Genomic DNA, 46,509 nt, shown 5'->3' with positions numbered 1-46,509 from the left:
GGCTGGTGGAGTTCTGGGCGAGGACGAGACCGAGGGTGAACAGCTTCTGGGCTCCGACGCCGTGGGAGACGGGACGGCCGGCACCGTCGAGCTGGTCAACGCGCAGTCAGCCGGCCGTGTCCGTCGGCTCACCACCAAGTCCGGGGCGACCGCGCTCACGGCCGGGGTGTTGCACCACGGCGGTCTCCGTCGCGTTCATCTGGTGGTGCCCCTCGACGCGACCGCCGCCCCCACCGTCGGGGATGCGGTCCGCCGCTCGTCCGCCGGGGGCGGAACGGTCCGGTTGCGGCTCAGGTCACCGAACTCCCGGTCGTGCCCGGCCTTGGTTCGGGGCGGCCCGTAGTGCGCAGGCACCAGGACTGGTGAGCGGCTGGTCCGGGTGCACCAGGCCGAGACGGCTGCGGGGGACGATGCCCCGTCGGGGCGCCGCGGGGAAGTGTGGGAGGCGCGCGGGATCGCGCGCTTCCCTCTTGCCCAGTGGTGTCTGGAGTGATCAGCAGGTGACGACTTTCCTCTACCGGATCGGACGGTGGGCCTTCCGACGGCGCCGGCTCGTGGGCGGTCTGTGGCTGGGGGCCCTGGTGCTGGCCGTCGCCGCCGCCGCCACGGCGCCGGCCGGGGAGGAGGAGGAGCTCTCCATGCCCGGCACCGAGTCGCAGAAGGCGTTCGACCTGCTGGACGAGCGCTTCCCCCGGAGCAACTCCCAGGGTGCCGAGGCCCGCTTGGTGTTCCAGGCCCCGGAAGGGCAGCGGGTGACGGCCAGGGAGCACAGGGCGGCCGTCGAGGACACGCTCGGCTCGCTGGACGGGGGCGATCAGGTCGCGTCGACCACCGACCCCTACGAGACCGGTGCCGTCAGTGAGGACGGCACCATCGCCTACTCCACGATCACCTACACCGCGGACGCCGTCGACCTGACCGAACCGACGAAGAGCGCCCTCGAGGACGCCGCGGGCCGGGCCCGGGACGCGGGGCTGACCGTGGAGATCGGCGGCTCGGCCCTGGACGCGGAGGAGGAACCGGGCGGTACGACGGAGCTCATCGGCGTGTCGGTGGCGGCGGTGGTGCTGGTCCTCGCCCTCGGGTCGCTGGTCGCGGCCGGACTGTCACTGCTGACCGCCGTCGTGGGCGTGGCCGTCGCCTTCGGCCTGGTCTCCGCGCTGGCCGTCCCGCTGGGCCTGACGTCCACCGTCGCCGTCCTGGCGCTGATGCTGGGGCTGGCGGTCGGCATCGACTACGCGCTCTTCATCACCTCCCGCTTCCGTGACGAACGCGCCCGGGGCAGCGAGCCGGAGGAGGCCGCCGGCCGGGCGGTGGGCACGGCCGGGTCCGCCGTCGTCTTCGCCGGCGCGACCGTCTTCATCGCCCTGGTCGGGCTGGGGGTCGTCGGGATCCCCGAACTCACCAGGATGGGCCTGGGCGGCGCGGGCGCCGTGGCCCTTGCCGTACTGGTCGCGCTGACGCTGGTCCCCGCGTTGTTCGGCTTCTTCGGCCGGCGGGTGCTGTCCCGCGCCGTCCGCAGGGCCACCCGGCCGGGAAGCGAGCGCCCGCGCCCGGTGCCCACCGCGGTCGGCCGGCCCGGGCTCGGCACCCGCTGGGCGCGGTTCGTGCTGCGCCGGCCGGGGGCCGTGCTGGTGATCGCCGTACTCGGTCTCGGCGCCGCCGCCCTACCGGCGCTGAGCCTCGAACTCGGGCTGCCCGGAGACGAGTCCAAGTCGGTGGAGACCACCCAGCGCCGTGCCTACGACCTGCTGTCGGAAGGCTTCGGCCCCGGTTTCAACGGTCCGTTGACCGTGGTCGTGGACATGTCCGAGTCCGGGGACACCCGGGCCACCACGGACCTGGTCGTCAAGACCGTACGGGAAGTGGACGGGGTCGCGTCGGTCGGTGAGCCGGTTCTCAGCCGGACCGAGGACACGGCCGTCCTCACCGCCGTCCCGCGGACCGCGCCGAACAGCGGCGAGACCAAGGACCTGGTGCACGCGCTCCGGAACGCGGTCTCCGGCGTCGAGGCCGGCACGGGCGCCGCCGTCCTGGTGACCGGCGCCACCGCGATGAACATCGACATCTCCGAAGCCATGTCCGACGCCCTCATCCCCTACCTGACCGTGGTCATCGGCCTGGCGGTGCTCCTGCTGACGGTGGTCTTCCGCTCGGTCCTGGTCCCGGTCAAGGCCGCGCTCGGCTTCCTGTTGTCGGTGGGAGCCGCCTTCGGCGTCCTCGTCGTCGTCTTCCAGTGGGGCTGGGCGGCAGACCTGCTCGGCATCGAGCAGACCGGACCGGTCATGTCGCTGATGCCGATTCTGATCATCGGAATAGTCTTCGGCCTCGCCATGGATTACGAGGTCTTCCTCCTCACCCGGATGCGGGAGGCCTACGTCCACGGGGCGTCCCCCGGCGAGGCGATCGTCAGCGGTTTCCGGCACAGCGGACGTGTGGTGGCCGCGGCGGCGATCATCATGATCAGCGTGTTCGCCGGATTCGTCGGGATGAACAGCCCGACCATCCAGACGATGGGCGTCGGTCTGGCCGCCGCCGTCGCCTTCGACGCCTTCGTGGTCCGGATGGCGATCGCACCCGCGGTCCTGGCACTGCTCGGCCACCGGGCCTGGTGGCTGCCTCGTATCCTGAAGCGTGTGCTGCCGAATGTCGATATCGAGGGCGAGGCACTGAGCAGGAGCGTCCCGGCCTGCGCGACCGGGCCCGACACAGCGGTGCGGCGGTTCCCCGTCGGCCGGGACTGAGCCGGCCATGACGAACACGGGTGGCGGTGGCCCGCGACCGCGCGGCGCGTGGTGGCGGGAGGCGGCGATCACGGCGACGGCGTTCGCGTTCTGCCTGCTCGGCGGGGTGATGCAGGTCGACGACACGCTGTCGGCGCCGCCTGCCGCCGCCTACGTCATCGCCGTGGTGTCCTGTGCCGTGCTGCCGGTGCGGCACCGGGCACCCCTGGCCGCCCTGGCGGCCACGACCGCGGTCGGCGTGCTGGTGCCGCCCCTGGGTCTCCTCCTCACCCCGCTCATCGTGGCCCCCGCCGTGATCACCGCCTACTCCTGCTCGCTCGCCGCGCGCACCGAACGGCGCGCGGCGGGCCCGGTGTTGCTCGCTTCCGCGGCGCTGGTCGCCTCCGTCCCCCTGTTCGGGGACTTCTCGTGGAAGGACGCGAGCAGGATGGGAGTGGTGGCGGTTTTCCCGCTGGTGGCCGGCGTGCTCGGCCACTCGGTGCGCAACCGACGGGCCTACCTGGCGGCCGTGGAGGAGCGGGCCCGGCGGGCCGAGGAGAGCCGGGACAGCGAGGCACGCCGGAGGGTGGCCGAGGAACGGGTGCGCATCGCCCGGGAACTGCACGACCTGGTGGCCCATCAGATCACCCTGGCCAACGCGCAGGCCACGGTCGCCGCCCACTTCTTCGACGCCCGCCCGGAGCAGAGCCGCAAGAGCCTCGAGGAGCTCGTCGGGACCACCGCCGACGCGCTCGACGACCTGCGGGCCACGGTCGGTCTGCTGCGTCAGTCCGGGGACGCGGCCACGCCCGCCGAACCGGCGCCCGGGCTGTCCCGGCTCCCTGCGCTCCTCGAGTCCTTCCGCCGCGCGGGTCTGGAGGTGTCGGTGCACCAGGAGGGCACGGCGAGGCCGCTGCCGCCGGGAGTGGACCTCACCGCCTACCGCATCGTCCAGGAGGCCCTGACCAACGTGACCAAGCACGCCGGCACCGGTGGCGCCCGGGTGCGCCTCGCCTGGGACCGCGATCGCGTGACCATCACCGTCGCCGACGACGGGAAGGGTTCTCGTACGGCGTCGGCCGCGTCCCCGGGGCCGAGTGCGTCCACCGTGCCGGACCGCCCGCCCGGTCACGGTCTGATCGGGATGCGGGAACGTGCCACCGCGGTCGGGGGGCACCTCTCCGCGGGCAGGCGCCCGGAGGGCGGTTTCCTCGTCTCCGCCCAGCTGCCCCTCCCACCCGCCAAGGACACGACGCGCAGGCCTGACGGGGCAACAACCACCGGGGGACGAATGCCGGACGCGGTGACAGGTGACGGACGGACGGGTGACGGAGAGGCCGGGGACGCGCCGTGACGCTCAGGGTGCTGCTCGCGGACGACCAGGCCCTGCTGCGCGGTGCCTTCCGGATGCTTCTCGACAGCGCCGACGACATCACCGTGGTCGGCGAGGCCGGCGACGGCAGGGAGGCGGTCAGACTCACCCGGGAGCTGCGTCCGGACGTGGTGGTCATGGACATCCGCATGCCCGAGGTGGACGGTCTCACCGCCACGGCTGAGATCTGCGCGGATCCGGAACTGCGTGCCAGCCGCATCCTGATCCTCACCACGTACGAGACCGACGAGTACGTCGCCCAGGCGCTGCGCGCGGGGGCCGCCGGCTTCATCGGCAAAGGCATCGGGGCCGCGGACCTGGCGGACGCCGTGCGTACGGTCGCCGACGGCGACACCCTTCTGTCCCCCGCCGCCACCCGTTCCCTGGTCGCCCGCTTCCTGGCCACACCGGAGGCAGTCCCGCCGCACGGCTCCGAACGGCTCGCCGTCCTCACCCCGCGTGAACGCGAGATGGTGGCCCTGGTCGCGACCGGCCTGTCCAACCAGGAGATCGCCGAGCGGATGTTCCTCAGCCCCTTCACCGTCCGCGCCCACGTACAGCGCGCCATGACGAAGCTGGAGGCCCGCGACCGGGCGCAACTCGTCGTCATCGCCTACCGGACGGGCCTGGCCCACGCCGCTCCCGACGACGGCACCGGCCACCTGTCGTAGTCCGATACCGGGAGCCCCTCGCGGGACGGTCCGCCAGGACCGTCCCGCCCCCGCGCCGTCCCGGGACGCTTCCCCTCCCCAGGGCGTTGACCAGTGGCGATGGGGAAGTCCGGCTGACGTGTCAGGTCACGGCACCGGGGCGAACTCGGGCAGCGCAAGGGCCGAGTGGGCCGGTCGTGCCGGTGCGGAGGGCATGGTGCCGAGGTCACGCAGCATGGTGTTGCGTTGCTCCAGGGCCCTTGCCGTGGTGGGGAGGAGCGTGGCCGCACCGTTGTCGGCCAGCGCCTGATTCACGGCTACGAACTCGCGGAGGCCGCGTTCGTAGCCGGCGAAGGCCGCGGTGTGGTCCCGGTGCGAGGCCAGGGCGTTGGCGAGCATGTAGGCACCGACCAGCGCGAGGCTCGAGCCTTGTCCGGTGAGGAACGAGGGCGCGTACGCGGCGTCGCCGACGAGCGCGACGCGGCCGCTGGACCAGCGGGGCATGCGGATCTGACCGGCCGTGTCGAAGAACAGGTCATCCGCGTCGCGCATGGCGTCGACCATGCGAGGCACCTCCCATCCCGCGCCTGCGAAGGCCGTGGCGACCAGGTCCCGCTGGGCGTCGGGGTCCCGGAGGGCGTCGACCGGCGGCTGTGGTCGGTGGAAGTTCAGGAAGGCGTGCAGCTCGCCGCCGTCCCCGACGGCGTAGAGGGCCGCGGTTTTCCCCGGGGCGTTCCACACCGTGACCTCGTGGGAGAGCCCGAGGGTGTTCGGCATGGTGAACAGGGCGAAGCAGTGGCCGAGATAGCGGTGGAACTGTCCTTCCGGGCCGAACAGGGACTCCCGGGTGTGCGAGTGCAGACCGTCGGCGCCGACCACCAGGTCGAACGTGCGCCGCCGCCCACTGCGGAAAGTGACGTCGACCCCTTGCCCGGACCGGTCGAGGGTGGCGATGGAGTCGCCGAACAGGAATTCCACGTCGTCGCGGACCCTCGCGTGGAGGATCGCGGCCAGATCGCCCCGACGCACCTCGAGGTCCTGTCCCTCGGCACCGCCCGCGACGGCACGCGGGGTGAGCGAGGCCACTTCACTGCCATCGGCGTCGAGGAAGACGCAGCGGCGCGTGTCGATGTGAGCGTCCCGCAGTTGCGACAGTATCCCCATTCGCCGGACCACCTCCGTCGCGGTACCGCGGATGTCGATCGGGTGACCACCCTCGCGCAGTGCGCCTGCCTTCTCCACCACGGTGACCGCGCATCCGGACCGGTGCAGCCAGTACGCCAGCGCGGGTCCGGAGACACTGGCCCCGGAGATCAGGACGCTGCGCTTCCCGGTGGTGCTCACGTTCATCGACGGACCGGCAGGTGTCATGCCTGGACTCCTTTTCTCGTGACACGGACAACGAGCAGTGACAACGCGGCGACGAGGCCGGCGACGGCGAACCCCGTGACGAAGGCCGGTTCAGTCGGCCGGCCCGTCATCGGCTCGGCCCCGGCGTCGAGGATCGCGCCGGCGACCTGGACGCCCAGGGCGACGCCGATCACGCGAGTGACCACGAGCAGGCCGGTGGCGATGCCGACGTCCTTGGTCTCGACGGCGGTGGCGGTGCCGGCGAGCAGCGCCGTGGTACCGACGCCCGCGGCGAACGCGGTCAGCGCCTTCGCGAGGACGAGCTGCCATTCCGCGGTGTGCAGCGACGCCAGGGCGATCATCGTGGCCGCCGTGACGACGGCGCCCACGACGACCACGGCGCGCGGACCGAAACGCCGCGCCGCGACCCCGCCGACCGAATCGCTCACCGCCCCGGCGACGGCGCCGGGCAGCAGGAACAGTCCGATGTCGGTGGTGCCGGCTCCGAAGCCGTATCCGTCGGCCGATACCGCGAACAGCTGAGGGAGGAGGAAGAGCACCATCCCGGAACTGGTGGCGATGACGAGGGTGAGCACACACGCGTGCCACATCGCGGGCTTCGCCAGCATGCGCAGATCGACCATCGGCGAGGCCGCCCGGCGCTCGACGACGACCCACCCGGTCGCGAGGGCGGCCACGACCACCGCGACGGCGCCGACCGCGAGTGGCGGCACGCCGCCGTCCCTCGTCACCGTCACGAGCCCGAGCATGAACGCGAGCAACGTGCCACTCAGCAGAACCGCGCCGGGCCAGTCGATCCCGTCGTCTGACCGGATCGGCGGATCATGGGGCATCAGCCGGGTCACGACCAGCGTCGTCACGGTGATCGCGATCGTCGGCAGCACGAACATCCACTGCCAGGACAGTCCTTCCGCGATCGGCCCGGCAAGCAGCGTTCCCACCATGCTGCCGCCCGTGAACAGCGCGACGACCAGCCCGATCGCCGCCTGCGACTCTCCTGGCGTGAGGTGTTTGCGCACCAGGATGAAGGAGAGGGGCAGCGCACCCACCATGACGCCCTGCAATACCTGACCGAGCAACAGCACCGGCAGGTTCGGCGCCAGGCCGGCCGTCAGACCACCGGCCGAGACCACGGCCATCAGCCGGACCAGCACCCGCTTTCCGCCGTAGCGGTCGCCGAGTTTGCCCGCGACGGGGGTGACGGCCGCGCCGGTGATGAGTAACGCGTTGCCGATCAGAGCACCTTCGGCAGGACTGACCCCCAGTTCACGTTGCAGCAGCGGAAGGGCGGGCTCCACCACTGACTGCAGGGTGCCGAGGGCGAGCGCCAGGATGCCGAGGGCACCGATCGACAGCCACCCGAGGCGGACCGGGGAGACCACGGCTTCGGATGCGGGCGTCGTCCTCACCGGCGCTCGTCCAGCAGGTCGAACGCCTTCTGCGACTCGGTGCCGGGCATGGAGAGCTCCTCCTCCTCCCCGGCCGGCGCCGTGGCGGCGGCGGCGACGGCCAGCACCAGGGCCCCCAGCCACAGACCGCCCACGAGCCGGCGCCGTCGGAAGGCCCACCGTCCGATCCGGTAGAGGAAAGTCGTCACCTGCTGATCACTCCAGACACCACTGGGCAAGAGGGAAGCGCGCGATCCCGCGCGCCTCCCACACTTCCCCGCGGCGCCCCGACGGGGCATCGTCCCCCGCAGCCGTCTCGGCCTGGTGCACCCGGACCAGCCGCTCACCAGTCCTGGTGCCTGCGCACTACGGGCCGCCCCGAACCAAGGCCGGGCACGACGAGGACCGCCACGCGTCAGGGCCCCGGGTGGGCGGTCGTGAGGGTGGAGGTCATCAGGTCAGAGGGACGCGGAGGAAGCGGGCGGCGGTGTGGAGGTCGGATTCGATGCGGGCGGCCGTCTCCCGCAGGGCGGGCAGGAGGTGCTCGACGCATTCCTCCACCGAGCGGCGGGCCACGTGGGTCGCCGCGTTCACCGCGGCCACCACCCGGCCCGTGCGGTCGCGTACCGGGACCGCGATCGCGCGCAGGCCCTCCTCCCACTCCTGGTCGACCAGGGCGTAGCCCTCGGTGCGGACCCCGGCCAGGACGCGGGCCAGCGCCGCCGGGTCCGTGAGCGTGTACGGGGTCAGGGGGCGGAGGCCGGTCACCGTGCGGTCCGGCTCCGGGACGTCCGCCAGGAGGACCCGGCCCAGGGACGTCGCGTGCGCCGGGAGGCGCGTGCCCACGGTGATGTCGACGCTCATCACGCGGGGCGTGGTCGCCCTGGCCGTGTACTGGATCTTCGTACCCCCGTCCACCAGGACCGCCAGCGACGCCGACTCGTGGACGCGGTGCGCCAGCGCGGCCAGGTGGGGCTCGGCGATCCGCGGGAGGGTGATGCGGGACAGGGGAGGGAAGCCCAGGGAGAGGACGCGGGGGGTCGGGGTGAACCTGCCCTCCCGTGACGTCACCAGGCCCTCGTGTTCGTAGGTGATCAGTGCCCGGCGGGCGGTGGCCCGGGCCAGGCCCGTCGCCTTCGCCACCTCGGTGAGGGTCAGCTCCGCCCTGCCCTCGCCGAAGGCGGTCAGGACCGTCAGGCCGCGCGCCAGTGACTCCACGAAGTCCCGGCCCAGCTCCTGCTTCGACGCGCCCGTCCAGAGCGCCAGGCCCGAGGGGGCCGGGTCGGGGGTGGGGGGAGGAGCGGTGCGCAGGTCCTGTTCCATGTCCGTCACCGCGGCGCGCAGGCGGGGGAGCAGGGTGTCGCGCAGGTCCTGCGCCGTGTGGCGGCTGGTGTGGCTCACCACGCTGGCCGCGCAGGCCGTCCGGCCGGTACGGGGATCGCGTACCGGGACCGAGACGGCGACCAGGCCCGGCTCGATCAACTGGTCGTCCAGGGACCAGCCGGTCCGCGCGGCCGCTTCCGTCCGGCGCTCGAAGTCCTCGTCGGGGGTGGGGTGTTCACACGGCGGTACGGCCGGGAAGGTGCGGTCCCGCGGGTCCGCCGCGCGTCGTGTCCGCCAGCCCTGCCATTCCCGCGGTGTCCACTCGGCGGCGAACAGCGGTCCCGGTGCGGTGCGTTCGGCCGGGAGCAGGTCGCCGATGCGGAAGCCGAGGGACAGCGCGCGGCGGCGGGTCGCCTGGTGGATGAAGCGGATGCCGTCGCGGTCGGCGACCGCCAGCGACACGGACTCGTCCAACTCGTCGGCCAGGGCGTCCGCGCGGGCGGACAGCAGCGCCGGCAGGCGCAGCGCGGCCAGGTAGGCGTTGCCCAGCTCCATCAGGCGGGGGGCGAGGGCGACGTCCCGGCCGTCGACGCGGACGTATCCCGTGCGGGCGAGGGTGGACGTGATCCGGTCGACGGTGGAGCGGGGGAGACCGGTGGCCCGTTGCAGCGCGCTCAGGCTCAGTGTGCCGTCCGTGCGGCCGGTGCCGGTCGTCGCCTCGGTCAGGCGGCGCAGTACGGCGATTCCGCGCAGCAGCGGGGTGACCGCCTCGGCCGGGGGGCCGGCCTGCTGCGGGGCGTCGTGCGGGGTGTGGGCGGGCATCGGTTCTCCGGTACGGCGATCGCGGCAGGCCCACGGTAGTCGCGGCGGGCGGTGCCGTTCATTCCGTGCCGTCCGTCCTCTCCCCTCCTCTTCCGTGTTCGCTCGTCCCGCCCTCTCCCGTCCTCTTCCGTATCCGCTCGTTGCGGCCTTCCTGTCCTTCCCGTTGTTCTCCCCGTTCTCCTCGCCTCAGCCTCCGCCTCAGCTCTGTGAGTCCTGTGGTTTCCGTGTCACCCGCACCCGGTACTTCTCCTCGCCCTTTCCGTCCGTGTCCGCCGCCACCACCGTCACCCGGATCCCCGCCCGCCGGTCCACGAAGCTCTCGCCCGGTGTGAACGTCGCGTCCGACAGCTCCGCGTGGACGTTCGGGCTGCGGGTGCAGCCGCCGCTGTCGCGGCGGGAGTCGTAGACGGTGATCGGGCCCATGCCCGTGTCCACGTCCGCGTCGACCTTGTAGATCAGCACCCCCGGACGGCACACCACCTCGTCGTTGCCCGCGCGGGTGCGCAGTTCGACGGCGTAGCCGGACTCTTCGTCCAGGGGGACGAAGACGAGTTTCGGGCCGCCCGCCTCCGCCAGGGGCGTCAGGGTGTACTCCCTCGCTCCCGGGTCCGCCGCGCAGCCGACCTGGGCCGCGTCCAGCCAGCCCAGCTTCCACTTGTGCCAGGCGAGGAGGTCGTTGTTGGCGCCCCAGTCCTCGCTCATGATGTCCCAGTGGCCGACCGCGCCGCCGCCCTCGGCGGTGTACAGGTCGGGCAGGCCGAAGACGTGGCCGTTCTCGTGCGGCAGGACGCGGTAGCCGGTGCGGTCGTAGGAGCCGGAGCCGTCGTCCTGCCGGGAGTAGACGAAGGACGCGTTGGCGACCGGGATGCCGTCCGCGCTCGGGGCCTCGGTGTTGCCGGCGAAGGTGACGGACAGGACCGTGTCGAGGGCGGGCGGGCCGGCGTTGGGGGTGACCAGCACGTTCAGCAGGTCGTACTCCTGGAAGTCCACCTCGGGGTCGGCCGCCGCCACGATGTCGCGGACCAGTTCGCGGTAGCCGGGGTCGAAGGGGGCGCCGCGTTCTATGCCGTAGGCGCGGAAGGGCCGGGGCATGCGCAGCCAGTCGGGGACGGGGATCTCGGGGCGGTAGTCGAGACGGCCGTAGGAGCTGGTGCGGAACCACTCCCGGGTCTGCGGGAAGAACTCCCCGTAGCGGTCGAGGGCGTCGCCCTCGCCGTGCGCGTCGGGGAAGTCGATCATCAGGGTGAGGGCGCGGACGGTGCCGGTGGAGCGGGTGTACCCGGGAGGCGTCGGGATGCCCTCGGACATCTGGACCTCGCGGCTGCTGCTGATCATGCAGGGGCGGTGCGCGGCGGAGCGGGACAGGGGGCTCGCTCCGGCGCCGGCGGCCGAGGTGCCGGGGGAGAGGTGGCCGTTGCCGGACGAGGTGGCGACGGCGAGGGTCAGGGCGGTCACGGAGGTCAGGGCGGCCAGGCGGCGCGGGGATATCCGGCGTCGGCTCGGCTGCGGCTGCATGCGGGGACCTCCGCTCCACACGGCAGCCGCCGGTCTCCGGCTGCACCCTCCCGATCACCCTGCGTCGCCGGGTGCGCGGACGCTCGCTGGAGGGGCCGATCGTGGGTCACCCCCGGGAATCCGCGGGCGAGGGGGTGTGAGGCGTGTCACAGGGAATGTCTTCGAGGCGGGAAATAACCGGGGATCGTTTCCCCGTTTAGACCTGTGTCCGCGCGAAACGGGGAATCCCTCCCCGGATCCTCCGGATCGTTGCGGAAGCGACAACCGACAAGCCACGGCAACCGAGGAGTGCACCGTGCAGACCGCCACCCCCGTACCGCGCAAGGCGCCCCGGCCCCGCGCCGACGCCCTGCGCAACCGGGAGCGGATCGTCACCGCCGCCCGGGAGATGTTCGTCGAGTTCGGCCCCGACGTGCCGCTCGACGAGATCGCCCGCCGGGCCGGCGTCGGCAACGCCACGGTGTACCGCAACTTCCCCGACCGCGACGCGCTGGTGCGCGAGGTCGTCTGCTCCGTGATGGACCGTACGGTGCGGGCGGCCGAGCTGGCGCTCACCGAGACCGGGGATGCCTTCGAAGCGCTGGAGCGCTTCGCGCACACCGCCGCCGACGAGCGGATCAGCGCACTGTGCCCGATGGTCTCCAGCACCTTCGACCAGCACCACCCCGACCTGGTGGACGCGCGCCGGCGCGCCGAGGACCTCGTCGCGCAGCTCATGGACCGCGCCAAGGCGGCCGGTCAGCTCCGTGCCGACGTGGAGTACGGCGACCTGATGGTGGGTGTCGCCCAGTTGAGCCGGCCCCCGGCCGGCACCGGCTGCATGAGCGCCGACCGCTTCGTCCACCGCCATCTGCAGCTGTTCCTGGACGGGATGCGGGCTCCGGCCCGGACCGTCCTGCCGGGCGCGGCCGTGACCGTGGAGGATCTGCGCAGCTGAGCGACAGCGAACCCTGACGCACATACGCCGACGCACATACGCCCGCCCGCCCGGATGACGGGCACCGATTCCAGCGGCCGTCCCCGAGGACGCGTCGCTCCCTGACGACACCCTTTTTTCCGTTACAGAGTCCCGATTTCCGTCACGAAGTCCCGAAGTGGGTACCCCCATGTCTGAAACAGTCTCAGCGGCGCCCGGAAAGGCCCTCGGCGCCTCCGGCTCCCCCGACGCCAATCGCTGGAGAGCGCTCGTGTTCATCGCGATCGCCCAGCTGATGGTCGTCCTGGACGCCACCATCGTGAACATCGCCCTGCCCTCCGCCCAGCAGGACCTGGGCATCTCGGACGGCAACCGCCAGTGGGTCGTCACCGCCTACGCCCTCGCCTTCGGCGGACTGCTGCTGTTCGGCGGGCGGATGGCCGACCTGTGGGGCCGCAAGCGGGCCTTCGTGCTCGGTCTGGGCGGTTTCGCCGCGGCCTCCGCGCTCGGTGGCGCGGCCACCAACGAGGCCATGATGTTCGGTGCCCGCGCGCTGCAGGGCGTGTTCGGCGCGCTGCTCGCGCCCGCCGCGCTGTCCCTGCTCGCGGTGATGTTCACCGACGGCAAGGAGCGCGCCAAGGCGTTCGGCATCTACGGCGCGATCGCCGGTGGCGGTGGCGCCGTCGGCCTGATCCTCGGCGGTTTCCTCACCGAGTACCTGGACTGGCGCTGGACGTTCTACGTGAACATCCCGTTCGCCGTCGTCGCCGCGGCCGGCGCGTACTTCGTCATCCGTGAGCCGGCCGGCGGCCGCAACCGCTCGCCGCTGGACGTCCCCGGCGTGGTGCTCTCCACCCTGGGCCTGGTCGGGCTGGTCTACGGCTTCACCCGCGCCGAGTCCGAGGGCTGGAGCGACTCGCTGACCATCGGCATGTTCGTCGCCTCCGCCGTGCTGCTCGCCGCCTTCGTGCTGGTCGAGTCCAAGGTCAAGGCGCCGCTGCTGCCGCTGCGGGTGGTCACCGAGCGCAACCGCGGCGGGGTCTACCTCTCGCTCGGCCTCGCGATCATCGCGATGTTCGGCCTGTTCCTCTTCCTGACGTACTACCTGCAGATCGTGAAGGGGTACTCGCCGGTCAAGACCGGGTTCGCCTTCCTGCCGATGATCGCGGGCATGATCACGGGCTCCACCCAGATCGGCACCCGCCTGATGACCCGGGTCGCGCCCCGGCTGCTGATGGGCCCCGGCTTCCTGGTCGCCGCCCTCGGCATGCTGCTGCTGACCCGGATGGAGATCGACTCCTCGTACACGGCCCTGCTGCTGCCGGCGATGCTGCTGCTCGGCCTCGGCATGGGTACGGCGTTCATGCCGGCCATGTCCCTGGCCACCCAGGGCGTCGAGCCCCGGGACTCCGGGGTCGCCTCCGCGATGGTCAACACCTCGCAGCAGGTGGGCGGCGCGATCGGCACGGCCCTGCTGAACACGATCGCGGCCTCCGCCACCACGTCCTACATCGCCGACCACCTCGGTGGTGCCACGAGCCGGTCCCAGCAGCAGCTGGTCCAGCTCCAGGGGCAGGTGCAGGGCTACACCAGCGCGATCTGGTTCGCCGTCGGGATCCTGGTCGTGGCCGCGGCCATCGCCCTGACCCTGGTCAACGCCGGCCGGCCGGGCGGCACCGCGGTCGCCTCGTCCTCGGAGTCCTCGGACGGGACCGCCCGGGACGAGGTGGCGGTGCCGGTGGTCGCCCACTGACGGTTCCGGACCCGGCCGTCGTCCGCTGACGGTCCCGGTCCGTACGTACCCCTTCCGTACGTACCCCTTCGGGCCACCCGTGCGGACGAGGAAGGGGACGCCTCGTCCGCACGGATTCCCCGGACCTGCCCCGGCTCCCGCCTCGTCAGCGGAGCCAGGGCAGGTCCGCACCCGCTTCGCTCGGCTCGAGTCCCTCGGCGATGATCCGCATGATCTCGCCGAGGGACTCCTGCTGTTCCGGGGTGAGCCGGTCGAAGACCGCCTGGCGCACGGCGTCCACGTGACCGGGCGCGTGCCGGCGCAGCACCTCGTGGCCCTCGTCCGTCAGCACCGCGAACTGGCCCCGCTTGTCGGAGGGGCAGTCCTCCCGGCGCACCCAGCCGCTCTTCTCCAGGCGGGCGACGGCGTGCGAGAGGCGGGAGCGGGTGATCTTCGCCGACTTCGCCAGTTCCGTCATCCGCAGCCGCCGGTGCGGGGACTCGGCGAGTTTGACCAGCAGGCCGTAATAGATGTGCGGCATTCCCGCGTCACGCTGGAGCTGGCGGTCGAGGTGGTCCTCCAGGAGGGTGGTGGCCTCGATGTACGAGCGCCAGACGCGCTGCTCCTGGTCGGTGAGCCAGCGGGGTTCGTCGGCGCGTGCCGGTTCGGGTGCCGTCTTCATGTACTCCACTGTACGTCCGGCCTTCTTGAATTTTAAACAAATAGGACGTAGGGTCGGCGGCAGAAGTTGATAGTTCAAGCAAGTCTGCCGGTCCGCACCACCGGAGGGAGTCGCCGTCATGACCGCCGCCACTCAGGAGCGCATGCCCGCGCTCTACCTCAGTCACGGCGCCCCGCCCCTGGCCGACGACCCGGTCTGGCCCGGCGAACTGGCCGCCTGGTCCGCGGCGCTGCCCCGCCCGAAGGCGATCCTCGTCGTCTCCGCCCACTGGGAGGAGGCCCCGCTCGCCCTCGGCGCCACCGAGACGGTCCCCCTCGTTCACGACTTCTGGGGCTTCCCCGAGCACTACTACCGGGTGACCTACGGCGCCCCCGGCGCCCCCGCGCTCGCCGACTCGGTGCGCAAGCTGCTGCGCGCGCCCGGCACGCCCGTGCAGGACGTCCCCGGCCGGGGCCTGGACCACGGCGCCTACGTCCCGCTGGTCGAGATGTTCCCCGAGGCCGACATCCCGGTGCTCCAGGTGTCCATGCCGACCCTCGACCCGGTGCGGCTGATGGAGATCGGGCGCCGGCTCGCGCCGCTGCGCGACGAGGGCGTGCTGATCATCGGCTCCGGGTTCTTCACCCACAACCTGGCCGCACTGCGGCAGGGCGGCGTCCCGGCCTGGTCGGCGGAGTTCGACGACTGGGGGCGGCGGGCGCTGGAGTCCGGCGACGTGGACGCGCTGCTCGACTTCACCCGCACGTCCCCGGCCGGCCCGCTCGCCCACCCGCGCACCGAGCACTTCGCACCGCTCTTCGTCACCATGGGTGCCGCGGACGCCGTCGGTGAGCTCGGGGAACAGAAGTCCGTGATCGACGGGTTCTGGATGGGGCTGGCGAAGCGGTCGGTGCAGTTCGGCTGAGCGGCCGGGCCGCCGGGCGTGCCGTGCCGGGCCGGCCGCCCGGGCGGCTAGAGCTCCTTCTCGTACCAGGCCACGTCCCACCAGCGGCCGAACTTGCGGCCCACCTCCCGGTACGTGCCGACGTGCCGGAAGCCGAAGCGCTCGTGGAGCCGCGTCGAGGCCTCGTTCGGCTGGGCGATGCCCGCGTAGGCGCGGTGCAGGTCCTCGCCGGCCAGGGCCGCGAAGAGGGCCTCGTAGAGCAGCGTGCCGATGCCGCGCCGGCCGGCGTCCGGGGCGGCGTAGACCGTCGTCTCCACCGAGGTCGCGTAGGCGGGCTTGGCGCGGAACGGGCTGGACGTGGCGTAGCCCAGGATCCGCCGGGGGTCGGCGCCCGTGGCAACCATCAGGCGGTACGGGCCGTCTACAGGGTGGGAGAGCAGCCAGGGGCGGCGTTCTTCCGGAGTGAAGGGCACGGTGTCGAATGTGACTGCCGTCTCACGCACGTAGTGGTTGTACAGGTCGGTGAGGGCCTCCAGGTCCCCCTCCGCTCCCGGCCTGACCTGGACCTCTGCACGCTCCGGCATGGCCTCGCCTCCCTGTGTGGGCGGACAGGGTACTGCATGATCAGAAAAATTGGCGGGCGGGTTGGGAATTCTGTCCTGATTCCAGTCGTTGTTTCCCACGGATGCAGGGCACCCGAGCAGAGTCCGGAAGGGCCTGACGAACGTGCCGAGCGTCCGCAGGACCACCCGCTGACCTCACATCGCAAGGGAGCACGCATGGCAACCCGTGCCGTCGCCCGTCGTCAGTCCGCCGCCGGCGAGACGGTCGACTCGGCAAGCAGTGTTCGCGCCCACAGCGGCGAGATCGCCGATCGCGACCTGGTCGGCATGTACCTCGACGAGATAGCGCGCACACCGCTGCTCGACGCCGCCAAGGAGGTCGAGCTGTCCCAGATCATCGAGGCGGGTGTGTTCGCGCGGCAGATCCTCGACGGGTACGAGGAGAACAAGACCGGAGCCACCCCCGAGGAGCTCCAGGCCCTGGTCGACGAGGCCGAGCGGGCCAAGGACGTCTTCATCCGCTCCAACCTCCGCCTGGTCGTCGCCGTGGCCCGCCGCTACCCCCGCAGCGGTCTGCCGCTCCTCGACCTGATCCAGGAGGGCAACGCCGGTCTGGTGCGCGCGGTCGAGAAGTTCGACTACCGCAAGGGCTTCAAGTTCTCGACGTACGCCACCTGGTGGATCCGTCAGGCCATCACGCGGTCCATAGCCGACCAGTCGCGCACCATCCGCCTGCCCGTCCACCTCGTGGAGGAGCTCGGCCGGATCCGGCGCGTGCAGCGCGAGTTCAACCGTGAGCACGGCCGTGAGCCGGAGCCCGCGGAGATCGCCGCCGAGCTCGGCTCGACGCCCGAGCGCGTCACCGACGTGCTCGACTGGGCCCGCGACCCGGTCTCGCTGAACATGTCGGTGGACGACGAGGGCGAGACCCAGTTCGGCGACCTCCTGGAGGACACGTCGGCGGTGTCGCCGGAGCAGTCGGTGCTGACGCTGCTGCGCAGCGAGGAGCTGGACGACCTGATCGGCCGCCTCGACCAGCGCACGGCCTCCATCATCAAGATGCGCTACGGCATCGAGGACGGCCGGGAGCGCACGCTGACCGAGGTCGGCAAGGAGCACGGCCTGACCCGTGAGCGCATCCGCCAGATCGAGAAGCACGCGCTGCTGGAGCTGAAGAAGCTGGCCCGCGACACCGGGTTCGACGCGGCGGCGTGACACCGCCGCGCGGACCGCGGGGGCGTACCATCGCCGCACGACGACGCGGGAGAGGCGGGCCGCACGCCCGCCCCGGCCGCGTACGCCGGGTGGCGAAAGACCGCGCAAAACATGGCGGTTCCACGCCGCTTCAACCCGTCGGCCCCTGGGAAAAAGAACTCCGAGCCCAGGAGTCCGGGCCTCGGAGCCCCGGCTTCCGGCCCGCCCGAGCCGCACCACCCCGAGCCACGTCCCGACGCACACCCCCCCGGCGCCGGGACCTTCCAGAGCCGGGTTCGGCGCCCTTCCCCCCGGGCGCCGGGCCCGGCTTCTTCCTGTCCGGGCACGTGCCGGCGCGACTGGAGGGCGGGCCACCCCGAACCTGAACCCCGGGGTGGCCCGCCGGATGGCAGATTCTGCCACATGGGCATAGCCTGCCGGGCGTGAGCAGCACCACCCCGACAACCCCTTCCCCGCCTCCCGCGTCCGGTCCCGTGACATCGCTGACCGAGCGGCGCAAGGCCGAGACCCGTATGGAGATCGCCCGCGCGGCGGCCGCCCTCTTCGTCCGGCAGGGCCTGCGGGCCACCCGCGCCGAGGACATCGCCCAGGCGGCCGGTGTCGCGCCGCGCACCTTCTACCGGTACTTCGCCGGCAAGGAGGAGGCCGTCGGCCCGCTCTACGCGACCGGCGCCCAGCGCTGGGTGGAGGCGGTGCGCGCCGCTCCCGCGGAGGTTCCCCTGCCGCAGGCCCTGGAGGACGCCGTGCGCCACACGCTGACGCCCGGCCGCGGGGTGTCGGCGGCCTCCTGGGAGTGGGTGCGCACCCTGATCCGGCTGGCCGAGGAGAACCCGTCCCTGCGCAGGGTGTGGGCCGAGGTGTGCCAGGCGTCGGAGCGGAGCCTGGCGGAGGTGCTGGCGGAGCGGGTGGGGGCCGACCGCGCGCCGGGCGGGTGGGCGAGAGGCGAGAAGAACGAGAGAGGCGAGAAGGATGAGAGAGGCGAGAGGGGCGATGGGACGCCGGCGGGGCAGGTGACGGCCGGCCGACTCCCGTACGGTTCCGACAACGTTGCCGCCCTGGCCCGGCTGCGCTTCGCCGCCGCCGTCGCCGGTTCCGCCGTGCGCGCCGCCATGGAGGCCTGGGCGGCGGGCGACGCTCCCCCCGAGGGCCCGCGGGGGCCGGCGGCACTGGCGTCGGCCAACCTCGCGGCGCTACGGGACTTCCCCTGGGGGGACTGGACGGCGGACGCGTGACACAAGCGGCGGGCCGCAGCGCCTCAACGCCCCGTCCGTCCCGCCGCCTTGCTCAGCCGTTCCCCCAACTGCCTGACCTGCTCCACCAGTTCGGCGGGCTCCTGCACGGTGAAGTCGTGGCCGAGCATCGCCAGCCGCACCGCCATCCAGTCCTTGGCGTCGCTCACCGTCGCGCGCAGCCGGCAGCTCCGCTCGTCCAGCGGCTCGGGCCGGCCCAGCCATCCCGGCAGCCGGGCCGCGACGACCTCGGCCGGTGCGGCGAAGGTGACGACGAGGTCGTACGACTCCTGCGCCCGGTGCATGGAGCGCCGCAGGTACTCCGCCGCGCTCCCGGTCGGCAGCTCCCTCGGGGTGAACCGCGCCCCGGTCGCGAACGGCTCGCTCACCCGGTCCACGCGGAACGTGCGCCAGTCGGCGCGGTCGAGGTCGTAGGCCACGAGGTACCAGCGCCGCCCGGTCGACACCAGCCGGTACGGCTCCGTCAGGCGCCGGGATTCGGTGCCGTCGGCCGCGCGGTAGGCGAACCGCAGCCGCTCGTGCCCGGCCACCGTGGAGGCCATGACGGTCAGCGTCTCGGGGGCGATGCTCGGCCCGTCGCCGCTGGTCAGCGGGGTGGTCGCGGCCTGGAGGGTGCTGACCCGGTGGCGCAGCCGGGCGGGCAGCACCTGCTCCAGCTTGGCCAGCGCCCGCACGGACGCCTCGTCCACGCCCTCCAGCGCGTGTCCGGCGCCGGCCCGCAGCCCGACCGCGATGGCCACCGCCTCCTCGTCGTCGAGCACCAGCGGCGGCAGCGCCTTGCCGGCGACCAGCCGGTAGCCGCCGTCCGAGCCGAGGGTCGCCTGCACGGGATAGCCGAGCTCCCGCAGGCGGTCGATGTCCCGCCGGATGGTGCGCCGGGAGACCCCGAGCCGCCCGGCCAGCTCGCCGCCGGGCCACTCGCGGGGTGTCTGGAGGAGGGAGAGGAGCTGGAGGAGCCGGGCGGGGGTGTCGGTCGTCATCGTTCCGTCTCCCTTGTGAGTCCGGACTTGCGCGTCCGGTCTTGTGTCCGGTCTCGTGTCCGGTCTTGTGTGTCCGATCCGGTGGTCCCGGGGTCCGGCGTCATGGGATCGAGAATGCCGCAGAAGTAGGACACGATCTGGCCTAGTAGGGTCATAACTTCGCGGCATGACCTCCACCGAGACCCCGCATGCACCACAGCCCGTCGCGGGCGACCGTCGCCGCTGGTTCGCCCTGGCGATCGTGATGACCGCGGCCTTCATGGACCTCGTCGACGTCACGATCGTCAACATCGCGATCCCGACGATCCAGCGCGACGAGGGCGCCACCTTCAGCCAGATCCAGTGGATCACCGCGGGTTACGCGCTCGCCTTCGCCGCCGGACTCGTCACCGGCGGCCGGCTCGGTGACATCCACGGCCGCAAGCGGATCTTCCTCATCGGCATCGGCGGCTTCACCCTCGCCTCCGCGCTGTGCGGCCTCGCCGTGAACCCGGAGATGCTGGTCGCCTCCCGCATCCTGCAGGGCGCCATGGCGGCGCTGATGGTGCCGCAGGTGCTGTCGATCGTGCACGCGACCTTCCCGGCGCACGAACGCGGCAAGGTGTTCGGGCTGTTCGGCGCGATCGTCGGTCTGGGCGCGGTCTCCGGGCCGCTGCTCGGCGCGCTGCTGATGGAGTGGAACCTGTTCGGGCTCGCATGGCGGCCGATCTTCCTGATCAACCTGCCGGTCGGCGTCGCGGGCCTGATCCTCGGCGGCCGCTTCATCACCGAGTCGAAGGCCACGCGCGCCCTGAAGCTGGACCTCGTCGGCGTGGCGCTGGTGACGCTGGGCCTGCTGATGCTGCTCTACCCGCTCACCCACGGCCGCGAGCTGGGCTGGCCGCTGTGGGGGTACGGGTCGATGGCCGGCGCGCTCGTGGTCTTCGCGGCGCTGGTGGCGTACGAGCGGACCAAGAGCGCGCGGGACGGCTCGCCGCTGATCGAGCTGTCGCTGTTCCGGGTGAAGAGCTTCGCGGCGGGCATCGCGGTGCAGACGGTGTTCGGCCTCGGCCTCGGCATCTTCTTCCTGGTCTGGATGCTGTACATGCAGATCGGCCTGGGCTGGAGCGTGCTGCGCACCGGGCTGACCGGCGTGCCCTTCTCCGTCGCCGTCTCCGCGGCGGCCGGGGTGTCGGTGCAGATGCTGGTCCCGCGCTACGGACGCAAGGTGCTCCAGGCGGGCGCGCTGGTGATGGCGGCCGGAGTGCTGATCTACATCTGGGAGGCCGGGCGCTACGGACTGTCCATCACCTCCTGGCAGATGGCGCTCCCGCTCGTCGTCATGGGCATCGGCATGGGACTGATCGTCGCCCCGCTGACCGACGCGGTGCTGTCCGAGGTGCCGCGGGAGCACGCCGGGGCGGCGTCGGGGCTGATCAACACCGTGCAGCAGATGGGCAACGCGCTGGGGCTGGGCCTGGTGTCGGTGGTGTTCTTCGGCGTGATCGACGAGCGGCTCGCACCGGCCGAGGTCGGCCCGGCGTTCGCGGACGGCTTCCAGCACGCGCTGGGCTGGGTGGCCGCGGTGCTGGGCCTGATCTTCCTGCTGATGTTCGCCCTGCCGAAGCGCCCGGCGCGGCCCGTGGAGGGGGCCGGGGCCGAGGCCGCCCCGGCGGTGGAGAGGGAGCGCGAGCTGGTGTCCTGAGCCCGCGGCCCTCACCGACGGAAGGGTCCGGCACCCGCGGGTCACGGGGTGCCGGGCCCTTCCGGCATGACCGGGCAGGGGAGACGGACAGGGATACGGAAAAGGAGAACGGACACAATCAGACGCCCGGTCATGCCCGAATCGGCCCGTGGCTGTTTACTTTCCGGACATTCGGTCGTACGCTCCGAGCAAAACAACACGTTCGGGCATGGTCGGAGGCAAGCGGACATGTACGCACCGGAGCGTCAGCAGGAGATTCTGCGGCTCGCCCGCGACAGCGGCCGGGTGGACGTGGTCTCGCTGGCCGAGCAGTTCCAGGTGACGGCCGAGACCATCCGCCGGGACCTGAAGACCCTCGACCGCGCCGGCCTGGTCCGCCGGGTGCACGGCGGGGCCATCCCCGCCGTCCGCCTCGACTTCGAGCCGGACCTCGCCGAGCGCGAGACGACCGCGGCCGACGAGAAGGACCGCATCGCCAAGGCCGCCCTCGCCGAACTCCCCGGCGACGGCACGGTGATCGTCGACGCCGGATCCACGGTGGCACGGCTGGCCGCCTCGTTCCCGGGGGAACTCTCCCTCACCGTCGTCACCCACAGCCTGCCCGTCGCGGCCCGCCTCGCCGACCACCCCGGCATCCAGCTCCACCTCGTCGGGGGCCGCGTACGGCACCGCACGCGCGCCGCCGTCGACGCCTGGGCGCTGCGCGCGTACGGCGAGATCCGCGCGGACGTGCTGTTCGTGGCCACCAACGGCTTCTCCGCCGAACACGGCCTGACCACCCCCGACCTCGCCGAGGCCGCGGTGAAGCGCGCGGCGATGGCCGCCGCCCGCCGCGTGGTGCTGCTCGCCGACTCCTCCAAGCACGCCCAGGAGCACTTCGCCCGCTTCGGCGACCTGAGCGACGTGGACCTGCTGATCACCGACAGCGGGCTGAGCCCGGACGACGCCGCCGCGATCGAGCGCGGCGGCACGGAAGTGGTACGCGCATGATCCTCACCGTCACCCCCAACCCCTCCCTGGACCGCACGTACGAGGTCCCCTCGCTGGACCGGGGCGAGGTCGTCCGGGCCACCGGCGAGCGCGTGGACCCCGGCGGCAAGGGGGTCAACGTCTCGCGCGCCGTCGCGGCGGCGGGCCGGCGCACGGTGGCCGTCCTGCCCCTGGGCGGCGCACCGGGCGCCCTGGTCGCCGATCTCCTCGACGCGCAGGGCATCGAGGTGGCGCCGGTCCCGATCGCCGGGGCCACCCGCTCCAACATCGCGCTCGCCGAGGCGGACGGCGTCCTGACGAAGATCAACGCACCGGGCCCGGAACTGACGGCGGCCGAGCAGGAACTGCTCCTGGAGACGGTGCGGCGGCAGTCGCGGGACGCGGCCTGGATCGCCTGCTGCGGCAGCCTGCCGCGCGGACTCGCGCCCTCCTGGTACGCCGAACTGGTCGCGCGGGCCCACGCCGCCGGCGTGCGCATCGCCCTGGACACCTCCGGACCGGCGCTGCTCGCGGCCCTGCGGGAGCGGCCCGACGTGGTGAAGCCGAACGCCGAGGAACTCGCCGGGGCCGTGGGGCGCCCGCTGACCACCGTGGGCGACGCGGTGAAGGCCGCCGAGGAACTGCGCCGGACGGGCGCGGCGGCCGTCCTCGCCAGCCTGGGCGCCGACGGACAGCTGCTCGTGGACGAGGACGGCGTCTGGTTCGGCACCGCGACGGTGGACGCCGTCCGCAGCAACGTGGGCGCGGGCGACTCCTCGCTGGCCGGCTTCCTCGTCGCCGGCGGACGCGGACCGGAGGCGCTCGCCTCCGCGGTCGCACACGGAGCGGCGGCCGTCCGGCTGCCCGGCAGCGTGATGCCGGCACCGGGCGACCTGGACCCGGCCGCGGTGACCGTCACGGCGGACGTGCCGGTGGACCGCGTACTGAAGGAGCCGGTGTCATGAACGCCCGTACGACCGCCGGCCGGCAGCTCCGTGCCGCCGCCCCGCGCACTGTCTCCGCCCCGCGCACCGCCGTGGCGCGGCGCCACCGGAGGCGGGGGCTCCCCGGCCCCGGTCCCTCCGGTCTCCCCTTCCTCCTCTTCCTCCGCTTCCTTCCTCTCCTCCCCTTCCTCTTCACCCCCCACCGCATCCCCGTCCCCCCTTCCGCCCACCCCACTGCACGGGCGATACGCGTGCGAAGGAGCCCGCGATGAGCGACATGATCAACGCGGACCTGGTCGACCTCGACCTGTCCGCCGACACCAAGGAGGCGGCGGCGCGCGCCCTCGCCGAACGCATGGTGGCCCTGGGCCGGGTGACCGACCTGGAGGGCTTCCTCGCCGACGTCGCCGCCCGCGAGGCCCAGATGCCGACCGGCCTCGACGGCGGCATCGGCATCCCGCACTGCCGCAGCGAGCACGTCACCGAGCCGACGCTCGCCTTCGGACGCAGCGCCGCCGGGATCGACTTCGGCGCGGCGGACGGCCCCGCCGACCTGATCTTCCTCATCGCCGCACCGGCCGGTGCCGACGACGCCCATCTGACGATCCTGTCGTCGCTGGCCCGGCAGCTGATGAACGCCGAGTTCACCGACGCGCTCAGGTCGGTGGACGACGCGTCGGCCGCGGCGGCGCTCATCCGCGGGGACGAGCCGTCCACGGCCGGCGGGCACACCACCGCGGGCGCGACGGCGCCACCGGCGGCGGCCGAGAGCGGCTCCGGCTCTGATTCTGATTCCGGTTCTGGCTCTGGCCCCGGTTCCGGTTCCGCAGACTCCGTGGCGGTGCCGGCGGCGGCCTCCGCCGGCGCCGCCACGGGCACCGACGACGCCGGGGCCGGGGCGGACCGCCCGTTCCGGATCGTCGCCGTCACCTCCTGCCCCACCGGTATCGCCCACACCTACATGGCGGCCGAGTCACTGGAGAACGCCGGACGGGAGGCGGGCGTCGAGGTCGTCGTCGAGACACAGGGCTCGGCCGGGTTCACCCGGCTCGACCCGGCCGTGATCGCGGCGGCGGACGGCGTGATCTTCGCCCACGACGTGCCCGTACGGGAGAAGGACCGCTTCGCGGGCAAGCCGACCGTCGACACCGGCGTCAAGGCGGCCATCAACCGCCCCGCCGAACTGATCACCGAGGTCCGCGGCCGGGCCGAGCGCGGCGAGGCCACCGCGTCCGCCGCGCCCGGCGGCACGCCCGTGGAGCGCACCGGCGAACCCGGTGAGGGCTACGGCACCAAGCTGCGCAAGTGGCTCATGTCCGGCGTCAGTTACATGGTCCCGTTCGTCGCGGCGGGCGGTCTCCTCATCGCCCTCGGCTTCGCGATCGGCGGCTACGAGATCAACAAGGCGCCGTCGGTCATGGACCACTTCGTGTGGACCCAGGCCGACAGCTGGGGTGCCCTGCTCTTCCAGATCGGCGGCGTCGCCTTCGGCTTCCTCGTCCCGGTCCTGGCCGGCTACATCGCCTACGGCATGGCCGACCGGCCCGGTCTCGTCCCCGGCTTCGTCGGCGGCGCGATCTCGCTCACCATCAGCGCCGGCTTCCTCGGCGGCCTCGCGGCCGGCCTGATCGCCGGTGGCGTGGTGATCGCGATCCAGAAGGTGCGCATCCCGGCGGCGCTGCGCGGCATCATGCCGGTGGTGGTGATCCCGCTGATCTCCTCGGCGGTCGTCGGCTTCCTGATGTTCGTGGTCATCGGCAAGCCCATCGCCCAGGCGCAGAAGGGCATGACCGACTGGCTGAACGGCCTCACCGGCACCAACGCCGTCCTCCTCGGCGCCCTGCTCGGCCTGATGATGTGCTTCGACCTCGGCGGCCCCGTCAACAAGGTCGCGTACACCTTCGCCACGGCCGGTATCGCCGTCGCGAACCCCGGCGACTCCGCCATGAAGATCATGGCCGCGGTGATGGCGGCCGGCATGGTCCCGCCGCTGGCGATGGCCCTGGCCACCACGGTCCGCGGCAAGCTCTTCAACCGCACCGAACGGGAGAACGGCAAGGCCGCCTGGGTGCTGGGCGCCTCCTTCATCTCCGAGGGCGCGATCCCGTTCGCCGCCGCCGACCCGCTGCGCGTGATCCCCGCCTCGATGGCGGGCGGCGCGGTCACCGGCGCCCTGTCCATGACCTTCGGCGCCACGCTGCGCGCCCCGCACGGCGGCATCTTCGTGGTCCCGCTGATCGGCAACCCGTTCCTCTACCTGATCGCCATCGCCGCGGGCGTCTGTGTCACGGCGGCCCTGGTGATCGTCCTGAAGGGCCTGCGCAAGCCGGCCACGGGAGCGGGCCCGGCCGGTCCCGGCGAGGGCACGCCGGCCTCGTCGACGCGGACGAAGCAGCCGGTGGCCGCGTAGCGCCCCGCGGCGAGAGCACCGGCGGAACAGCGACGGCTCGCCCCTTCTCCTCCCCTCGGGTCTCGTCCCTTCGGGGAGGTACGGGCCGTTCGCGCCGGCCGCGGGACCGATCACCGTCCTCACGGTCCGGGGTCACGACCCCGGACCGTGGTGTGCACGGGAGCGCGCACGGGGCGCGGGAGGCTGAGCGCCACCGCCCGTGCCGTCGCCGGGGAATCCGCGCCGTCAGGGGATCTGCGCCGCCCGCCGCTCCATCGCGTCCCGGGCCGCGTCCTCGTCGGCGTACACCTCGCACATGTGCCGTCCGTCGGGCGTGGCCGTGTGCTCGACCTCCCACAGGGAGATCTCCCTGCCGTCACGCAGCAGGAACGCGTGCTCGTAGAGCGAGAAGCACAGCCCCGGGCGCCCCGCCCGGGACGGGCGGCCGAAGGCCTGCGTGATCTGGTACGCGGACGCCGTGGCCAGCAGCCGGGCCGTCTCCGGGCCCGGCCGGTCGGCGTTCTCCGCACGCCGCAGTAAACGGCGCGCGTGATCCGCCGAGCCGTCGGGGACGTAGACGTGCCGTGGCGCGGGCACCGGGGGGAGCTGCACCGTCACCGGCAGCTCGAAGTCCGGGGTGTCCGGCGGCAGCGGCAGCCGGGAGGTGGCGGTGCGCAGCTCCTCCTCGTCGACGTACAGCTCGTGCTGCGGCTCGCTGCCCGGCGCGGTGTTGTGGACGAGCTCCCAGAGCGTGAGCGCGGAGCCGTCGGCGAGCAGCCAGGTGTGCCGGTACGTCTCCCGGTGCAGGCCCGCGCTGTGGTGCGCGGAGTGCAGCGAACCGTCGTGCGCGAGCGCGCAGTCCAGCCGCCGTATCGTCTCGTCCGGCAGCTCGAAGGAGTTCAGGGCACGGCCCAGGAGCCGCGCGAGGTGCTCTTCGGGGGACTCGGGTGAGTCGGGTGGTTCGCACGCTGCCGTCTCGTACGGAACGCTCAAGGTTTCTCCCGGCGTTGCTGCATGTCACCTTGTGGGTGCATACCGTAGCCCCTCGGTCGGACATCATGTCCGGGAACCGAGAAAACGTACGGAGACAAAACGAGCGGGCCGCGTGAAAGATTCCCACGCGGCCCGGCCCGTCCCTCAAAAACCTTGGTCAGCCGGTACGTTGGCGCCAACCGATCAGACGGCGCTGCCCGCCACCCACTGGTTCCACTCCATGTTCCAGCCGTTGAGCCCGTTGTCCGGCGCCACCGTGGTGTCGGGGGAGTTCTTCACGATCACGACGTCCCCGAGCAGGGAGTTGTCGTAGAACCACTTGCCCGGGGTGTCGCCCTGGGCGCCCTGCACGTCCTGCAGGCCGACGCAGCCGTGGCTGGTGCCCTGCCGGCCGAAGGGCGGATTGGCCTTGTTGTACCAGTAGTTGCCGTGGATGAAGGTGCCGGACCTGGTCAGCCGCATCGCGTGCGGCGCGTCCGGGATGTCGTACTCGGACCCCAGGCCGACCGTCTGGCTGTTCATCCGGGTCTCGACGAACTTCTCCGAGATCACCATCTGCCCGTTGTACGTGGTGTGCTGCGCGCTGCCCGTCGAGACCGGGACGGACCTGATCGTCTTCCCGTCCCGCACGACCGTCATGGTCTGGGTGGCGGTGTCGACCGTGGAGACCTGCGAACGCCCGACGGTGAAGGTGACCGTCTTCTTCTGCACCCCGTGGACGCCGTTCGCGCCCTCGACGCCGTCCAGGTCGATCTTCATCGTGACCTTGGAACCGGCCTTCCAGTATTCCTGGGGCCGGAAGTCCAGCCGCTGCGCGTTGAACCAGTGACCGACCACCTTCTGCCCGCTGCTGGAGGTGACGGAGATGTGCGACTGCACGGCCTTCTTGTCGGTGATGGCCTTGTCGAAGGTGAACGACACCGGCATCCCCACCCCGACCGTGGTGCCGTTGTCCGGGGTGTAGGTGCCGATGAAGCTGTTCGCCGGGGTGACGGTGGTGAAGGTGGAGTGGGACGCCGCGGTACGGCCGTCGCCGTCCTCCGCGGTCGCCGCTATCCGGTACTTCGTGCCGCGCTCCAGCTGCTCCTTCGGCTTCCAGACGCGTCCGTCGGCGGAGACCGAACCCGGTACCGCCTCTCCCGTCTCCGCCACCGTCATCCTCACCTCCGTCAGCCGGCCGCCGCTGACCTTCACTCCGGTGGTGTTGATGGACGCGCCGGTCGAGCCGTCCTCCGCCGAGATGGCTATCTTCGCGACGGACGTCTTCGGGGAACCCTTGCCGCCCTTGGCGTCGTCGTCCCCCTCGGCGTTCGCGCTGCCGCTGCACGCGGTGAGGGTGAAGGTGCCGACCATCAGGGCGGCACAGGCCACCAGCGCGCGCCGCGCTGCAATGTCCGGCGTTGTCACGGGCTGCTCCAGGTTCACATGAGGTGGGTGATCCGTTCCGATTACGTGAAGGAAGAGGGGATCGGCACCCACCCGGGTTCCACCGACCCCCCGTGAACGGCCGCACGGTGACAGAACCGGGACAATCGGCTGCTCGCGGCGGGACCGGAGGGGCCCCGGGGGCCCGCCCCCCGCCCCCGCCCCCGCCCCGCCCCCTCTCCGTCCCGTCAACGGACGCCGTACAGCTCCCCGTACGACGGCCACGCCCCGCCCGGCCCGTCCACCGACTCGGCGGCGCGCACCGCCCGTACGATCGCGCGGGTCACCAGGTCCGCGCCCGCCGCGAGGATGTCGTTCAGGGCGAGCGGGTCCGTCGCGTCGAGCGGGTGCTCGCCCGTGGCGAGGGCGAACACCGTGTCGCCGTCGTTGAGCAGGTGCACCGGCCGCACGGCTCGCGCGATGCCGTCGTGCGCGGTGCCGGCCAGCTTCTGCGCCTGTGCCTTGGAGAGGTCCGCGTCGGTCGCGACCACCGCCAGCGTGGTGTTGAGCGGGGGCGGCGCGTTCCGCCCGGCCAGCTCCGCGAGCCGCCGCCGCGCGGCCTCGTGCACCTCCGCCGCCGGGTGGCGCACCCGGCCCTGGAACAACTCCCCGTACAGCACCCCCGTTTCCGGATCCACCGCCGACCCCGCCGCGTTGGCCACCACCAGCGCGGCCACCGTGATCCCCGAGTCCAGCACCGTGCTCGCGGTGCCGATCCCGCCCTTCACCGGCCCGACCGTGGCTCCCGTGCCGGCGCCCACGCACCCCTGCGGCACCCGCGCCCCCGGCCCGCTCGCCGCCGCGGCCTCGACCGCGGCCCGGCCGGTGGCCGCGTCCGGCCGGGCCCGGAAGTCGCCGCCCCGGCCCAGGTCGAAGACGCAGGCGGCCGGTACGACCGGCACCACGTGCGCGGGATCCGGCCCGACGCGCACCCCGCGCCCCCGCTCCTCCAGCCAGGCCATCACCCCGGACGCCGCGTCGAGCCCGTAGGCGCTGCCCCCGGTCAGCACGACCGCCTCGACCTTCCGCACGAGGTTGCGCGGATCGAGCGCGTCGGTCTCCTTCGTGCCGGGGCCGCCGCCGCGCACGTCCACCGCGGCCACCGCCCCGCCCTCCGGCGCGAGCACGACCGTGGTGCCGGTGAGCCAGCCGTCGCCGGTGCGCGTCGCATGCCCCACGCGCAGGCCGGCCACATCCGTCAGAGCGTCATGTGTCAGAGCGTCATCTGCCATGGCGCCAGTGTCGTCCAGTCACCGCACCGGTCCCGCACCGGTCGTCGACGGAGGCCCGGACGGTCCGGATGCTTCGGGCCGCTGGATGCTCCCGGCCGCCGGGAGGACGGGCGAGGACCGGTGAGTTTCTCCGCGCTCCGCAGTCAGTCAGTGGTAGACGGTGTGCCGCAGCCGCGAGATCGGTTGACGCGGGTACCGGACGGACCGGCTGGGAACCGGCCACGAGACACTGGGGAGACCACACATGCGCACCCTGATCAGCACCGCCTTCGTCTCGCTCGACGGCGTCGTGGAGGCACCGGGCGGCGAGCCCGGTTACCGGAACTCGGGATGGACGTTCAAGGACGTGGAGTTCCTCCCGGAGGCGTACGAGATCAAGGGCCGGGAGCAGCAGGAGGCCACCGCGATGCTGCTGGGCCGCGTCAGCTACGAGGCGTTCAGCCCGGTCTGGCCGGCCATGGAGGAGTTCGCCGACTACAAGGCGATGCCGAAGTACGTCGTCTCGACCACCCTCACCGAGGACGCCCTGGTGCCGGACTGGGGCGAGACCACGATCCTGCGCTCGCTCGACGAGGTCGCCGCGCTGAAGGAGACCGAAGGCGGACCGATCATCGTCCACGGCAGTGCCACCCTCGGCCGGAACCTCTCGGACGCCGGCCTGATCGACCGTTATCACCTGCTCGTCTTCCCGCTCCTGCTCGGCGCGGGCAAGCGTCTGTTCAGCGACACGGACAAGGACGCCCAGAAGCTGAAGCTCGTCGAGCACGAGGCGTACGCCAACGGCATCCAGAAGAACGTCTTCGACGTCGTCCGCTGACGACGCTTCCGCGGCCGCCCGCCGTGGCGCGGAGCGACCGCGTCCTTCGGGGGCGCGGTCGCCGGCGACCGGCGGGCCGGGCCGCCCCGCCCGGTTCGCCAGGAGCCGTACCCTGGACGCATGAGCACCGCCCCCGATCCCCGGCCGCGCGCGCCGAAGCCCGCGCTGGTCTTCGACGACCCGCTGGACCAGCAGTCCTCGGACGACACCGACCGCGGGTGGGGAGAGCGCCCGTCCGGTGACGGAGCGGCCGACCTGAAGCGCTTCCTCGACGAGAAGCCGCCCCACCACATCTGACCCGCCCACCGGCGGACGGGCCCTAGCGCTCGCCCCGGTCGGAGCCGCGCTGTGAGACCAGGGCGTCGCGGATCTCCTTGAGCACCTCCAGCTCGGACACCTCGATGATTTCCTGCGTGCTCTCCTTCGCCTTCCTGCGGGCCTCCACCCGGGCCAGGTACCTGGCCATGGGCAGGACCATCAGGAAGTAGACGACCGCCGCGGTGATCAGGAACTGCAGCGTCGCGCCGAGGACGGAACCCCACAGGATCCTCACGCCCGTCGCGGCGTCGCCGGTGCCCTCGCAGGGGCCCTTCAGGCACGAGCTGTAGCTGTCCAGGTTCTTGGTGCCGAACGCACCGACCAGCGGATTGATCACGCCCTTCACGACCGAGTTGACGATGTTGGTGAAGGCCGCGCCGATCACCACCGCCACGGCCAGATCGACGACGTTCCCGCGCATCAGGAAGGCCTTGAAGCCCTGCCAGACGCCGGATTCCTTCTTCTCGCTCACCTCGGGGCCCCATCTCACGTGCGCAGCGCGCGGAACAAAACGCTCCGCAACCTACGTCAGCGTGGGACCGGCGTGTCCAGCCGGGTTGCCCGGAGGAAGGACCGGACCCGCGGACGCGACTCGGAAAGGCACGGTTCACCAGGGCACGGTTCACCACAGGGTCACCGCCAGCCGTGCCGTGGCGCTCGCGCCGGCCAGCTCGGCCGCGGTGGAGCGCGGCACCGACAGCACCACCAGGGCCCCGCCGTCGCTCGCGCCCTCCGGCGGTTCCGGCACCTCGGTCACCCGCGCCCCGCGCGCGACCACGCGGGCCGCACCGCCGGACACCGCCTCCTCGGCGGCGATCACGTCCACCCGGTCGCCCGGCCGCAGCAGCCGTACCGCGGCCGCGTCGGCGATCCGCACCGGTGCCGTGACCGTCTCTCCTGCCCGCCGGGTCCCCACCGGACGGTCTTTGGCGGCGGCCGAAGCCGCGCGGGCGGACACGGGCCCGCCGGGATGCCCACGGGACCGGTCGGTGTCCCGCGGACCCGCCGCCACGAGCGCCGCCGCCGTGACCGCGAGGCCGACGGCCACGGCCCGCCTCCGGTGCCGGGCGAGCCGGCCCGGGTGCAGCAGACCGCCGCGCACCCGTACGGGGGCGAAGAGCGGAACCTCGCACCGGGGAGGGACGTCGGCGCCGGGAGGGCGCGGCACCGCGGAAGAGGAGGAGGGGGTAGGGGAGAGCGCGGAGGGACGGAGGGACACGGGACCACCACCTGCGACGAGGGACCGGCTTGCGATCCCCACGATGAGGCCTCGCGCCGCGCCCCGCCGGGCCCTGTGGACACGCAGCCGGTCTGTGGACATCCCCCTCACCCGAAGGAGAGGCTCCGCCCGCCCACCGTGCCCGCACTCCCCGGGCCGCCCCGCGCCCTACGGCAGCGCGAAGCCCGGGTCCGTCCCGCCCAGTGCCGACGCGCACAGGCAGTCCCGCTCGCCCGTCGCCGGCAGGGCGGCCACCGCGTCGAAGAGCACGCCCCGCAGCCGGTCCACGTTGGCGGCGAACACCCGCAGCACCTCGTCGTGGGAGACGCCCTCACCGGCCTCGGCGCCGGCGTCGAGGTCGGTGACCAGGGTCAGGGAGGTGTAGCAGAGCTCCAGCTCACGGGCGAGGGCCGCCTCGGGGTGGCCGGTCATGCCCACCACCGACCAGCCCTGCGCCTGGTGCCACGACGATTCGGCGCGGGTGGAGAAGCGCGGCCCCTCCACCACGACCAGCGTGCCGCCGTCCACCGGCTCCCAGTCCCGGCCGCGCGCCGCCTTCAGGGCGGCCGCGCGCCCGGTGGGGCAGTAGGGGTCGGCCAGGGACACGTGGACCACGTTCGGCACCGTGCCGTCGGGCAGCGGCAGCCCGTCGAAGTACGTGTTCGCCCGGGACTTCGTACGGTCCACGAGCTGGTCCGGCACCAGCAGCGTGCCCGGTCCGTACTCGGGGCGCAGACCGCCCACCGCGCACGGCCCGAGCACCTGGCGCACACCGGCCGACCGGAGCGCCCACAGGTTGGCCCGGTAGTTGATCCGGTGCGGCGGCAGATGGTGGCCGCGTCCGTGCCGGGGGAGGAAGGCGACCCGGCGGCCGGCCACCTCGCCGAGGAAGAGGGAGTCGCTGGGGGCCCCGTACGGGGTGTCCACCTGGACCTCGGTCACGTCGTCGAGGAAGGAGTAGAAACCGGAGCCGCCGATCACACCGATCTCGGCCGTCGCCATGTTCGCCATGCTCCGCACCCTAACCGCACCCGGGAACGCCGAGGACCCCGTCGTCGCACGACGGGGTCCCGGAAGTGTGCGGTCCTACGCGGCGGTGGTGGCGCCGGCCGACGAGCCGGAGCCCGAGCCGGAGCCCGAGCCGGAGTCCGAGGAGGACGACGCGGAAGACGTCGACGAGGAGGAGTCCGACGACTTCGACGACGCCGGGGAGCTGCTCGACGAAGAGCCCCGGCTGTCGTTGCGGTAGAAGCCGGAACCCTTGAAGACGATGCCGACCGCCGAGAACACCTTCTTCAGGCGACCCTCGCAGCTGGGGCACTCGGTCAGAGCGTCGTCGGTGAACTTCTGCACCGCCTCGAGGCCCTCGCCGCACTCGGTGCACTGGTACTGGTAGGTGGGCACTGTCTTCCTCCTGGCACTCTCACTCGATGAGTGCTAACGACGGTCCATAGTGACCTATTCCTTGCGCTCAGTCCACTGGGACGGGGGTGCGGTGATCCACGCCACGTGCGACCGTGCGCCCGCGCGGGGCCGGCACCAGCCGTGACCGGAGCGCCAGCAGGGTCACGAGGGCGAGCACCGTGCCGCCCATCGGCACCAGGAAACCGGCGCCGCCCCAGAGGCGGTCCTCCAGCTGCCCGGCGATCGTGACGGCGGCGGCCTGACCGAGCGCGACCGCGCCGGTCAGCCAGGTGAAGGCCTCGGTGCGGGCACCGGCCGGGACCAGGTCCTCCACCAGCGTGTAGCCGGTGATCAGGGCCGGTGCGATGCACATGCCGACCAGGAGGCCGAGCCCGGCCAGCAGCAGCGCCGACTGGGCGGTCCACAGGGCCGAGGCGGTCAGCGCGAGCGCCGCGTACCCGATGAGCAGACGCCGCTGCGGGGCGGCCTTCCAGGCGATGGCCCCGCAGGCGATGCCGGCGAGCATGTTGCCCGCGGCGAAGACGCCGTACAGGACGCCGTTCAGGCCGGGCTCGCCGATCGACTCGGTGAACGCGGCCAGCGAGACCTGCATGCCGCCGAAGACGGAACCGATGCCCAGGAAGGTCACGATCAGCACGCGCACTCCGGGGACGCGCAACGCGGAAACGTGCTCCGCGCGCGCGTGTCCGCCGCCGGCGACCTTCGGCTGCGTGCCCCGCTGGGCGGCGAACAGCAGACCGCCGACGAGGGTCAGCGCGGCCTCGGTGACGAGGCCCGCGGCCGGGTCGACGGCCGTGCACAGGGCCGTGGCCAGCAGCGGCCCGACGACGAAGGTGAACTCGTCGGTGACCGACTCGAAGGCCGCCGCCGTGGCCATCAGCGGGGAGTCCTTGAGCTTCGCGCCCCAGCGGGCACGCACCATGGGCCCGACCTGCGGCACCGAGGCGCCCGTGGGCACGGCGGCGGCGAACAGCGCCCACAGGGGGGCGTCGCTCAGGGCCAGCGCGGTCAGGGCCAGCCCGGACAGGGCGTGCACCAGGACACCGGGCACGAGGACCGTGCGCTGCCCGTGACGGTCGGCCAGGCGGCCGCTGTAGGGGGCGAACAGCGCCATGGAGACGCCGGTGACGGCCGCGACGGCGCCGGCCGCGCCGTAGGAGCCGGTGGTGTGCTGCACCAGCAGCACGATGGAGAGGGTCAGCATCGCGAACGGCTGGCGTGCCGCGAAGCCGGGGAGCAGGAAGGTCCAGGCGCCGCGGGTGCGCAGCAACTGTCCGTATCCCGGGCGGGAGGTGGCCGCCGAGTCCTTCGACGTGGTGACCGTGGATGCCACGGCCCGTGCCTTTCCGCCGCCTGGTAGCGCGGCCCGCGCGGGTCGGGCGGGCGCGCCGAGAGCTGTCCTCTTGCGCTGACTGCGGTAGATACCGGCGCCACAGCTCAGGGCGTTCCGGCCGCCATACGGTCGCGCCAGCTCTGCGTCAGGCAGAGTTGGTTCGATCAGGTCATCTGGGGGTCGCCTGCATCATACAGGGATCAACGGGCCGTGCGCCTGTGAAAACGAGCACCACGGGGCGCGCACGCCTGTGAAGGGGAGGGGGTGAATCCGGCAAAGCACCCCTTGGCTCCACCGGGCGGGGCCCTCGGGCGCGCCACCGCCTTGACGCGTTCCCCCGACGCACCCGCCGTGCCGGCGCCCCGCCCCGGCGCCCCGCCTCAGCGCCCCGTCTGTGCGCCGTTGGCGCCCAGCCAGCCGGCCAGCTTGCCGCCGCGGCCCACCGCGCGCAGGCGCCGTTCGGCGGCGTCCCGCACCGGATCGGTGGCGACGACGAGCAGTTCGTCCCCGCGCCGCAGCGCCGTCGTGGGCAGCGGGACGAACGACTTCCCCTCGCGGACGACGAGGGTGACGGCGGACCCGGCGGGCAGCCGCAGTTCGGCGACCTCCACGCCGTGCATCCTCGAACCGTCCGGGATGACGACCGACAGCAGATGCCCGCGCAGCCGCTCCAGGGGCGCCGACTCGATGCCGAGGTCGGCGGCCTCGGAGTCCTCGCCCAGGTGCAGCTTCCGGGCCAGCCAGGGCAGCGTCGGGCCCTGGACGAGGGTGTAGACGACGACCAGGATGAAGACGATGTTGAAGATCTCGCGGCTGGCCTCGACGCCCTCCACCATCGGGATCGTCGCCAGGATGATGGGCACGGCGCCGCGCAGCCCCGCCCACGACATCAGCGTCTGCTCCTGCCAGGGCACCCGGAACGGCAGCAGGCACACCACGACGCTCAGCGGGCGGGCCACCGCGGTGAGCACCAGCCCGATGACCAGCGCCGGCACGATGCCGTCACCCAGCTCGTGCGGGGTGACCAGCAGGCCGAGCAGGACGAACATGCCGATCTGGGCGATCCAGCCGAGTCCCTCGGCGAAGCCGCGCGTGGCGGGCCAGTGCGGCAGCCTGGCGTTGCCCAGCACCATCGAGGCGAGGTAGACGGCGAGGAAGCCGCTGCCGTGGGCGATGGCGCCCACCGCGTAGGCGGCGACGGCGATGGCCATGACGGCGATCGGGTAGAGGCCGGAGGCGGGCAGCGCCACGTGCCGCAGCGCCCAGGCGCCCAGCCAGCCCACCGCGAGCCCGATGGCGGCACCGATGACCAGCTCCAGCGCTATCTCGCCGATCAGCACGTACCAGTGCTCCACCGGACCGGCCGTGGAGAAGGCGACGACCAGGATGACGACGGGGGCGTCGTTGAAGCCGGACTCGGCCTCCAGCGTGCCCGTCACGCGCGCGGGGAGGGGGATCTTCCGCAGCACCGAGAACACGGCCGCCGCGTCGGTCGAGGACACCACCGCGCCGATGATGAGCGCCTGCCGCCACTCCAGCCCGATCAGGAAGTGCGCGGCCGACGCCGTGACCCCGACGCTCACCGCGACGCCGGCCAGCGCGAGCGCGGAGGCGGCGGGCAGGGCCGGTCTGATGTCGCTCCACTTGGTGCCCAGGCCACCCTCGGCAAGGATCACGACCAGGGCCGCGTATCCGATGACCTGTGTCAGCTCGGCGTTGTCGAAGTGGATGTCGCCGATGCCGTCCTGGCCCATGGCGATGCCGATGCCCAGATAGACGAGCAGGCTGGGGAGCCCGCTGCGCGAGGAGATCCGGACCGCTGCGACGGCGACGAGCAGGACGATCGAACAGACGAGCAGGAGCTGGTTGAGGTGGTGGACAGTCAGCGGCCGTTCCCTTCCCTGACTCATGCGCATCCGCGCGTGAGCTCACGTACATCGCATGCGATCCACCGCTTCCGCGGCAAACTACTTCGTTACCTTACCTAACTCTTGACGCTTTCTTGACGCTCGCGGGGGCAGGATCGAACGTCCTTCCGGGCTGGTTCCCGACTCCGCGTCAAGGGCTGCCGGGCCCTGCGCCTATCGTTGCTCCAGCGCTCAGTTAAAAGCACAGCCCGACCTGCCGCTCGCGTTAGGACAGCAAGGACAGCGATGCCCACCGACACCACCGCCTCCACGGGTCAGCAGGCCGGCAAGTCCGGCAGGAAGAAGGGGCGCAAAGCCCGCCTGATCGTGCTCGTCCTGGTGCTGGCCCTGATCGGCGGCGTCGCCTACGGGGCGTACTGGTCCGTCAGCACCGTGCGCGCCTCCTTCCCGCAGACCAAGGGCTCGATCACGCTGCAGGGCCTGTCGGGAACCGTCGACGTCAAACGCGACGGTCACGGCATCCCGCAGATCTACGCCTCCTCCGACGAGGACCTGTTCATGGCGCAGGGCTACGTCCAGGCGCAGGACCGGTTCTACGAGATGGACGTGCGCCGGCACATGACCTCCGGGCGCCTGTCGGAGATGTTCGGCGAGAGCCAGATCGACAACGACGAGTTCCTGCGCACCCTGGGCTGGGACCGGGTCGCGAAGGAGGAGTACGAGAAGAAGCTCTCCCCCTCCACGAAGAAGTACCTCCAGGCGTACGCCAAGGGGGTCAACGCCTACCTGGAGGGCAAGGAGGGCAAGGAGATCTCCCTGGAGTACGCGGCGCTCGGCTTCACCAACGACTACAAGCCCGAGAAGTGGACCCCGGTCGACTCGGTGGCCTGGCTGAAGGCGATGGCCTGGGACCTGCGCGGCAACATGCAGGACGAGATCGACCGCGCCCTGATGACCAGCCGCCTCGGCCCGAAGCAGATCGCCGACCTGTACCCGGAGTACCCGTACGGCCGGAACAAGCCGGTGATCCAGGAGGGCCAGTACAACGAGCTCACCGGGACCTACGAGCAGGGTGAGAGCGCGAGCGGCACGGGCACAGGAACGGGAACGGGCATAGGGACCGGCACCGGTGCGGGCACGGGCACCGGTACGGGCACGGGTGCAGGGACCGGCATCGGTGCAGGCACCGGCACCGGCACCGGCACCGGTGCAGGAACAGGTACCGGCGGTTCCGCCGTGGAGAGTCAGCTGGCCGGTCTCCAGCAGGTCCTGGAGGACCTGCCCACCGCCGTCGGCGTCAACGGTGACGGCATCGGCTCCAACTCCTGGGTGGTCTCCGGTGAGCACACCATCACCGGCAAGCCGCTGCTCGCCAACGACCCGCACCTGTCGGCCTCGCTGCCGTCCGTCTGGTACCAGATGGGCCTGCACTGCCGCAGCGTCTCCGCCAAGTGCCAGTACGACGTCGCCGGCTACACCTTCGCCGGCATGCCCGGCGTGATAATCGGCCACAACCAGGACATCGCCTGGGGCCTGACCAACTCCGGCGTCGACGTCACCGACCTCTACCTGGAGAAGATCACCGGCGACGGCTACCAGTACGGCGGCAAGGTGGTGCCGTTCGAGACCCGCGAGGAGACCATCGCGGTCGCCGGCGGCAAGGCACGGAAGATCGTCGTCCGCGAGACCGGCAACGGCCCCCTGCTCTCCGACCGCTCCGCCGAGCTCGTCAGGACCGGCAAGAAGGCCACCGTCGACAGCGCCGCCCCCGACCGGGGCGACGGCTACGGCGTCGCGCTGCGCTGGACCGCGCTGGAGCCGGGCCGCACCATGGACTCCGTCTTCGCGATGAACCGCGCGAAGGACTGGGACGACTTCCGCGAGGCGGCCGCCCTGTTCGAGGTGCCCTCGCAGAACCTCGTCTACGCGGACACCGAGGGCCACATCGGCTACACGCTGCCCGGGAAGATCCCCACCCGCGCGGAGAACCACGACGGTTCGGTCCCCGCCCCCGGCTGGGACCCCGACTACCGGTGGACCGGCTGGGTCGAGCAGGACGCGCTGCCCTACGAGTACGACCCGGAGCGCGGCTACATCGTCACCGCCAACCAGGCCGTCGTCGGCGAGGACTACCCCTACACGCTGACCACCGACTGGGGGTACGGCGCCCGCAGCCAGCGGATCACCGACCTGATCCAGTCGAAGATCAAGGACGGCGGCAAGATCTCCACCGACGACATGCGGCAGATGCAGCTCGACAACTCCAGCTCCATCGCCAAGCTGCTGGTGCCCGAACTGCTCAAGATCGACGTCGGTGACAAGGACGTGCGCGAGGCGCAGAAGCTGCTGGAGGGCTGGGACTACACCCAGGACGCCGACTCGGCGGCCGCCGCCTACTTCAACTCGGTCTGGCGCAACGTCCTCAAGCTCGCCTTCGGCAACAAGCTGCCCAAGGAGCTGCGGCCCAAGGGCCAGTGCCTGTGGGTCGAGCCGGTCAACACCACCGGGCCCGCGGACGAGGCCGGCAAGGTGCGCGAGTGCGGTCAGCGCGACGCCGACCAGGCGCAGCCCGACGGCGGCGACCGCTGGTTCGAGGTGGTCCGCAAGCTGATGGACAAGGAGGACAGCGACTGGTGGAAGACCCCCAAGACGGGCACCCGCCCCGGCGCGGACAACCGTGACGAGCTGTTCAAGCGCGCCATGATCGACGCCCGCTGGGAGCTGACCGCCAAGCTCGGCAAGGACATCGACTCCTGGAGCTGGGGCCGGCTGCACCGCCTGTTCCTGAAGAACCAGACGCTCGGCACCGAGGGCCCCGGCTTCCTGCAGTACGTCCTCAACCGCGGCCCGTGGAAGCTCGGCGGCGGCGAGGCGACGGTCAACGCGACCGGCTGGAACGCCGCCGGCGGCTACGGGGTCGTGTGGGTGCCGTCCATGCGGATGGTGGTCAACCTCGGCGACCTCGACAAGTCCCGGTGGATCAACCTCACCGGCGCCTCCGGGCACGCCTACAACCCCCACTACGTCGACCAGACGGACAAGTGGGCCGAGGGCGAACTGCTGGAGTGGCCGTACTCGGACAAGGCGGTCCAGGAGAACACCAGCGACACCCTGCTGCTCAAGCCCTGACCCGGCCGGACCGGTACGCGAAGGCGGCCACCACGCACGCGTGGTGGCCGCCTTCGCGTGTCAGGGCCTCACCTTCGCGTACGCCTCACCCTCACGTACCGGGACCTCACCGGAACCGCCGCACCCCCGACGGTGTCACCACCGCGTGCACCGGCCGGTCGTGCGGCTCCTCGGGGACGTGCGCGACGACCTCGGAGTCGTACAGCAGCACCACCAGCGCCGGGTGCGCGCCCGCGCGCTCCAGCCGGGCGAGGGCCCGGTCGTAGGAACCCCCGCCGCGCCCCAGCCGCATCCCGCGCGCGTCGACGGCCAGGCCCGGCAGCAGGACGGCGTCCGCCCCGGTCACGGCGTCCGGCCCGAGGCGCTCCCCGGCCGGTTCGAGGAGCGCCATCCGTCCGCCGTGCCGCACGCGTACGAGGGAGCCCTCTCCCGCGTACGCGCCCCAGTCCAGGTCGTTGTCGGGCAGCAGGACGGGCAGCAGCACGCGTACGCCCCGGGCGCGCAGCGCGTCCAGCAGCGCGAGCGTGCCGGGTTCGCTCCCCACGGAGACGTACGCCGCCACCGTGCGCGCGTGCGCCAGTTCGGGCAGCCCGAGCGCCTGCCGGGCCAGCGCGGTCGCGGATTCCCGCACGTCATCCGCCGTCAACTCGTTCCTCACCGTGAGGATTTCCCGCCGCAATACCCGCTTGTCAGGCTCGCCCGCGCGTTCGCTGTGCTTCAAGATTGTCCCCGTACCGTTCCAATATGCTCATATGATCCACAAATAACCGGAGCCTCAGATTCCACACAATGGCACCGGATAGGGTGGCGGGCATGATTCACTCGCACCCCCGGATCAGCAAGGCTGTCATCCCCGCAGCAGGTCTCGGCACCCGGTTCCTGCCGGCCACCAAGGCCACTCCCAAGGAGATGCTGCCGGTCGTCGACAAGCCGGCGATCCAGTACGTGGTCGAAGAGGCGGTCGCCGCGGGCCTCGACGACGTCCTCATGGTGACGGGCCGCAACAAGCGCCCCCTGGAGGACCACTTCGACCGCAACTACGAGCTGGAGTCCGCCCTCGAGAAGAAGGGCGACGCCGACCGGCTCGCCAAGGTGCAGGAGTCCAGCGACCTGGCCACCATGCACTACGTCCGCCAGGGTGACCCCAAGGGCCTCGGCCACGCCGTCCTGTGTGCCGCGCCGCACGTCGGCGACGAGCCCTTCGCCGTCCTCCTCGGCGACGACCTGATCGACCCGCGCGACCCCCTGCTCCGGCGGATGATCGAGGTCCAGGAGCAGCGCGGCGGCAGCGTCGTCGCGCTCATGGAGGTGGCCCCCGAGCAGATCCACCTCTACGGGTCCGCCGCCGTCGAGGCCACCGAGGACTCCGACGTCGTCCGGGTCTCCGGCCTGGTCGAGAAGCCGGACCCCGCCGACGCCCCCTCCAACTACGCCATCATCGGCCGCTACGTCCTCGACCCGGCCGTCTTCGGCATACTGCGGCGGACCGAGCCGGGCCGCGGCGGCGAGATCCAGCTCACCGACGCCCTCCAGCAGCTCGCGGCCGACGAGAGGATCGGCGGCCCGGTGCACGGCGTCGTCTTCAAGGGCCGCCGCTATGACACCGGCGACCGCGGCGACTACCTGCGTGCCATTGTCCGGCTCGCGTGCGAACGTGAGGACCTGGGCCCGGACTTCCGGTCCTGGCTCCGCCGTTACGTCACCGAGGAGATGCAGGAACGTTGAGCACCGCCGCGCCCCGCACCGCAGGCCCGGACCACCTCTGGTCGGTGGACGAGCACCTGGACGACATCCTCGCCACCGTCCGGCCCCTCGAACCCATCGAGCTGAACCTCCTCGACGCCCAGGGCTGCGTCCTGGTCGAGGACGTCACGGTGCCGGTGTCCCTGCCGCCGTTCGACAACAGCTCCATGGACGGGTACGCGGTGCGGGTCGCGGATGTCGCGGGCGCGAGCGAGCGGTACCCGGCGGTCCTCGACGTCGTCGGGGACGTCGCCGCCGGCCAGGCCGACCTCCTCCACGTCGGCCCCGGTCAGGCCGCCCGCATCATGACCGGCGCCCCGCTCCCGCCGGGCGCCGAGACCGTGGTCCCCGTGGAGTGGACCGACGGCGGCCTCGGCGAGGGCCCGGCCGCCGGGATGCGCGCCCGCAGCCTCGCGCCCGAGGGCGCCACCGGGCAGGTGCGCGTCCACCGCCCGGCACCGGCACGCGCGCACGTGCGCGCCCAGGGCAGCGACGTCAAGGCCGGTGACCGCGCCCTGGAGGCCGGCACCGTCCTCGGCCCGCCGCAGATCTCCCTGCTGGCCGCGATCGGCCGCGGCACGGTCCGGGTGCGCCCGCGCCCGCGCGTGGTCGTGCTCTCCACCGGCAGCGAACTCGTCCAGCCGGGCGAGGAACTGCGCTCCGGCCAGATCTACGACTCCAACAGCTTCGCCCTCACCGCCGCCGCCCGCGACGCCGGCGCCATCGCCTACCGGGTGGGCGCCGTCGCCGACGACGCCGTGACCCTGCGGGACACCATCGAGGACCAGCTGGTGCGCGCCGACCTGATGGTCACCACGGGCGGCGTGAGCGTCGGGGCGTACGACGTCGTCAAGGAGGCGCTGTCGTACGCGGGCGACGAGGACGAGCCGGGCAGCGGCATCGAGTTCCGCAAGGTGGCCATGCAGCCGGGCAAGCCCCAGGGCTTCGGCTCCATCGGCCCCGACCACACCCCGCTGCTGGCCCTGCCCGGCAACCCGGTCTCCTCCTACGTCTCCTTCGAGCTGTTCGTCCGCCCCGCCATCCGCACCCTGATGGGCCTGGCGGACGTCCACCGGCCCAGGACCCGCGCGAGGCTCACCGCGGACGGGGCGCTGACCTCGCCGAAGGGCCGCCGCCAGTTCCTGCGCGGCCGGTACGCGGACGGCACGGTGACCCCGGTCGGCGGCGCCGGATCCCACCTCGTGGCGGCCCTCGCACAGGCGAACGCGCTGATCGTCGTCCCCGAGGACGCCGGGTCCGTCGCGCCGGGCACCGAGGTCGAGGTGGTCCTGCTCGGCTGAGCCCCGCTGGTGGGCGGTACCGTGTCGCGCACAGCAGGCCCGTGCGCCGCACCGCGACGGGCCAGGACCGGGAGCGCCGATCAAGCATGACTGTGCCGTCCCCGGGGAAGACCCCCGGACCCCCTGAGCAGGACCGTACGCAGGACCGTCTGACCCACATCGACGAGGCGGGCGCCGCCCGCATGGTCGACGTGTCCGGCAAGGACGTGACCGCACGCACCGCCCGTGCCACCGGCCGGGTCCTCGTCTCGCCCCGCGTGATCGAGCTGCTGCGCGGCGAGGGCGTCCCCAAGGGCGACGCCCTCGCCACCGCGCGGATCGCGGGCATCATGGGCGCCAAACGCACCCCCGACCTCATCCCGCTGTGTCACCCCTTGGCGCTGTCCGGTGTGAAACTGGACCTGTCGGTCGCGGACGACGCCGTGGAGATCGCGGCGACCGTGCGGACGACGGACCGCACGGGCGTCGAGATGGAGGCGCTCACCGCGGTGTCCGTCGCCGCGCTCACCGTGATCGACATGGTCAAGGCGGTCGACAAGGAGGCGGTCATCACGGACGTGCGGGTGGAGGAGAAGACGGGCGGCAAGTCGGGCGACTGGAGCCGGGCATGAGCTACCGCGCTCTCGTGGTCACCGCCTCCAACCGGGCCGCCGCCGGTGTCTACGAGGACAAGGGCGGCCCGATGGTCGCCGAGTACCTGGACCGCCTCGGCTTCGCCGTCGACGGCCCGCGGGTCGTCCCCGACGGCGACCCGGTGGAGTCCGCCCTGCGCGCGGGCGCCGACGCCGGGTACGACGTGATCGTCACCACCGGCGGCACCGGCATCTCGCCCACCGACCGCACCCCCGAGGCGACCCGGCGGGTGATCGACCACGAGGTGCCCGGCATCGCGGAGGCCATCCGGGCGTACGGCCGCGAGAAGGTGCCGACGGCCGCCCTGTCCCGGGGCCTCGCGGGGGTCGCGGGCCGGACGCTGATCGTCAACCTGCCCGGGTCCCGCGGCGGGGTGAAGGACGGCCTGGCCGTGCTGGAGCCGCTGCTGAGGCACGCCGTCGACCAGCTGCGCGGCGGTGACCATCCCCGGCCGGACGACAGTGGCGGAGGTGCCAGCTGAACCGCTCCTCCTGGCCCGTCGAGCTGGTGGACGGCGACATCGTCCTCCGGCCGATAAAGCTGCGCGACCAGAAGGCCTGGCGCGAGGTCAACCGGCGCAACCGCGACTGGCTGCGGCCGTGGGAGGCGACCATCCCGCCGCCCACGCCCACCGGCCCGGTCACCCACCGGCCGACCTACCGTCAGATGGTCCGCCACCTCAGGTCCGAGGCGAACGCGGGCCGGATGCTGCCGTTCGTCATCGAGTACCAGGGACGCCTCGTCGGCCAGCTGACCGTCGCCGGGATCACCTGGGGCTCGATGTGCTCGGGGCACGTCGGCTACTGGGTGGACGAGGCGGTGGCCGGCCGCGGGGTGGTGCCGACGGCCGTCGCGATGGCCGTGGACCACTGTTTCCGCACCGTCGGACTGCACCGCATCGAGGTCTGCATTCGCCCGGAGAACGGGCCCAGCCGCAGGGTCGTGGAGAAACTCGGATTCCGCGAGGAGGGGCTGCGCCCGCGCTATCTCCACATCGACGGAGCCTGGCGCGACCATCTCGTCTTCGCGCTGACGGCGGAAGAAGTCCCCGACGGTTTGCTCGGCCGCTGGCACCGGGCACGCTCCCGGTACGGGCGGTCCGGGAACGAACCGCCAGGAAACGAGCGTTCGGCGAACGAGCGGACCGGGAACGGGCGCCGCAACCCGTGAATACCGCACGCCCCCGGAAATTGAATATATGTTCGAAATTGAGCGTGGGTGACCGCCTTCCGGCCTGGAATTCCCGGGTCTGACGGTCCGCTGATCGCATCGGTCGCAAAAAAAGTTCGAAATATCAGCCAGATCGTGCGACACACCGGCTCAATTGGCGGATGGCCCCATGCAAACCCCTCTACCGTGTGAGGCGTGAGCAGCAGCGGCCTCATCTACGCAGTCATTGTCGGGGCCTGGGCCGCCTACTTGGTGCCGATGTGGCTCCGTAGGCAGGACGAGCTGAACGAGGCCCGTCCAACGGAACGCTTCAGCACCGCCATCCGATTGCTGTCCGGACGGGCGGGCATGGAGCGCCGGTACGCCAAGGACCTGCGGGCGCGCTCCGCCGACGAGGGGGAGCAGAGCGTCCACGACCCGGACGCGATCACCGACTCGGTGGACGTCCGGGCCTTCGCCGTGTCCCAGACCCGTCCGCAGACGCGGGTGCCCCTCCCGCCGTCCCCCGCGGAGCGGCCGGAACCGGCCCCCGAGCAGCAGGACGACCGGTTCCCGCGCGAGCGCGCGGACCGGCGCGGGCCCGAGCCCGGCGCGGCACACGCGCGTGTCCCGGCCGCCCGGCGCGGATCCGCGGACCGGCGGACCCAGGACGCGCAGGGGGCCCGCGCGGCGCAGGCCGCCGCGGCGCGCGCCCAGCGCTCGAAGGTGCTCGCCCGCCGCCGGCGCACCACCACGCTTCTCTTCCTCGCCTTCACGCTCGGCGCGATCGTCGCGGCGGTCGGCGGGCTCGCCTTCCTGTGGGCGCCCGGCGTGCCCGCGGTGCTGCTCAGCGCGTACATCGCGTACCTGCGCTCCCAGGAGCGCCGCCGTTTCGCCTACCAGATGGACCGCCGCCAGGCCGAGATCGCCGCCCAGCGCCTGCGCGAGCGGGAGCGCCGGTCGCGCCGCCGTCCGGCCGTCGAGGAAGCCGACGCCGACGAACCGGAGGGACCGGAAGCCGGAGTCGCCCCCGACCCCGATCTCGGCCTCTCCGCGCTCGCCGCGGACCGGCGTGCGCTCGTCGAGCAGACCGACCACGCGGAGTGGGTCGACCAGCAGCGCGAGCGGCAGCGGCGGCCCGGACAGGGCGGCGACAGCTGGGACCCGGTCCCGGTGCCGCTGCCCACGTACGTGACCGCCCCGGTCGCGCCGCGCGCCACCAGCGACGTGGACCTCGGCGCGCCGGACACCTGGAGCTCGGCCCGCTCGAGCGCCGTCCCGCCCGAGGAGGCGCCGGCTCCCGACGAGGAGGCGGACCCGGACCCGGCCGACGCCGGGGCGGGGGAGCGGGCGGACGGCGACGGGCGCAGTGACGTCCGGCGGGCGGCGTCGGCCCGGCGGTCCCGGGAGCGCGGCCGCACCCCGCTGTTCGACCAGTACGAGGACGGGGAGCGGCCTCGGGCCGCCAACGAGTAGCCCCGAAGCGGCGGACGGCGGGTGACCGGCAACGGATTTCCGAGCAGGCCGATCGGGATGCTAAAGTTTCACTCGTTGCAAGGGCCTGTGGCGCAGTCCGGTAGCGCACCTCGTTCGCATCGAGGGGGCCAGGGGTTCAAATCCCCTCAGGTCCACCGCAGCTGAGCCCCCGCCGGGAAACCGGCGGGGGCTTCTTCGTGTGAGCGTGGGGGAGCCGCCCTCACGACTCTGTGGTGGTCGTCACGTGAGCTTCAGCGGCGGTCCGTGGCTCGCGGGTGCCCGGTGCCGGCGAAGGTGATCCGGCATGTCGCCCGGGCGGGGCCCGGGAGACACCGGACACGGCCGCCACCGGTGAGCTCGACCCGCCACTGCCCGCAGGCCGTCCGCGATACAGGCCATGTGCCGGGCTGCCCTCCACCGGTGGTGCCGGGCCGTCTCCGGGGCCGGTCCGGGTGCGGTGCGCAGGGTGACCCAAGCGCGTTGGGTGTTCCCCCGGGCCTGCCGGGTGAGGGGACCTTGCCTCTGACGTGGGCCGGTGCGAGGAGGGGCGGGACGGCACCGTGACGGGATCTCAGCCGGTGTCGTCTCTCGGCGGAGCTTCCGCGTGGTCGCCTCACTCGGAGTCTGCCGGTCGGGTTCGAGCGCCAGTGTGGCGAGGAACGCGCGCACCGTTGCGGCGAACCCCGCGGGATCGGTCTCGTGCACGGTGCGTCCGGGAGAAGTCCGGTCCCCTGTCGGAGAAGCCGTGTCCGCGCTGATCGGGGGCCACGACCCGCCAGTCGGGACACAGCGTCCGCGCCAGGTTCGTGAAAGTCCGGCCCTCGTTGAAGTGGCCGTGCAACGCGAGCAGGGGCCGCCCCGGGCCACCGAAGTCGAGGCAGGACAGGCTGCGCCCGTCCACTGTCATGGCTGCGCACACCGGTTCGGAGGGGGACATCGGCATCATGGGGGTCAGCCTGCCACCCGCGCAGCGCCCCGTGGTGCCGGGCATGGCATCGCCCTGTCCTGGCGTGACCACCGACATCACAGAAGGTGAGCCAGGCCCTGTTCTGGTGAACAGGGCCGACGGGGCGCCCC

At 72.6% G+C, this 46,509-nt stretch carries 39 protein-coding genes, 1 tRNA gene and 1 pseudogene; 23 read left to right on the top strand and 18 right to left on the bottom strand.

Annotated features, from left to right (window positions below; genetic code table 11):
• The 4 genes from RIM90_RS01660 to RIM90_RS01645 all read left to right on the top strand — a co-directional run.
• Nucleotides 1–343 (top strand): hypothetical protein (locus RIM90_RS01660; RefSeq protein ID WP_309058678.1); only part of this gene is annotated, 343 nt, incomplete at its 5' end.
• 157 nt (nucleotides 344–500) lie between these two features.
• Nucleotides 501–2,744 carry an MMPL family transporter gene (locus RIM90_RS01655; RefSeq protein WP_309058677.1) on the top strand — a complete coding sequence of 748 codons (2,244 nt, stop codon included), beginning with the start codon at nucleotides 501–503 and terminating at the stop codon, nucleotides 2,742–2,744.
• Between the two features lie 7 nt (nucleotides 2,745–2,751).
• Nucleotides 2,752–4,077 carry a sensor histidine kinase gene (locus RIM90_RS01650; RefSeq protein ID WP_309058676.1) on the top strand — a complete coding sequence of 442 codons (1,326 nt, stop codon included), beginning with the start codon at nucleotides 2,752–2,754 and terminating at the stop codon, nucleotides 4,075–4,077.
• Nucleotides 4,074–4,766 carry a response regulator transcription factor gene (locus tag RIM90_RS01645; protein ID WP_309058675.1) on the top strand — a complete coding sequence of 231 codons (693 nt, stop codon included), beginning with the start codon at nucleotides 4,074–4,076 and terminating at the stop codon, nucleotides 4,764–4,766. The genes RIM90_RS01650 and RIM90_RS01645 overlap by 4 nt, the downstream gene beginning before the upstream one ends.
• Before the next feature lie 126 nt (nucleotides 4,767–4,892).
• On the opposite strand, the gene RIM90_RS01640 is transcribed toward RIM90_RS01645, so the two are convergent.
• The 5 genes and pseudogenes from RIM90_RS01640 to RIM90_RS01620 form a co-directional block, all read right to left on the bottom strand.
• The gene (locus RIM90_RS01640; RefSeq protein ID WP_309058674.1) at nucleotides 4,893–6,116 is read right to left on the bottom strand and encodes an FAD-dependent monooxygenase; all 1,224 of its coding nucleotides are present in this window, start codon (nucleotides 6,114–6,116) and stop codon (nucleotides 4,893–4,895) included.
• Nucleotides 6,113–7,498 (bottom strand): MFS transporter, encoded by a 1,386-nt coding sequence (locus RIM90_RS01635; protein WP_309058673.1) that lies wholly within the window; start codon nucleotides 7,496–7,498, stop codon nucleotides 6,113–6,115. The genes RIM90_RS01640 and RIM90_RS01635 overlap by 4 nt, the downstream gene beginning before the upstream one ends.
• Nucleotides 7,499–7,527: 29 nt before the next feature.
• A pseudogene (locus RIM90_RS01630) lies at nucleotides 7,528–7,713 on the bottom strand (hypothetical protein); the annotation flags it as partial.
• 244 nt (nucleotides 7,714–7,957) lie between these two features.
• Nucleotides 7,958–9,649: an IclR family transcriptional regulator C-terminal domain-containing protein gene (locus RIM90_RS01625; protein ID WP_309058672.1), complete on the bottom strand. Its 1,692-nt coding sequence runs from the start codon at nucleotides 9,647–9,649 to the stop codon at nucleotides 7,958–7,960.
• Nucleotides 9,650–9,847: 198 nt separating this feature from the next.
• On the bottom strand, nucleotides 9,848–11,164 hold the full coding sequence (locus RIM90_RS01620; protein WP_309058671.1) for a M6 family metalloprotease domain-containing protein: 1,317 nt from the start codon (nucleotides 11,162–11,164) through the stop codon (nucleotides 9,848–9,850).
• Nucleotides 11,165–11,459: 295 nt separating this feature from the next.
• Here RIM90_RS01620 and RIM90_RS01615 point away from each other — a divergent pair, with 295 nt between their 5' ends.
• Entirely contained in the window at nucleotides 11,460–12,101 is a 642-nt protein-coding gene (locus RIM90_RS01615; RefSeq protein ID WP_309058670.1) for a helix-turn-helix domain-containing protein, read from the top strand.
• 169 nt (nucleotides 12,102–12,270) lie between these two features.
• The gene (locus RIM90_RS01610) at nucleotides 12,271–13,833 is read left to right on the top strand and encodes an MFS transporter (protein ID WP_309058669.1); all 1,563 of its coding nucleotides are present in this window, start codon (nucleotides 12,271–12,273) and stop codon (nucleotides 13,831–13,833) included.
• A 145-nt stretch (nucleotides 13,834–13,978) separates the two neighbouring features.
• Here RIM90_RS01610 and RIM90_RS01605 read toward each other — a convergent pair whose 3' ends face one another.
• On the bottom strand, nucleotides 13,979–14,494 hold the full coding sequence (locus RIM90_RS01605; RefSeq protein WP_309058668.1) for a MarR family transcriptional regulator: 516 nt from the start codon (nucleotides 14,492–14,494) through the stop codon (nucleotides 13,979–13,981).
• 142 nt (nucleotides 14,495–14,636) lie between these two features.
• Between RIM90_RS01605 and RIM90_RS01600 the strand changes: the two genes are divergently transcribed.
• A complete protein-coding gene (locus RIM90_RS01600) occupies nucleotides 14,637–15,398 on the top strand; it encodes a class III extradiol ring-cleavage dioxygenase (protein WP_309058680.1) in 762 nt (253 codons plus the stop codon).
• Nucleotides 15,399–15,445: 47 nt separating this feature from the next.
• Here the strand turns inward: RIM90_RS01600 and RIM90_RS01595 are convergent, their stop codons facing one another.
• Nucleotides 15,446–15,961 carry an N-acetyltransferase family protein gene (locus tag RIM90_RS01595; protein ID WP_309058667.1) on the bottom strand — a complete coding sequence of 172 codons (516 nt, stop codon included), beginning with the start codon at nucleotides 15,959–15,961 and terminating at the stop codon, nucleotides 15,446–15,448.
• Between the two features lie 195 nt (nucleotides 15,962–16,156).
• On the opposite strand from RIM90_RS01595, the gene RIM90_RS01590 reads away from it, so the two are divergent.
• Nucleotides 16,157–17,155, top strand: a complete 999-nt coding sequence (locus tag RIM90_RS01590; protein WP_309058666.1) for a sigma-70 family RNA polymerase sigma factor — start codon at nucleotides 16,157–16,159, stop codon at nucleotides 17,153–17,155.
• 422 nt (nucleotides 17,156–17,577) lie between these two features.
• On the top strand, nucleotides 17,578–18,387 hold the full coding sequence (locus RIM90_RS01585) for a TetR family transcriptional regulator (protein WP_309058665.1): 810 nt from the start codon (nucleotides 17,578–17,580) through the stop codon (nucleotides 18,385–18,387).
• Between the two features lie 23 nt (nucleotides 18,388–18,410).
• Here RIM90_RS01585 and RIM90_RS01580 read toward each other — a convergent pair whose 3' ends face one another.
• Nucleotides 18,411–19,385 (bottom strand): YafY family protein, encoded by a 975-nt coding sequence (locus RIM90_RS01580; RefSeq protein WP_309058664.1) that lies wholly within the window; start codon nucleotides 19,383–19,385, stop codon nucleotides 18,411–18,413.
• A gap of 166 nt (nucleotides 19,386–19,551) precedes the next feature.
• On the opposite strand from RIM90_RS01580, the gene RIM90_RS01575 reads away from it, so the two are divergent.
• The 4 genes from RIM90_RS01575 to RIM90_RS01560 all read left to right on the top strand — a co-directional run bounded on the left by RIM90_RS01575 (nucleotide 19,552) and on the right by RIM90_RS01560 (nucleotide 25,392).
• The gene (locus tag RIM90_RS01575; protein ID WP_309058663.1) at nucleotides 19,552–21,069 is read left to right on the top strand and encodes an MFS transporter; all 1,518 of its coding nucleotides are present in this window, start codon (nucleotides 19,552–19,554) and stop codon (nucleotides 21,067–21,069) included.
• 228 nt (nucleotides 21,070–21,297) lie between these two features.
• Nucleotides 21,298–22,059: a DeoR/GlpR family DNA-binding transcription regulator gene (locus RIM90_RS01570; RefSeq protein ID WP_309058662.1), complete on the top strand. Its 762-nt coding sequence runs from the start codon at nucleotides 21,298–21,300 to the stop codon at nucleotides 22,057–22,059.
• Nucleotides 22,056–23,003 carry a 1-phosphofructokinase gene (pfkB, locus tag RIM90_RS01565; RefSeq protein ID WP_309058661.1) on the top strand — a complete coding sequence of 316 codons (948 nt, stop codon included), beginning with the start codon at nucleotides 22,056–22,058 and terminating at the stop codon, nucleotides 23,001–23,003. Before RIM90_RS01570 ends, pfkB begins: the two co-directional genes overlap by 4 nt.
• A 247-nt stretch (nucleotides 23,004–23,250) precedes the next feature.
• On the top strand, nucleotides 23,251–25,392 hold the full coding sequence (locus RIM90_RS01560; RefSeq protein ID WP_309058660.1) for a fructose-specific PTS transporter subunit EIIC: 2,142 nt from the start codon (nucleotides 23,251–23,253) through the stop codon (nucleotides 25,390–25,392).
• A 225-nt stretch (nucleotides 25,393–25,617) separates the two neighbouring features.
• On the opposite strand, the gene RIM90_RS01555 is transcribed toward RIM90_RS01560, so the two are convergent.
• The 3 genes from RIM90_RS01555 to RIM90_RS01545 form a co-directional block, all read right to left on the bottom strand.
• A complete protein-coding gene (locus RIM90_RS01555) occupies nucleotides 25,618–26,364 on the bottom strand; it encodes a DUF6227 family protein (protein ID WP_309058659.1) in 747 nt (248 codons plus the stop codon).
• 183 nt (nucleotides 26,365–26,547) lie between these two features.
• The gene (locus RIM90_RS01550; RefSeq protein ID WP_309058658.1) at nucleotides 26,548–27,771 is read right to left on the bottom strand and encodes an Ig-like domain-containing protein; all 1,224 of its coding nucleotides are present in this window, start codon (nucleotides 27,769–27,771) and stop codon (nucleotides 26,548–26,550) included.
• Between the two features lie 206 nt (nucleotides 27,772–27,977).
• On the bottom strand, nucleotides 27,978–29,021 hold the full coding sequence (locus RIM90_RS01545; RefSeq protein ID WP_309058657.1) for a P1 family peptidase: 1,044 nt from the start codon (nucleotides 29,019–29,021) through the stop codon (nucleotides 27,978–27,980).
• A gap of 244 nt (nucleotides 29,022–29,265) precedes the next feature.
• Between RIM90_RS01545 and RIM90_RS01540 the strand changes: the two genes are divergently transcribed.
• Together RIM90_RS01540 and RIM90_RS01535 are read left to right on the top strand one after the other, a co-directional pair.
• Complete coding sequence (locus tag RIM90_RS01540; protein ID WP_309058656.1) at nucleotides 29,266–29,838, top strand: dihydrofolate reductase family protein; 573 nt, start codon at nucleotides 29,266–29,268, stop codon at nucleotides 29,836–29,838.
• A 120-nt stretch (nucleotides 29,839–29,958) separates the two neighbouring features.
• Nucleotides 29,959–30,135 carry a hypothetical protein gene (locus RIM90_RS01535; protein ID WP_309058655.1) on the top strand — a complete coding sequence of 59 codons (177 nt, stop codon included), beginning with the start codon at nucleotides 29,959–29,961 and terminating at the stop codon, nucleotides 30,133–30,135.
• 22 nt (nucleotides 30,136–30,157) lie between these two features.
• On the opposite strand, the gene mscL is transcribed toward RIM90_RS01535, so the two are convergent.
• From mscL to RIM90_RS01505, 6 genes are all read right to left on the bottom strand, one after another.
• Entirely contained in the window at nucleotides 30,158–30,628 is a 471-nt protein-coding gene (gene mscL, locus RIM90_RS01530) for a large conductance mechanosensitive channel protein MscL (protein ID WP_309058654.1), read from the bottom strand.
• Nucleotides 30,629–30,778: 150 nt separating this feature from the next.
• Nucleotides 30,779–31,324: a hypothetical protein gene (locus RIM90_RS01525; RefSeq protein WP_309058653.1), complete on the bottom strand. Its 546-nt coding sequence runs from the start codon at nucleotides 31,322–31,324 to the stop codon at nucleotides 30,779–30,781.
• A 219-nt stretch (nucleotides 31,325–31,543) separates the two neighbouring features.
• Nucleotides 31,544–32,386 (bottom strand): S-methyl-5'-thioadenosine phosphorylase, encoded by an 843-nt coding sequence (locus RIM90_RS01520; protein ID WP_309058652.1) that lies wholly within the window; start codon nucleotides 32,384–32,386, stop codon nucleotides 31,544–31,546.
• 75 nt (nucleotides 32,387–32,461) lie between these two features.
• Nucleotides 32,462–32,779, bottom strand: coding sequence for an FmdB family zinc ribbon protein (locus RIM90_RS01515; RefSeq protein WP_309058651.1), 318 nt, complete (start codon nucleotides 32,777–32,779; stop codon nucleotides 32,462–32,464).
• A 67-nt stretch (nucleotides 32,780–32,846) separates the two neighbouring features.
• Nucleotides 32,847–34,133 (bottom strand): MFS transporter, encoded by a 1,287-nt coding sequence (locus tag RIM90_RS01510; RefSeq protein ID WP_309058650.1) that lies wholly within the window; start codon nucleotides 34,131–34,133, stop codon nucleotides 32,847–32,849.
• Nucleotides 34,134–34,513: 380 nt separating this feature from the next.
• On the bottom strand, nucleotides 34,514–36,049 hold the full coding sequence (locus RIM90_RS01505) for a potassium/proton antiporter (RefSeq protein WP_309058649.1): 1,536 nt from the start codon (nucleotides 36,047–36,049) through the stop codon (nucleotides 34,514–34,516).
• A gap of 237 nt (nucleotides 36,050–36,286) precedes the next feature.
• On the opposite strand from RIM90_RS01505, the gene RIM90_RS01500 reads away from it, so the two are divergent.
• On the top strand, nucleotides 36,287–39,130 hold the full coding sequence (locus tag RIM90_RS01500; RefSeq protein WP_309058648.1) for a penicillin acylase family protein: 2,844 nt from the start codon (nucleotides 36,287–36,289) through the stop codon (nucleotides 39,128–39,130).
• 106 nt (nucleotides 39,131–39,236) lie between these two features.
• Here RIM90_RS01500 and RIM90_RS01495 read toward each other — a convergent pair whose 3' ends face one another.
• Nucleotides 39,237–39,851, bottom strand: coding sequence for a 5-formyltetrahydrofolate cyclo-ligase (locus RIM90_RS01495; protein ID WP_309058647.1), 615 nt, complete (start codon nucleotides 39,849–39,851; stop codon nucleotides 39,237–39,239).
• A gap of 92 nt (nucleotides 39,852–39,943) precedes the next feature.
• Here RIM90_RS01495 and galU point away from each other — a divergent pair, with 92 nt between their 5' ends.
• The 7 genes from galU (at nucleotide 39,944) to RIM90_RS01460 (ending at nucleotide 45,587) form a co-directional block, all read left to right on the top strand.
• Entirely contained in the window at nucleotides 39,944–40,855 is a 912-nt protein-coding gene (gene galU, locus RIM90_RS01490) for a UTP--glucose-1-phosphate uridylyltransferase GalU (RefSeq protein ID WP_309058646.1), read from the top strand.
• On the top strand, nucleotides 40,852–42,174 hold the full coding sequence (gene glp / locus RIM90_RS01485) for a gephyrin-like molybdotransferase Glp (RefSeq protein ID WP_309058645.1): 1,323 nt from the start codon (nucleotides 40,852–40,854) through the stop codon (nucleotides 42,172–42,174). Before galU ends, glp begins: the two co-directional genes overlap by 4 nt.
• 86 nt (nucleotides 42,175–42,260) lie before the next feature.
• Entirely contained in the window at nucleotides 42,261–42,785 is a 525-nt protein-coding gene (gene moaC / locus RIM90_RS01480; RefSeq protein ID WP_309058644.1) for a cyclic pyranopterin monophosphate synthase MoaC, read from the top strand.
• The gene (locus RIM90_RS01475; RefSeq protein ID WP_309058643.1) at nucleotides 42,782–43,288 is read left to right on the top strand and encodes a MogA/MoaB family molybdenum cofactor biosynthesis protein; all 507 of its coding nucleotides are present in this window, start codon (nucleotides 42,782–42,784) and stop codon (nucleotides 43,286–43,288) included. The genes moaC and RIM90_RS01475 overlap by 4 nt, the downstream gene beginning before the upstream one ends.
• A 26-nt stretch (nucleotides 43,289–43,314) precedes the next feature.
• Nucleotides 43,315–43,977 (top strand): GNAT family protein, encoded by a 663-nt coding sequence (locus tag RIM90_RS01470; protein WP_309058642.1) that lies wholly within the window; start codon nucleotides 43,315–43,317, stop codon nucleotides 43,975–43,977.
• Nucleotides 43,978–44,172: 195 nt separating this feature from the next.
• On the top strand, nucleotides 44,173–45,432 hold the full coding sequence (gene glpR, locus RIM90_RS01465) for a gephyrin-like molybdotransferase receptor GlpR (protein WP_309058641.1): 1,260 nt from the start codon (nucleotides 44,173–44,175) through the stop codon (nucleotides 45,430–45,432).
• Nucleotides 45,433–45,513: 81 nt separating this feature from the next.
• A tRNA-Ala gene (locus RIM90_RS01460) sits at nucleotides 45,514–45,587 on the top strand.
• The last annotated feature ends 922 nt before the right edge of the window (nucleotides 45,588–46,509 follow it).

Origin of the sequence: Streptomyces sp. (assembly GCF_031181555.1) — a bacterium.
Lineage (GTDB): Bacteria > Actinomycetota > Actinomycetes > Streptomycetales > Streptomycetaceae > Streptomyces > Streptomyces fimbriatus.
The sequence above is the reverse complement of the archived record's forward strand: the minus strand, read 5'-3'. Positions and strand labels throughout refer to the sequence as shown.

What these genes read in the sequence shown, in the direction of transcription:
- RIM90_RS01650 (WP_309058676.1), top strand. Translation starts at nt 2,752, where the DNA reads ATGACGAACACGGGTGGCGGTGGCCCGCGACCGCGCGGCGCGTGGTGG.
- RIM90_RS01640 (WP_309058674.1), bottom strand. Translation starts at nt 6,116, where the DNA reads ATGACACCTGCCGGTCCGTCGATGAACGTGAGCACCACCGGGAAGCGC.
- RIM90_RS01625 (WP_309058672.1), bottom strand. Translation starts at nt 9,649, where the DNA reads ATGCCCGCCCACACCCCGCACGACGCCCCGCAGCAGGCCGGCCCCCCG.
- RIM90_RS01620 (WP_309058671.1), bottom strand. Translation starts at nt 11,164, where the DNA reads ATGCAGCCGCAGCCGAGCCGACGCCGGATATCCCCGCGCCGCCTGGCC.
- RIM90_RS01610 (WP_309058669.1), top strand. Translation starts at nt 12,271, where the DNA reads ATGTCTGAAACAGTCTCAGCGGCGCCCGGAAAGGCCCTCGGCGCCTCC.
- RIM90_RS01605 (WP_309058668.1), bottom strand. Translation starts at nt 14,494, where the DNA reads ATGAAGACGGCACCCGAACCGGCACGCGCCGACGAACCCCGCTGGCTC.
- RIM90_RS01600 (WP_309058680.1), top strand. Translation starts at nt 14,637, where the DNA reads ATGCCCGCGCTCTACCTCAGTCACGGCGCCCCGCCCCTGGCCGACGAC.
- RIM90_RS01595 (WP_309058667.1), bottom strand. Translation starts at nt 15,961, where the DNA reads ATGCCGGAGCGTGCAGAGGTCCAGGTCAGGCCGGGAGCGGAGGGGGAC.
- RIM90_RS01590 (WP_309058666.1), top strand. Translation starts at nt 16,157, where the DNA reads ATGGCAACCCGTGCCGTCGCCCGTCGTCAGTCCGCCGCCGGCGAGACG.
- RIM90_RS01580 (WP_309058664.1), bottom strand. Translation starts at nt 19,385, where the DNA reads ATGACGACCGACACCCCCGCCCGGCTCCTCCAGCTCCTCTCCCTCCTC.
- RIM90_RS01575 (WP_309058663.1), top strand. Translation starts at nt 19,552, where the DNA reads ATGACCTCCACCGAGACCCCGCATGCACCACAGCCCGTCGCGGGCGAC.
- RIM90_RS01570 (WP_309058662.1), top strand. Translation starts at nt 21,298, where the DNA reads ATGTACGCACCGGAGCGTCAGCAGGAGATTCTGCGGCTCGCCCGCGAC.
- pfkB (WP_309058661.1), top strand. Translation starts at nt 22,056, where the DNA reads ATGATCCTCACCGTCACCCCCAACCCCTCCCTGGACCGCACGTACGAG.
- RIM90_RS01560 (WP_309058660.1), top strand. Translation starts at nt 23,251, where the DNA reads ATGAGCGACATGATCAACGCGGACCTGGTCGACCTCGACCTGTCCGCC.
- RIM90_RS01545 (WP_309058657.1), bottom strand. Translation starts at nt 29,021, where the DNA reads ATGGCAGATGACGCTCTGACACATGACGCTCTGACGGATGTGGCCGGC.
- RIM90_RS01540 (WP_309058656.1), top strand. Translation starts at nt 29,266, where the DNA reads ATGCGCACCCTGATCAGCACCGCCTTCGTCTCGCTCGACGGCGTCGTG.
- RIM90_RS01535 (WP_309058655.1), top strand. Translation starts at nt 29,959, where the DNA reads ATGAGCACCGCCCCCGATCCCCGGCCGCGCGCGCCGAAGCCCGCGCTG.
- RIM90_RS01520 (WP_309058652.1), bottom strand. Translation starts at nt 32,386, where the DNA reads ATGGCGAACATGGCGACGGCCGAGATCGGTGTGATCGGCGGCTCCGGT.
- RIM90_RS01505 (WP_309058649.1), bottom strand. Translation starts at nt 36,049, where the DNA reads ATGCGCATGAGTCAGGGAAGGGAACGGCCGCTGACTGTCCACCACCTC.
- RIM90_RS01500 (WP_309058648.1), top strand. Translation starts at nt 36,287, where the DNA reads ATGCCCACCGACACCACCGCCTCCACGGGTCAGCAGGCCGGCAAGTCC.
- galU (WP_309058646.1), top strand. Translation starts at nt 39,944, where the DNA reads ATGATTCACTCGCACCCCCGGATCAGCAAGGCTGTCATCCCCGCAGCA.
- moaC (WP_309058644.1), top strand. Translation starts at nt 42,261, where the DNA reads ATGACTGTGCCGTCCCCGGGGAAGACCCCCGGACCCCCTGAGCAGGAC.
- RIM90_RS01475 (WP_309058643.1), top strand. Translation starts at nt 42,782, where the DNA reads ATGAGCTACCGCGCTCTCGTGGTCACCGCCTCCAACCGGGCCGCCGCC.